Origin of the sequence: Streptomyces sp. NPDC051243 (assembly GCF_044455405.1) — a bacterium.
Taxonomy (GTDB): domain Bacteria; phylum Actinomycetota; class Actinomycetes; order Streptomycetales; family Streptomycetaceae; genus Streptomyces.
The window spans coordinates 1-57,671 of sequence record NZ_JBITES010000019.1; the positions used below are offsets into that span (position 1 = coordinate 1).

General features: G+C 71.0%; 44 protein-coding genes and 1 pseudogene (1 of these 45 running past the window's edge). 30 read left to right on the forward strand and 15 right to left on the reverse strand.

What is annotated here, in order from left to right; translation table 11 throughout:
• The first annotated feature begins 1,214 nt into the window (after window positions 1-1,214).
• The 13 genes from ACIBAG_RS37630 to ACIBAG_RS37690 all read left to right on the forward strand — a co-directional run bounded on the left by ACIBAG_RS37630 (window position 1,215) and on the right by ACIBAG_RS37690 (window position 12,509).
• Window positions 1,215-1,652 (forward strand): hypothetical protein, encoded by a 438-nt coding sequence (locus ACIBAG_RS37630; protein ID WP_399111621.1) that lies wholly within the window; start codon window positions 1,215-1,217, stop codon window positions 1,650-1,652.
• 100 nt (window positions 1,653-1,752) lie between these two features.
• The gene (locus tag ACIBAG_RS37635) at window positions 1,753-2,553 is read left to right on the forward strand and encodes a hypothetical protein (protein WP_399111623.1); all 801 of its coding nucleotides are present in this window, start codon (window positions 1,753-1,755) and stop codon (window positions 2,551-2,553) included.
• Between the two features lie 8 nt (window positions 2,554-2,561).
• Window positions 2,562-2,687 carry a hypothetical protein gene (locus tag ACIBAG_RS37640; protein WP_399111625.1) on the forward strand — a complete coding sequence of 42 codons (126 nt, stop codon included), beginning with the start codon at window positions 2,562-2,564 and terminating at the stop codon, window positions 2,685-2,687.
• A gap of 70 nt (window positions 2,688-2,757) precedes the next feature.
• Window positions 2,758-2,958, forward strand: a complete 201-nt coding sequence (locus tag ACIBAG_RS37645; RefSeq protein ID WP_399111627.1) for a hypothetical protein — start codon at window positions 2,758-2,760, stop codon at window positions 2,956-2,958.
• Between the two features lie 17 nt (window positions 2,959-2,975).
• Complete coding sequence (locus ACIBAG_RS37650; RefSeq protein ID WP_399111629.1) at window positions 2,976-3,524, forward strand: hypothetical protein; 549 nt, start codon at window positions 2,976-2,978, stop codon at window positions 3,522-3,524.
• Between the two features lie 111 nt (window positions 3,525-3,635).
• Window positions 3,636-5,000 (forward strand): amidohydrolase, encoded by a 1,365-nt coding sequence (locus ACIBAG_RS37655; RefSeq protein WP_399111631.1) that lies wholly within the window; start codon window positions 3,636-3,638, stop codon window positions 4,998-5,000.
• A complete protein-coding gene (locus tag ACIBAG_RS37660; protein WP_399111633.1) occupies window positions 4,990-6,042 on the forward strand; it encodes a LacI family DNA-binding transcriptional regulator in 1,053 nt (350 codons plus the stop codon). Before ACIBAG_RS37655 ends, ACIBAG_RS37660 begins: the two co-directional genes overlap by 11 nt.
• A gap of 78 nt (window positions 6,043-6,120) precedes the next feature.
• The gene (locus ACIBAG_RS37665) at window positions 6,121-6,870 is read left to right on the forward strand and encodes a glutamine amidotransferase (protein WP_399111635.1); all 750 of its coding nucleotides are present in this window, start codon (window positions 6,121-6,123) and stop codon (window positions 6,868-6,870) included.
• On the forward strand, window positions 6,870-7,619 hold the full coding sequence (gene deoD, locus ACIBAG_RS37670) for a purine-nucleoside phosphorylase (protein WP_399111637.1): 750 nt from the start codon (window positions 6,870-6,872) through the stop codon (window positions 7,617-7,619). Before ACIBAG_RS37665 ends, deoD begins: the two co-directional genes overlap by 1 nt.
• 125 nt (window positions 7,620-7,744) lie before the next feature.
• Window positions 7,745-8,839 carry a BMP family protein gene (locus ACIBAG_RS37675; protein WP_399111638.1) on the forward strand — a complete coding sequence of 365 codons (1,095 nt, stop codon included), beginning with the start codon at window positions 7,745-7,747 and terminating at the stop codon, window positions 8,837-8,839.
• Between the two features lie 27 nt (window positions 8,840-8,866).
• Window positions 8,867-10,453 carry an ABC transporter ATP-binding protein gene (locus ACIBAG_RS37680; protein WP_399111640.1) on the forward strand — a complete coding sequence of 529 codons (1,587 nt, stop codon included), beginning with the start codon at window positions 8,867-8,869 and terminating at the stop codon, window positions 10,451-10,453.
• The gene (locus tag ACIBAG_RS37685; protein WP_399111642.1) at window positions 10,450-11,577 is read left to right on the forward strand and encodes an ABC transporter permease; all 1,128 of its coding nucleotides are present in this window, start codon (window positions 10,450-10,452) and stop codon (window positions 11,575-11,577) included. Before ACIBAG_RS37680 ends, ACIBAG_RS37685 begins: the two co-directional genes overlap by 4 nt.
• On the forward strand, window positions 11,574-12,509 hold the full coding sequence (locus ACIBAG_RS37690) for an ABC transporter permease (RefSeq protein ID WP_399111644.1): 936 nt from the start codon (window positions 11,574-11,576) through the stop codon (window positions 12,507-12,509). Before ACIBAG_RS37685 ends, ACIBAG_RS37690 begins: the two co-directional genes overlap by 4 nt.
• Before the next feature lie 36 nt (window positions 12,510-12,545).
• On the opposite strand, the gene ACIBAG_RS37695 is transcribed toward ACIBAG_RS37690, so the two are convergent.
• From ACIBAG_RS37695 to ACIBAG_RS37705, 3 genes are all read right to left on the reverse strand, one after another.
• Window positions 12,546-13,133: an exonuclease domain-containing protein gene (locus ACIBAG_RS37695; protein ID WP_399111646.1), complete on the reverse strand. Its 588-nt coding sequence runs from the start codon at window positions 13,131-13,133 to the stop codon at window positions 12,546-12,548.
• 82 nt (window positions 13,134-13,215) lie between these two features.
• Complete coding sequence (locus ACIBAG_RS37700) at window positions 13,216-14,298, reverse strand: Fic family protein (RefSeq protein WP_399111647.1); 1,083 nt, start codon at window positions 14,296-14,298, stop codon at window positions 13,216-13,218.
• Window positions 14,299-14,314: 16 nt separating this feature from the next.
• Window positions 14,315-15,115, reverse strand: coding sequence for a DUF6426 family protein (locus ACIBAG_RS37705; RefSeq protein ID WP_399111649.1), 801 nt, complete (start codon window positions 15,113-15,115; stop codon window positions 14,315-14,317).
• Window positions 15,116-15,818: 703 nt separating this feature from the next.
• Between ACIBAG_RS37705 and ACIBAG_RS37710 the strand changes: the two genes are divergently transcribed.
• A complete protein-coding gene (locus ACIBAG_RS37710; RefSeq protein ID WP_399111651.1) occupies window positions 15,819-16,262 on the forward strand; it encodes a hypothetical protein in 444 nt (147 codons plus the stop codon).
• Between the two features lie 245 nt (window positions 16,263-16,507).
• On the opposite strand, the gene ACIBAG_RS37715 is transcribed toward ACIBAG_RS37710, so the two are convergent.
• A complete protein-coding gene (locus ACIBAG_RS37715; RefSeq protein ID WP_399111653.1) occupies window positions 16,508-17,482 on the reverse strand; it encodes a hypothetical protein in 975 nt (324 codons plus the stop codon).
• 12 nt (window positions 17,483-17,494) lie between these two features.
• Complete coding sequence (locus tag ACIBAG_RS37720) at window positions 17,495-18,958, reverse strand: APC family permease (RefSeq protein WP_399111655.1); 1,464 nt, start codon at window positions 18,956-18,958, stop codon at window positions 17,495-17,497.
• A 1,282-nt stretch (window positions 18,959-20,240) separates the two neighbouring features.
• Between ACIBAG_RS37720 and ACIBAG_RS37725 the strand changes: the two genes are divergently transcribed.
• Window positions 20,241-20,810, forward strand: coding sequence for a hypothetical protein (locus ACIBAG_RS37725; RefSeq protein ID WP_399111657.1), 570 nt, complete (start codon window positions 20,241-20,243; stop codon window positions 20,808-20,810).
• A 97-nt stretch (window positions 20,811-20,907) separates the two neighbouring features.
• On the forward strand, window positions 20,908-21,876 hold the full coding sequence (locus ACIBAG_RS37730) for a WD40 repeat domain-containing protein (RefSeq protein WP_399111659.1): 969 nt from the start codon (window positions 20,908-20,910) through the stop codon (window positions 21,874-21,876).
• A 260-nt stretch (window positions 21,877-22,136) separates the two neighbouring features.
• Here ACIBAG_RS37730 and ACIBAG_RS37735 read toward each other — a convergent pair whose 3' ends face one another.
• The 7 genes and pseudogenes from ACIBAG_RS37735 to ACIBAG_RS37765 form a co-directional block, all read right to left on the reverse strand.
• Window positions 22,137-22,547 carry a hypothetical protein gene (locus ACIBAG_RS37735; RefSeq protein WP_399111661.1) on the reverse strand — a complete coding sequence of 137 codons (411 nt, stop codon included), beginning with the start codon at window positions 22,545-22,547 and terminating at the stop codon, window positions 22,137-22,139.
• A gap of 98 nt (window positions 22,548-22,645) precedes the next feature.
• Complete coding sequence (locus ACIBAG_RS37740; protein WP_399111663.1) at window positions 22,646-23,128, reverse strand: NADAR family protein; 483 nt, start codon at window positions 23,126-23,128, stop codon at window positions 22,646-22,648.
• 173 nt (window positions 23,129-23,301) lie between these two features.
• Window positions 23,302-25,161 carry a WD40 repeat domain-containing protein gene (locus tag ACIBAG_RS37745; RefSeq protein ID WP_399111665.1) on the reverse strand — a complete coding sequence of 620 codons (1,860 nt, stop codon included), beginning with the start codon at window positions 25,159-25,161 and terminating at the stop codon, window positions 23,302-23,304.
• Window positions 25,162-25,523: 362 nt separating this feature from the next.
• Entirely contained in the window at window positions 25,524-25,958 is a 435-nt protein-coding gene (locus tag ACIBAG_RS37750; RefSeq protein WP_399111667.1) for an SMI1/KNR4 family protein, read from the reverse strand.
• A gap of 71 nt (window positions 25,959-26,029) precedes the next feature.
• The gene (locus ACIBAG_RS37755) at window positions 26,030-26,413 is read right to left on the reverse strand and encodes a DUF1963 domain-containing protein (RefSeq protein ID WP_399111669.1); all 384 of its coding nucleotides are present in this window, start codon (window positions 26,411-26,413) and stop codon (window positions 26,030-26,032) included.
• A gap of 146 nt (window positions 26,414-26,559) precedes the next feature.
• Window positions 26,560-26,886, reverse strand: a pseudogene (locus ACIBAG_RS37760) (DUF1963 domain-containing protein); the annotation flags it as partial.
• Between the two features lie 226 nt (window positions 26,887-27,112).
• Window positions 27,113-27,772 carry an SMI1/KNR4 family protein gene (locus ACIBAG_RS37765; RefSeq protein ID WP_399111671.1) on the reverse strand — a complete coding sequence of 220 codons (660 nt, stop codon included), beginning with the start codon at window positions 27,770-27,772 and terminating at the stop codon, window positions 27,113-27,115.
• Window positions 27,773-28,890: 1,118 nt separating this feature from the next.
• Here ACIBAG_RS37765 and lanL point away from each other — a divergent pair.
• The 8 genes from lanL (at window position 28,891) to ACIBAG_RS37805 (ending at window position 37,784) form a co-directional block, all read left to right on the forward strand.
• Entirely contained in the window at window positions 28,891-31,665 is a 2,775-nt protein-coding gene (gene lanL / locus ACIBAG_RS37770; RefSeq protein WP_399111673.1) for a class IV lanthionine synthetase LanL, read from the forward strand.
• Between the two features lie 62 nt (window positions 31,666-31,727).
• A complete protein-coding gene (locus ACIBAG_RS37775) occupies window positions 31,728-33,452 on the forward strand; it encodes an alpha/beta hydrolase family protein (protein ID WP_399111675.1) in 1,725 nt (574 codons plus the stop codon).
• A gap of 30 nt (window positions 33,453-33,482) precedes the next feature.
• Window positions 33,483-33,638: a hypothetical protein gene (locus ACIBAG_RS37780; RefSeq protein WP_399111677.1), complete on the forward strand. Its 156-nt coding sequence runs from the start codon at window positions 33,483-33,485 to the stop codon at window positions 33,636-33,638.
• Window positions 33,639-33,691: 53 nt separating this feature from the next.
• Entirely contained in the window at window positions 33,692-33,853 is a 162-nt protein-coding gene (locus ACIBAG_RS37785) for a hypothetical protein (protein WP_399111679.1), read from the forward strand.
• Window positions 33,854-33,929: 76 nt separating this feature from the next.
• On the forward strand, window positions 33,930-34,070 hold the full coding sequence (locus ACIBAG_RS37790; protein WP_399111681.1) for a hypothetical protein: 141 nt from the start codon (window positions 33,930-33,932) through the stop codon (window positions 34,068-34,070).
• Window positions 34,071-34,101: 31 nt separating this feature from the next.
• Entirely contained in the window at window positions 34,102-34,227 is a 126-nt protein-coding gene (locus ACIBAG_RS37795; protein WP_399111683.1) for a hypothetical protein, read from the forward strand.
• 85 nt (window positions 34,228-34,312) lie between these two features.
• Window positions 34,313-36,046, forward strand: coding sequence for an ABC transporter ATP-binding protein (locus tag ACIBAG_RS37800; protein ID WP_399111684.1), 1,734 nt, complete (start codon window positions 34,313-34,315; stop codon window positions 36,044-36,046).
• On the forward strand, window positions 36,039-37,784 hold the full coding sequence (locus tag ACIBAG_RS37805; protein ID WP_399111686.1) for an ATP-binding cassette domain-containing protein: 1,746 nt from the start codon (window positions 36,039-36,041) through the stop codon (window positions 37,782-37,784). The genes ACIBAG_RS37800 and ACIBAG_RS37805 overlap by 8 nt, the downstream gene beginning before the upstream one ends.
• 167 nt (window positions 37,785-37,951) lie before the next feature.
• Here the strand turns inward: ACIBAG_RS37805 and ACIBAG_RS37810 are convergent, their stop codons facing one another.
• The 3 genes from ACIBAG_RS37810 to ACIBAG_RS37820 form a co-directional block, all read right to left on the reverse strand.
• Window positions 37,952-38,167, reverse strand: coding sequence for a hypothetical protein (locus ACIBAG_RS37810; protein ID WP_399111688.1), 216 nt, complete (start codon window positions 38,165-38,167; stop codon window positions 37,952-37,954).
• 464 nt (window positions 38,168-38,631) lie between these two features.
• Entirely contained in the window at window positions 38,632-41,475 is a 2,844-nt protein-coding gene (locus ACIBAG_RS37815) for a LuxR C-terminal-related transcriptional regulator (RefSeq protein ID WP_399111690.1), read from the reverse strand.
• A gap of 177 nt (window positions 41,476-41,652) precedes the next feature.
• Window positions 41,653-42,111: an Lrp/AsnC family transcriptional regulator gene (locus ACIBAG_RS37820; RefSeq protein WP_399111692.1), complete on the reverse strand. Its 459-nt coding sequence runs from the start codon at window positions 42,109-42,111 to the stop codon at window positions 41,653-41,655.
• A gap of 189 nt (window positions 42,112-42,300) precedes the next feature.
• Between ACIBAG_RS37820 and ACIBAG_RS37825 the strand changes: the two genes are divergently transcribed.
• The 6 genes from ACIBAG_RS37825 to ACIBAG_RS37850 all read left to right on the forward strand — a co-directional run.
• On the forward strand, window positions 42,301-45,276 hold the full coding sequence (locus ACIBAG_RS37825; RefSeq protein ID WP_399111694.1) for an ATP-binding protein: 2,976 nt from the start codon (window positions 42,301-42,303) through the stop codon (window positions 45,274-45,276).
• A 223-nt stretch (window positions 45,277-45,499) separates the two neighbouring features.
• The gene (locus ACIBAG_RS37830) at window positions 45,500-46,363 is read left to right on the forward strand and encodes a DUF4132 domain-containing protein (protein ID WP_399111696.1); all 864 of its coding nucleotides are present in this window, start codon (window positions 45,500-45,502) and stop codon (window positions 46,361-46,363) included.
• A complete protein-coding gene (locus ACIBAG_RS37835; RefSeq protein ID WP_399111697.1) occupies window positions 46,360-51,303 on the forward strand; it encodes a DNA-binding protein in 4,944 nt (1,647 codons plus the stop codon). The genes ACIBAG_RS37830 and ACIBAG_RS37835 overlap by 4 nt, the downstream gene beginning before the upstream one ends.
• Window positions 51,304-51,362: 59 nt before the next feature.
• Window positions 51,363-52,502 (forward strand): AAA family ATPase, encoded by a 1,140-nt coding sequence (locus tag ACIBAG_RS37840; RefSeq protein ID WP_399111699.1) that lies wholly within the window; start codon window positions 51,363-51,365, stop codon window positions 52,500-52,502.
• Window positions 52,499-56,002 carry a DUF5682 family protein gene (locus ACIBAG_RS37845; protein ID WP_399111701.1) on the forward strand — a complete coding sequence of 1,168 codons (3,504 nt, stop codon included), beginning with the start codon at window positions 52,499-52,501 and terminating at the stop codon, window positions 56,000-56,002. The genes ACIBAG_RS37840 and ACIBAG_RS37845 overlap by 4 nt, the downstream gene beginning before the upstream one ends.
• A 5-nt stretch (window positions 56,003-56,007) precedes the next feature.
• Window positions 56,008-57,671, forward strand: partial view of a hypothetical protein gene (locus tag ACIBAG_RS37850; protein WP_399111919.1) — the 5' portion only. The gene runs 163 nt beyond the window's last position; 1,664 of the gene's 1,827 nt are visible here — the first part of the coding sequence; its start codon is at window positions 56,008-56,010; the stop codon falls past the right edge of the window.

Here is a 57,671-nt window from a genome sequence, read left to right on the forward strand (position 1 = left end):
GTGCGGTGAAGATTCGACACCTCCACCACACACGGGGGCCTTCGCCATGATCAAGCCCGCCCAGCGTTAACAACGCTCGTGATCAATACACCTAGAACCTCCCCCGACCGGGCGGACTTCGGCAGCCCGCCGGCGACGGACGGACAGGAGCGGCCACGTCGATCGGCCCGTACAGGCCGACGACGATGGGGAAGAGCCACAGCGGTGTGATCGTGACCAGCTCGGATTCCGGGGGACAGCGGACGTCCCGCCTGGCACGGCCTGCCGGAGCCGCTGTCAAGTGCCCGCACGATGCTTGGAACTCCACCTGTCGACCTGGGTTCATGCGCTGCCCTCCTGGTATCTCCCTGGTGCGGCCGGATGCCTCCCAGCCGGCGGGCACGTGAGGGTGCCTCGGCAGCGCCTGGATGCGGGAGAACGTACGCGCAGGGCCGGGCCGCCGTCTCCCGCCGAAGCCGGCGGCACGCGGGTCGGCCCGGGTCGGACGCCGGACAGCGGATCCCCGCTCCGGCCCGGTCCGGGAATCCGGGAGTCCCTGGTCGGACGGTGAGGCGCCGACGATCGGCGGATCCGGAGCGGCGCGGCTTCGGGCATGGTCCCCTTGGCTTCGGCCACGAGCGGGGCGCAGGACGCGGTCGCGGATCCGGAAGGCGAGGAGGCAGATGTCGGTGGCCAAGGCCCTGGAAGGGGCCATCATGCTGGGCCGGTTGCGAGGGCGCGACCCGGTCGCGGCGACCAGCGCGGCCGACGTCGCGTGGTGCGGAAGAATCCTCGCCGCCGGCGCGCGTACCTGGCAGGTCGCTCAGGGCCTGTTGCCCTGGGAGCTGACACCTCTGCGTCCGCTGTCGGCCAAGGAGCGGGCGGCCCCCGCACCACCGTCCACGACGTGCTGTCGGACGCGACCGAACTCGCCGACCGGATCACTGACCTCGGGGCGCGGGCGCCCCGTAGCGCCATGTCGTGGAGCGGGCGGCGCCTTGAGCATCAGGCAAGCGAAACGGGCGGATCGACATGGTGACGACAGCAGAACGTGGGCGCCGACACGGAGAGCTGCCGCTTCTTTTTGGAGGGCTGGGATGCGTGAAGCACCTACAGAGTCAGGGCGGAGGAGGCATCGTTGGACTGTGCCCCTCCTCGTAGGAGCTCTCGCCGTAGCGGGCTGCTCGACGGCCGGACCCGGTGGCTCTGCGAGTCAGGAGGGTTCGTCGAAGGCCGTGTCCACTCAGCAGGCGAGCGCGTGTTCGCTGATGGACACGGAAGAGCTACCGGGGATCTTCGGTCGCTATGGCGAGTACGAAGCCTTCGTGGGCACGCGTCCCGACCCCGTCGACGGCAAGCGCCCATGGGGGTGCACGTGGGGCAACCCGACCTCCTATGCGAGCGTCCAGGAAGTCAGTCGAGAGGACTACCGGAACCGCCTGGGGGCACCGGGCGTGCAGTTGATCCCCCAAAACATGGCAAAAGGAGAGTCGTTCGGAGTCCGGTCCGCTGACGACGAACCCATGATGTTCGCTTTCACGGTGGGTGCCCGGCACTTCCTCGTTGACGTCGTCCCTTCCCGCGACGGCGACTACCCGCAGTTCGCGCAGAACGAAATCGGTCAGGACCTGCTCCGACTCCTCATCCCGGCCATGGAAGACGCCCTTACGTGATCTCGTTCCTACGGCACCGCGAACCACCGACCACGGCGTTGCACTCGTCGAGCACGTCATTGCGTCGGTCGAGGCCGACCCGCACCTGCGAGGAGCCCGTATGACAGCCCCTTCGGATCAGCTGCGTCCTGCTCTCCTGCCCGCCCGTGAGCGTTCCCGCGCGGTACTGGTCGGCTCCAGCTTCGGCCTGGGCTCTTCTGAGGCGGCGGACGTGACCCGCCGCTTGGCGACGGAGGCGCTCACCAGTGAGGGATCCGGTGGTGGCGCGTTCCGCCGGGAAAACACCACCCTGCTCCTGGACCCGGAGCGCCCAGCCGATGTCCTCGGTGCCGTCCGGCACGCTGCAGAAGCGGCATCAGACGTGCTGCTGTTCCAGTTCGCCGGGAAGGGCTTCTACCACGAGGAACGTCTGTTCCTCGGCGTCGGGGGCACCGACCCGTACCGTCTGGAAGACACCGGTGTCAGCCTGGAAGCGGTCGCCGACATCATGAGTGCCAGTCAGGCGGCCCGCCTCGTCGTCATCCTTGAGTGCGGCTACCCGGACGTAGCCGCGTCGGCGTTGGCCACGACGGCCCCCGGCGTGTCCGTGCTGGCCGGACGGTTGAGTTTCGGGTTCAGCGATGATCCCTTCACCGAGACCCTTGTGCGCGGGCTGGTGAAGGGAGTTCAAGGGGGGCCCGAGGTACTGGACCTGCTCACCCTCAAGAACGCGATGGAGGGTGCCTATGCCGAGACCCGCTATTGCGTGGAGAACGAATACATCGGAGCACCGTCTCGTGTGGTGCTGCGCGGCGGCGGGGACGTTGCCCTGGGCGTCAATCCGGCCTTCGGAGCCCCGGAGGGCAACGGCGCGCTGCCCCCGCATCCGGATGCCGTCGACGACTGGTGGCTGGGGGAGTGAAAGGCCTGTTGGCGGCAGCGACCCCCGACCCGGCCCTGGTCGGGGCGGCCCGCCGCAGCTACCAGCCGGGCGGCAGCCTGCGGGTGCACGGCGTCTGCCGGGAGCCGGTCATCAGCGCCACTGGTCTCCACTGACGCCGATCCAGCCACCGTCGCCCAGCCTTTGGGCGAATCACCTGACGCCACGGCGATGAGAGTCGAGAGGTTGACGGTAGGTCAAAAAGCCGTGCTGGTCGGGGCGCCGCTGCTGATCGTCCGCCGCTCTGCCGAGGTGCCGGCTCTTTCCGCCGTCGAGGTCACCGAGGTGGCGGCGGGCGGGTCGGGTGAGGCCCCCCGTAAAGGATGCTTCCGCCCCTGGCAAGGCGGCCTCCGCTGCCTCGGCCAGTACGAGGACGGTACGACGTGAGCTCAGGAGGGTTGACCATGCGGGGTGCCGCACGGTGGCTGGCGCGGGGCGCGGCCGCGGTCGGAGGGGTGGTGAGCCTGGCCCTCGCCGGGTGGCTGGTCTGGCTGGTGCCCGGACCGCAGCTGTCCGCGGTGCTCGGCTTCGGGCCCGTGGACGGTGTCGTGTTGATCACCGAGTGCCATGACTCCCACGATGTGGACGGGAACGTGTCCGGCACGGACTGTACGGGCTCGTACGCCTCGCGCGGAGCGGATGAGCCGGCCCGCGGGATCCTGCTGCAGTCGGCCGCCGAGAAATACCCGTCCGGTACGGCCGTGGAGGTCCGGACTGCGAGGGGACGGGCGTACGAACTGTCGAGCTCCGCCGTCCTGGATTTCGGTACCGTCGCCGGGCTCCTGCTTGTCCCGTTCCTCACGCTGTCGGCCTGGCTGTTCGCCTGCGCGCGGCACGCCAGGCTCGAGAACGCGGAGGGATACCTGTTCGCGGGGCTGGGCGGGCTCATCGCCGTCCTGGTGCTGAGTTTCGTGACCGCCTTCCTGGTCGGCCTCGTCACCGCCGTCCTCTGACGAGTGCCCGGCCTGGCCGATCGACGGCGTGCGAATCGACCAGGATCCTGTCCGATCCGCCTGGAAAATGATGGGTTGTGCAAAACGTTTTGCATCCCTAGCTTGAGTGCCATGAGCAAGAAAACGGCCGCTGTGTCGGGTGGCCTCGTGGTAACCGGGTGCGATGTGCTGAGCATCCCGGCCGAGGGCGAGTGCGAGATCCTCGGGGCGCACGACATCGTCGTGGCGGACGGCCGTATCCAGGAAGTACGGCCGACCGGCGGCGCGCATCCGAACGACGCCGCCGAGGTGATCGACGGCCGGGGGCTGCTCGCGGTCCCGGGCCTGGTCAACGCACACACGCACAGCCCGATGGTGCTGATGCGGGGCGCCGCCGAGGACGTGACGGTCGAGGGCTGGTTCAACGAGCGGGTCTGGCCGATGGAGTCCAACCTCACCCCCGACGACGTGCGGACCGGGGCGCTGCTGGCCTGCGCGGAGATGATCCGCTCAGGAGTCACGACCTTCGCCGACCACTACTTCTTCCCCGAGCAGATCGCCGAGGCGGTCTCCGAGACGGGCCTGCGGGCCGACATCGCGCCCACCTACTTCAGCAGCCACGGTCAGGAGGCCCTGGAAGCCACCGTGCGGTTCGCGGAGACCCGGCACGGCACGGCCGGGGGCCGAGTCACCGTCTCGCTGGGGCCGCACGCCCCGTACACCGTGGACGACGAGGATCTGCGGACCCTGTCCGGGCACGCCCGGCGACTCGGACTACGTCTGCACATCCACGCCGCCGAACACCTGGAGCAGACCGAGTCCAGCCTCGCGCGGCGCGGCGCCACGCCGATCCGGGTGCTGCACGAGACCGGGGTCCTGGAGGCGGGCGCCCTCATCGCGCACGGCTGCGGCATCGTCGAGCAGGACCTGCCGCTGCTGGCCGAGTACGCCGGCACGACCGCCGTGGCCTGCTGTCCCAAGGTGTACCTCAAGCACGCGCTGTCCCCGCTCACCCCGGTCCGGGACCTGCTCGACGCCGGCGTCACGGTCGCGGTCGGCACGGACGGGGCCGCCGGACACAACACGCTCGACGTATGGGAGGCACTGCGGCTGGTCGCCCTCACCCAGAAGCAGGCGGTGCGGGACGCCACCTGGATGACGGTCTCCGACACCCTGCGCCTGGCGACGCGCGGCGGGGCTCGCGCCCTCGGTCTGCAGGACCGGATCGGGGCGCTGGAGCCGGGCATGCGCGGCGACATCGTGCTCACAGATCTGTCGGGCTCGCACTGCCGTCCCCTGCACGACCCGCGGGCCGCACTCGTCTACAGCGCCCGCGCGAGCGACGTACGCACGGTCGTGGTCGACGGCCGGGTGCTGATGCGTGACGGACGCCTGCTGACCGTGGACGAGCCCGCACTGCTGGCCGAGGCCGATTCCCGGGTGGCGCGGATCCTCGACACCTCCCACGGACGGGTGGTGCAGCACTATGACCCGTGAGGCGTACGGGCAGCGGAGAGACGATGATCGGTCGGCGGTGCGCAGGCCCGCCTCCATCAAGGACGTGGCCGCCGCCGCGGGGGTCAGCCCCACCACCGTCTCCCATGTCCTCAGCGGCAACCGGCCGGTCAACCAGCAGACCGCCGCCCGTGTCCGCAGCGTCGTCAACCGGCTCGGATACGTGCCGGCCTCGCTGGCCCGCAGCCTCCAGGCCGGCTCCACCTCCGTCATCGGCCTGCTCATCCCCGACATCAGCAACGCCTTCTTCGCCGAACTCGCCAAGGGCGCCGAGGACGCCGCCCACGACCTGGGGTACGGGCTGATCCTGTGCAACACCGAGTTCGACGCCGAGCGCGAGGACCGCTACCTCGGCATGATCCGCAGCCGGTTCGTCGACGGCATGGTGTACGCCTCGGGATCCTCGCCCTCGCGCCGGCGGCTGGAGTCCCTGATGGGCAAGTTCCCCATCGCGCTCGCCGACGAGGAGGTCGACGGCCTCGAACGGGCCCTCATCGCCACCGCCGACCACGAGGCGGGCGGGCGCCTGGTCGGCGAGCACCTGCGGGAGCTCGGCCACCGCCGGGTGCTGATGCTGACCGGTCCGCGCGGGCTGCGCAGCGGCGTCGCACGCGCCACCGGCTTCGTGCGGGCCTTTGGTGGTCACGTCGTCGAACGCGTCGGCGACTTCAAGGAGGCTTCCGGCTACCGCCTGGTCGCCAAACTGCTCGAGGAAGGCGGCCTGGACTGCACGGCCGTCTTCGCGGCCAACGACCTGATGGCCTTCGGCGCCCTCGCCGCCCTCACCGAGGCCGGACTCTCGGTCCCCGGGGACATCTCCGTGGTCGGTTTCGACGACATCCGGGCCGCCTCCCAGATCAACCCGCCCCTGACCACCGTCCATCAGCCGGCCTACGACGTGGGCCGCACCGCCACCGCGCAACTCCTCCAGTACGTCTCCCGCGGCGAGGTCCCGCCCGCCTCCCGGCACACCCTCCCCGTCACCCTCAAGGTGCGCGGCAGCACGGCGCCCGCCGCCCGCTGATCCCTCCCGCCTGTCCCGCAGGACGCGGTGTCGCACCACCCCTGTGCCCAAATCCCCCTTTCGAAAGGCGATTTCACCATGCCCAGAGTCCTCGTCGTCGGCGAGTCCTGGTTCACGTACACGGTCCATCAGAAAGGCTTCGACGCCTTCCACACCGCGGAGTACACCGAGGGCGGCGACGTCTTCCTCGAGGCACTGCGCTCGCGCGGGCACGAGGTGACGTACGTCCCCGCGCACGAGATAGCCACCCGGGTCCCGGACTCCGCGGACGGCTTCGACGCGTACGACGTCGTGGTCATCAGCGACGTCGGCGCCAACAGCTTCCAGTTGCCGCCGCAGACCTTCGGCCAGTCCATCCCCTGCCCCGACCGTTCCGAGCTGGTCCGGGCCTTCGTGGAGCAGGGCGGCGGGGTGCTGATGATCGGCGGCTATCTGACCTTCAGCGGCATCGACGCCCGCGCCCGCTGGGGGCGTACACCACTGGCCGAGGCGCTGCCGGTGGTGATGGTCGACCGGGACGACCGGGTGGAGCTCCCGGCCGGGGCGGTGGCCGAAGTGGTGGCCGATCACGCTGTCGTACGAGGGCTGGAGCGGCTCTGGCCCTCGCTGCTCGGACTCAACGAGGTCACCGTACGGCCGGAGGCGTCCTTGCTGGCCGAGTGCGCCGGGCATCCGTTGCTCGTCGTCGGCGAGCACGGCGCGGGTCGGTCGGCGGCGTTCACCTCCGATGTCGCACCCCACTGGGCCCCGCCGCCGTTCCTGGAATGGGAGGGCTACGCCGAGCTGTGGGACCGGCTGGTGCGCTGGCTGGCCGGAGCGGAGCTGTGATGCCCGCACACGGAACACCGCATGTCCACGGCACACCGCATATCGCCGCCGCGCCCGGCGACTTCGCCCCCCTCGTGCTGATGCCGGGTGACCCGCGCCGTGCGCGCCGGATCGCCGAGACGTTCCTGGAGGGCGCCCGGCTCGTCACCGAGGTGCGCGGGATCCTCGGCTACACCGGCACCCACCGGGGCGAGCCCATGTCGGTCCTCGCCTCCGGCATGGGCATCCCGTCGGTGTCGATCTACGCGACCGAACTGCTGCGCCACTACGGGGTGCGCAGGATCGCCCGGGTCGGTACGGCGGGAGCGATCCCGGCGGCGGTGGCGCTGCGGGACGTGGTGATCGCCTCCGCCGCGCACACCGACTCGCAGGTCGGCCGGCTGCCGGACAGCGGCGTCACCCTCTCCCTGGCCCCGTCCCATCGGCTGCTGGGCGCCGCCGTTCGGGCCGCGGAACAGCAGCAGCCGGACGGCGGGGGAGCCGTGCGCATCGGACCGGTGTTCAGCACCGACCACTTCTACCTGGACAGGCCCGCCGTCTTCGACACGCTGGAACGCAGGGGCACCCTCGCCGTCGAGATGGAGGCCGCGGGGCTCTACGCCGTCGCCGCCGCCGAGGGCGGGGAGGCACTCGCCGTGCTGACCGCGACCGACCACCTCCGCACCGGTGAGCAGCTCACCGCCGCCGAACGGGAGACGTGTTTCGCACGGGCCGTGCGCATCGCGGCCGACGCCCTGCTCGCCGACTGAATTTCTTGCTTCAGAAATCAAACGGAAACCGGACATCGTAGCCAAAACGTTTTGCACTTCTTAGTGTTCAACGCAATCACTCACCCGAACCGGCCCACACACGACACATGATCAGGAGAAGGCAGATGAGGAATGGAAAGAGCGCCGCCGCGGCGCTGGTGGCGGGAATGCTGGTACTCGTCGCATGCGGTGGGTCGGACGGGGATTCCGGCTCGACGGGAGCCTCCGGCAAGCCCCGCGTCAAATTGGTGATCAACGGCGGGCTGGGCGACAAGTCGTTCTTCGACTCCGCCCACGAGGGTCTCAAGCGCGCTGCGAAGGACCTCGGCTACGAGCTCAAGGTGGTGGAACTGGGCTCGGACCGCACCAAGTGGGAGCCCGGTTTCGAGGACGCGGCCGCGGCCGACGACTACGACATCCTCGCCGCCGGCACCTTCGACGTCACCGACTACATCGGCGATCTCGCCCCGCAGTACCCGGACAAGAAGTTCTGGGTCTTCGACGCGCCTGTCGACTACAGCGGCAAGAACGGCACCTGCTCCAACAAGTGCGAGAACGTGTACTCCGTGACCTTCAAGCAGAACGAGGGCGGATATCTCGCCGGATTCCTCGCCGAGAAGCTCATCGCCGCGAAATCTCTGAAGGGAGCCGAATCCCTGAAGAAGGCCGGCGTCATGGGTGGTGTGAAGATCCCCCTCATCGAGGACTTCGTCGTCGGGTTCAGGTCCGGATTCACGGCGGCCGGCGGCAAGGACTCAAACGTCCTCGTGCAGTACGTCGGCGGCGACAAGCCCTTCGGTGACCCGGCCAAGGGCAAGGAGATCTCCAACGCCATGTACGGCCAGGGCGCCGCGCTGGTGTGGCCGGTCGCCGGGCTCTCCGGGCTCGGCACCTTCGAGTCCGCGGCCGCGGCGAAGCGCTACGCCTTCGGAGTCGACTCCGATCAGTACCAGACCCTCACCGACCCGGCGCAGAAGAACACCGTCGTCACGTCGATCCTCAAGAACGTCGGCAACGCCCTGTACAAGGCGGCGCAGGACGACCAGAAGGGCTCCCTGAAGTACGGCGCCGTCGAGACCGTCGGCCTCGCCGAGGACGCCGTCGGATACGTGAACGACGACCACTTCAAGGAGCTGGTGCCGGAGAAGATCCGTACCGAGCTGGAGGCGGCCGCCGACCAGGTGAAGTCCGGCTCCGTCAAGGTCCCCAGCGCCCTCTAGCCGCCCGAACCGAAACGGTCCCGACGAATGAACGAGTCATGGCACGCCGCAGGTCCGGCCGTCGCCGCCCGAGCGGTGACGAAGACCTACGGCAACGGGGTGCGCGCGGTCCGCGGCGTGGACCTGACGGTCCCACCCGGTGAGATCCGGGCGGTGGTCGGTGAGAACGGTGCGGGCAAGTCCACGCTGATGAAGATGTTCTACGGCCTGGAGCAGCCCTCGTCCGGCGAGATCCTGATCGGCGGACGGCCGCGCACCCTGCGCGGCCCGGCCGCCGCGATCGCGCTCGGCGTGGGCATGGTGCACCAGAACCTCATGCTGGTGCCCTCCTTCACCGTCGCCCAGAACGTCGTCCTCGGCGTCGAACCCGGCCGCCGCGGCCTGGTCGACGCGAGGGCGGCGGTCGAGACCACCGCCCACCTCGCCGAGGAGGCCGGACTCGCCGTCGACCCCAAGGCGCGCATCGACGAGGTGTCCGTCGGAATGCGCCAGCGCACCGAGATCCTCAAGGCCCTGCACCGCCGGGCGAAGGTGCTGATCCTGGACGAGCCGACCGCCGTACTCACCCCACAGGAGACCGAGGACCTCTTCGCCGCCGTACGACGGCTGCGCGACGGCGGGATGACGGTGCTGTTCATCTCGCACAAGCTGCGCGAGGTACGGGAGATCAGCGACCAGGTGAGCGTGATGCGCGCCGGCTCCCTGGTGGGCACCGTCCCCACCGCCGACGCCACCGAGCGCTCGCTCGCCGCCATGATGGTCGGCCGCGACCTCTCCCTGGACGTCGACCGGGTCCCCGCCCGCCGGGGCGAAGTCACCCTCCGCGTACGGAGGCTGGGATACGAGGCGCCCACGGGCCAGTCGCTGCACCGCCTCTCCTTCGACGTGGCGGCCGGGGAGATCGTCGGCGTGGCCGGCATCGAGGGCAACGGACAGAGCGAACTCGCCGAGATCCTCGCCGGGTTGCGCCGCCCCACCACCGGCACGATCCACGTCGGCGGCACCGACACCGCCGGACTCGACGTCGCCGGACACCGCAGGGCGGGCGTCGGCTACGTCCCCGAGGACCGGTTGCACAACGGCGCCGCACTGGACGAGTCGATCGCCGACAACCTCGTCGTCGACCGCCACGACCGCCCCCCACTCGCCCGCCGTGGCGTCCTGCGTCCCAAGGCCGTGCGCGCCCACGCCGAGCGGCTCATCGGCCAGTACGCGATCCGCACCCCTGACCCGTCCGTCCCCATGCGCGCGCTGTCCGGCGGCAACATGCAGAAGGTGATCGTCGCCCGCGAACTCTCCGCCGGACCACGGCTGTTGATCGCCTCCCAGGTCACCCGCGGGGTCGACATCGGCGCCATGCGCTTCATGTACGAGCGTCTCGTCGCCGCCCGGGACAACGGAGCCGCCGTCCTGCTGATCTCCGCCGACCTGACCGAACTGCTCGCGCTCTCGGACCGGTTGCTGGTCCTCAAGGACGGCCTGCTCGTCGGCCGGTTCGACGACACAGGCGGCCTGACCGAGAAGCACGTCGGCCTCTACATGCTCGGTGTCGAACACCACGACGACAAGCACCTGACGGCAGGTCTCGCCGCCGGTGAGGAGCCCACCCCATGACCAGCACCCTCATCGAGACCGAGGACCGCCGGGAGTACCGGGCCACCCGGCGCCGCGGCCTGGCCGTCGACCTCAGCATGACCCTGGCCACCGTCCTGGCCGCCCTCGCCGTCGGCTTCCTCGTCATCCTCGCCACCGGCAAGGATCCGGTCGCGGCGTACGAGGCCCTGCTCACCGGGCCGCTGGAACGCTCCTTCCGGGTCGGCCGCTGGCTGGAGGACGCCACCACACTCACCCTGCTCGGCCTGTCGGTCGCCATCCCCTTCCGCGCCCGCCAGATCAGCCTGGGCGCCGAAAGCCAGCTGTACGCCGGAGCCTTGGCGGCCGCCGCCGTCGCGATCTTCCTCCCGCTGCCGCCGGTCGCCGCCGTCGTCGTCCCGCTCGTCGCCGCGGCCGCGGCAGGAGCGGGCATGGGCTTCGTTCCCGGATCCATGAAGGCGCGCCTCGGCGCCAACGAGATCGTGGCGACCCTCATGCTCAACGCCATCGTCGTCCGCGTCTACGACTACCTGGTCAACGGCCCGCTGAAGGAGCCCGGCAGCAGCGCCGTGCACTCCGAGCGGGTCCAGCAGGACTCCGTGCTCACCCCGCTCACCGACTGGTTCGGCATCCCGCTCGGCCGGTCCAACGTCGGCTTCGTCCTGATGCTGCTCACCGCCGTCGCGCTGTGGCTGCTCATCACCCGCACCCCGCTCGGCTACCGCATCCGGATGACCGGCGCCAACTCCGACTTCGCCGAGTACGGCGGCATCCGGGTGCCCCGCGCCATCGAGTGGAGCTTCGTCATCGGCGGCGCTGTCGCGGGCCTCGCCGGAGCCCATCTCGTCCAGGGCGTCTACGGCCGCCTCGAACCCGGCATGGCCGGAAGCCTCGCCTTCGAGGGGATCGTGGTGGCCCTGCTGGCCAGGAACAACCCGCTGGTCGTCGTGATCGCCGGCCTCTTCTACTCCTACCTGCGCGCCGGGGGAGACATCATGGAACAACAGACCGACGTCGGCACCGAGATCGTCGTCGTCATCCAGGCGGTCATCGTGCTCCTGGTCACCGCACAGGCCCTGCCGGACCTGCTCAAACGCCGGATCGCCCGCAAGCAGGCGGCACAGAAGCAGGTGGGCGCCCGATGAGTTCCGTATTCGACGTCGTCTTCAGCAGTGCCTTCCTGGCAGCCGCCCTGCGGGTCGCCACGCCGTACCTGCTCGCCGCCTTCGGCGGACTGGTCGCCGAACGCGCCGGCATCAGCAACATCGCCCTCGAGGGCCAGATGCTGGCCGCCGCCTGCACGGGCGCGCTCGTCGCCGGCTACAGCGGATCCGTGGCCCTGGGAGCCCTGAGCGGCATCGCCGTGGCCACCCTCCTCGGCCTGCTGCTGGCAGCGCTGCGCCTGGAATTGGGAGCCGACGCGATCATCGCGGGCATCGGCCTCAACCTCCTCGCCTCCGGTGCCACCGCCTACGCCGTCTACACCCTCCTGGACGACAAGGGCGGCACCTCCGGCCTCGACAGCGGCACCCTGCCGACCGTCCCCCTGCCCGGCATCGAGAGCATCCCGGTACTCGGGGACGTGCTCAGCGGCCAGAACCTGATCACCTGGCTGGCCTTCCTGACCGCCCCGTTCGTCGCCTGGCTCTTCTACCGCACGACCTTCGGCTTCCACCTGCGCGCGGTCGGGGAGATGCCGGACGCCGCCGCGTCGGTCGGCATCCCGGTACGACGCGTCCAGTACGCCGGTCTCGCCCTCAGCGGCGCCCTCGCCGGACTCGCCGGGGTCTTCCTCAGCATGGGCTATGTGTCCTTCTTCGTACGGGACATGACGGCCGGCCGCGGCTTCATCGCCCTCGCGGCGGTCTTCCTCGGCGGCCTGCGCCCCTGGGGCGTCTTCCTCGCCGCCCTCGGCTTCGGCGCGGCGGAGGCCCTGGCCGTACAGCTCGGCACGCTCGACGTGCCGCCCCAGCTGGTATCGACGATCCCGTACGCCATGACGCTCGTCGCACTCGCGCTGTACGCATGGCGTCGTAAGCGCCGGGGGGTGGGGCAGGCGGCTCCGGCCTCGCTCTGACAGCTGTGGCTGTGCCTGTGTCGTTTCCGTTGAAGGCTAGAGGGCTGGGGCCGTGACTGGCCATGCGCCGCGGTCCAGTAGATCGAGGACCAGGGCCGCGATGTTCCACGCGTCGTCCTCGCCGCGGTGATGGCGTCCCTCGAGCGGCAGTCCGGCGATCTGCAGAGCGTGGTCCATGCCGGGCTTCTTCCGCAGCCCGTACGCCGCGGCGAATACGGCCTTGGCGTTGGTGTGGGTGCGTTCCGTCGGATAGCCGAACGGGTAGGCCACTCCGTCGGCCTGACTCTGGCGAGCGAATTGCCGACGGTCGTACTCGCCCCAACTCACCCAGGGGCGCTCCCCGGCGCCGTATTCCTCGACGAGGATCCGGCATGCCTCGGCGAAGGTGACGCCCCGTTCCACCTCGGCCTGCGTCAGCCCGGTCAGTTCGGTGCAGAAGTCGCTCACCGCCGACCGGACAGGGCGGACCAGGACGCGGTGCCGGGACACGCGGCGCCGTGCCGACACGTCCACGACGGTGAGACCGATCTCGATGATCTCGTTCACGGAGCCGGGCGGCGGCTGTCCGTCCCAGCAAGTGGCTTCCACATCGATGACGTTGAGCAGGGAGGATTCGTGGCGCATGGGGTTGAGGGTAGGGACGGGCATCCGGCTCCGGCACCTCGATTTCCGCACGGCACGATCAGTGATGACGCCGGACGTCCGTTCACAGCGCCCGGGGGAGGGTTCCGTAGGGCGTGTCCAGGATCGCCAGCGACTCGGGGTGCACCAGGGCTCCCGGGAGGCGCGGGTGGGGGGCGAGGACACCCGCCGCCAGCAGGTGCGCGAGAGGCGGGCCCGGGTCGTGGGGGATGCGGTCGCGCAGCCAGGCCTCGGACACCGCCGGGCTGGAGCGCAGGCAGGTCAGGACGGCTGTCATGGCCGGCTCGCGGTCGACGCGCTCGATGGCTTCGTCGATGAGGGCGCCGTAGGCCGTGATGGTCGCGGTCCGGTGGTGGGCCGTGTCGGCGACGGTGCGTGCGAACAGCTCACCCCATACCTCCCACTGTCCCTCCGCCGCGGCGACCACCGCCTCGTCGTGTTCGTCACGGTGGTGGTCGATCCAGCCCTCGATGTCGAGCAGGAGTCCCGGCATGAGGCCGGCGCCCACCAGGTCGCACTCGGCGAGCAGGCGCGCGGTGCGGCCGTTGGCGTCGGGGAACGGATGGATCGTCAGCAGCCGCACCATGCTGAGCGCCGCCGCGTCCAGAGGCGGCGAGGTGGTCCGGGTGCCCCACTCGTACCAGCGCCGGACGTGGTCGCGCAGTTCCTTGCCCGGCCTCACGGCCATGACGAAACACCGTCCGTCCGACCAGGTCACCCTGGAGGTGGCACGCCGAAAGCCCCCGGTGCCGGGGATGTTGGGGTCCGCGGCGACGAGGAGCCGGTGCAGTTCGGCGAGCGCGTCAGGGGTGAAGCAGGGGCGGCGGTCGGGCCGTTCGGCGCGTTCCGCACGCACCGAGTGGACGGCCAACAGGCCCGCCGCGGCGCGGCCCTCGGCGGCCTCGGCGATCAGCGCGGTCACCTGCCCCTCCTCCACCTGGGCGAGGTGGCGGTGGTGCATCTTCATGCGGAAACGGGGACGGTGGAACAGGTCGGGGTCGCCGAGGTGCCGCCGCGCGGTCTCGGCGAGGGTGGCCAGGGCGGCCAGCGCCGTAGCGCGGGCCGCCGCGGGGACCACCTCGGCGTCGAGCGGTGGCACGACGGGGGTGATCCGTTGTGCCACCGACGCGGAGGGGTGGAGGGTCATCAGGAGGGAGCCGGTCTCAGCAGGCGCGCCCGGTCAGGACACCCGTCGGCGCCGTGACGTTCACGAACTCGGTCTTGTACGTGCGGCTGAGCCAGTCGAGCGTCGTGATCGCGTAGACCTTGGTCTGGTACTCGATGTACAGCGCCCAGGTCTGACCCGGCTCGAGGGAGATGTCGAGGCCGTAGTTCTTGACAATGGTGGTGTTGAGCTGGCTTCCGAGGGTGGCGGAGAGCACGTCTGTCGCTTTGGCCGTGATGTTCGCACTGGTCTGATACGACACGTTGTAGCTGATGCTCTCGGTGTGCTTCTGTGTGATGTTGCTGTTGTTGCGGTAGCAGTTCCCGCGCTCCTCCCACGTCTGGCCCTCGCTGTGCACGACCGCGCGTTCCTCTCCGCCTCCTCCGCCCGAGTCGGAGCCCCAGCTGTATTCGGGCATCGCGGGGTCTGCCGGGGCCTGGGGGCTCGTTGCCAGTCCGTCGACCACGACTGTGGGCAGGGTGGCGACGACGTCCGCCGGCGCCGGTTCCGGTGCCTCGCTGACATTGACCCCATCGGTCACGACCGTGGGCAGAATGCCGGTCACCGGCCCCTGGCCACCGTTGTCGCCGGGATCACCGGGGTCCCCGGGGACACTGGGGTCCCCGGGGACACTGGGGAACGGGATCTCATCGCCGGGCGGCGGTTGATCGTCGTTGCCGCACGAGGAGTTGTTCTCTACACAGGAGGCGTAGGCCGTGTACGGGGCGATGAACGTCGGCACCGTGGTGAGCACGGTGGCACCGAGTGCCGCGGCCACCGTCATGCGTCTGAGCTTCACGTTTGCTCCGGGTCGGGAGGGGGGTGGAAGAGGCGGAACGATCCGGACGGTTTGAACTGCCTGAACCAGCGGCACCGTGGGAGATTCGGTTCCGCACACTCGTTCCTGCGAACGGCGTCAAGTATTCGCACTGGCGCTCAACACAGCATTGGGGAAACCCCCACAACCGCCCAGCCTTCCGCCAGAACGGGCTGGTTGTCCGCCGTACGACGAGTCGTGCCCGCGCGGTCCGCAGCCGGTTGGTCTTCCGAGTGCGGTCGTTGACCAGGTCGAGGCGGCGGGCGGTCAGGCTTCGCAGATGGACAGTTGTCTGGCCGCCCGGGGGCCGGTTCGTCGTTGGAGAGTTGAAGACCCGACGCGACGGCGCCCACGTACTTCGCCCTGTGGTTGACCCGCTCCCTGCCGTCGCGGCACTACCCCTGGGGGCTGCGGCGGGGCTTGTCCGCTTGGGCTGCTCGGGTCTCGTCAGTGACTTTACGTAGTTGGCCACGCAATCTCGTGGTGGCGGTATCGGGTGGGCGTGGCATGTCCGTGGACGGTGGTTCCATGCGGGTTATGTCTGATGATCTGCGTGTTGACGATGCCGGGGCTGGGCTACCGGTGTGGACGGGCGCTTGGCGGATCCGGGGTTTTTGGTGAATGCCGACCCAGGTGAGGTGCTGGGGCTGGCGGGTGAGGCGTCGGGGCCTGCGGGCGGTTGGCCGTGGCGGTGTACCGGGCGTCCGCACATCTGCACAGCGGTGCTGGCGCGGGGGTGCGGCGGCAGTTGCTGGCGTTGGACGCGGCCCGCTACGGGGACCGGCGGCTGGCGGCCCGCATCGCGGCCGTGCCGGTGGAGGGTGAGCCCGAGGCGCGGTGGAGGGTGGACTGGGCCACCGGGACCGAACTGGATGCCCGGCTCCGGCACGTCCTGCACGGCCCCACCGACGGGATAGGTGCAGTCGCGATGGGGGTGGTGGAGGGCCGCCCGGTCGCCGTCACCGGCGATCACGACAACACAGTGAGGATGTGGGACCTGACTACCCGCCGGCAGATCGGACCAAGGCTCGTGTTCCCCGAGCCCGTCATGGCGCTGGCGATGGCGGCGGGCGGGCGGCTGGTGGTCGGCTTCGGCGAGGAGGTCGCCGCCCTGTCCCCGCTGACCTGAAGACACAGTCGTCCCCCGCCCGTACGCAGCCCGGGAGTCGTCCCTCGTGTCGGAGGACGTTCGTACGCTGTGCGCCGAGGATCAGTGCGTCGAACACCCTCGTAACGCCCACGGGCCATCAGCCGTATGGCCTCATCAACGTGCACGCGTTCAATGTCCGGGAGCCCCGCTCTGCCGCCTCGCAGGGGCGGGGCTCCCGGGATCGCTCACAGCTGCCACTCCAGGCAGCTCCTCTCGCCTGATCATCAGGCCTGAGCCCCTCTCCCCGCGCGGGTTCGACGTAAGACAGTGCGGTGCCACTTGGTGATGACGGCCGCGGGGTCGCCGAAGAGGGACCAAGGCGCCGGGGTGGCCCGGCCTTCGACCAGCTCGAAGAGGTGCGCCGCTTCGGAGTGGAGGCCGCCTTCGCATGCCGCGTGCAGCAGGTGGTTGAGGTCGGCGATGTCCTGCGCCCGGTCGACGCCGTCCCAGTTGACAATCCATGAATTCCAGGTGCGAAGGGTCTCGGCGATCGCCAAGTCGCTGCTCCAGTGCTGGCGTAGGAAGAGTGCCATGTCTCCCTCGTGATCGAGGCGGTAGCGGTATTCCTCGGCCCGTGCGACCTGCAGGAGTACGGCGAGTGGCGAGCCGGCCGGAGTGTTGCTCGCCACGTCCCGGGCGAAGTCGTACATGGTTCCGTGCGAGCCGTGCCAGCGCGCGGAGAGGTGGCGCAGCATCTGGTTGTGCGCTTCCCGGTTGTCCTGGTGGCGGAATTGCAGCTCCTGCCACCAGCGGTTGATGTGGGGGTGGCCGCCCGGGTAGAGCCGGGCGATGGTGAGGAGCGACACCCAGGGCACAGGGTCGTGCGGGTACGCGTCGGCCGCCCGGAGACAGGTCCGTACGGCCGTGTCCCGTCGGTCCTGTTCGACGTCGCCGGCGTTCCCGGCGGCCACCGCGAGGTTGAAGCAGCGCATGACCTCTGTGGCCGCGCGCAGCACGAGCGCGTCCGGGTTGCGCGGTTGGGCGGTGTGCCATTCCTCGGCGACGGTGGTGCCGGCCGCGGCGTGGGCGAGCAGGCGGATCCGGTGGGTGCGGCGGTCCCAGTCGTACCCGGTGGCGTGGAGTAGCCCGGGAAGCCCCTGCCAACGACCGATGGTGATGTCCTCGCGCGCCCTTGCGAGGCCCTGGTCGCCGAGCGTCACATCGAATTCGGGAGTGAACGTCTTGCTTCCCGGAGTCATGGCTGTGCCCCCTCAGAAGTCCGTGGCTACGGTGTCGCCGGCGGACGAGGCAGACACAGGCTCCAACCGTTCGTACTCTCGTGCGACTTGTTCGGACCTCGCGGCGTCGAGCCTGTGCGGTCGGTAGTAGGTGCTGCGCCGGTACCAGACCATCGGAATCAGGCCCAGGGCGAGAGCGCCGAGGCCGATCCCGATGGCGGTGGGGTCGAGTTCGCCCAACGACTCGAAGAGGATCCAGAACATGAAGAGCGCCCCGGTCAGCGGCCACAGTCCGCCGAACAAGAAGTTCGCCCAGGTCTTCAGCAGCACCTTGCGGTAGGCGACCACGACCGCGAGTCCGGCCAGTCCGTAGTAGACGGCGATCTGGAGTCCGATGGCGGCGACCGCGCTGTCCAGGATGTCGCCGACCGAACCGAGCGAGTTGGAGGCCACGAAGAGAGTGAGGGCGACCGCACCGACGGCCACGAGCGCGACCCAGGGCGTGTGGTAGCGGCTGTGGGAGGTGCCGAGCGCGGCCGGCATGGTGCGGTCGCGGCCCATCGCGAAAAGAGAACGGGTCACCTGGATCAGGGTGGTCTCCAGGGTGGCGATGGTGGACAGCATGACGGCGACGATCAACAGCTTGCCGCCCCACCCGGGCCAGATGCGCTCGCCGAGCACGGCCAGGACGTTGGCGCTGTTGACCTCGATGTCGTCGGCGGTGAGCAGCATGTTCACCGAGATCGTGAAAACCTCGAACAGGACGAAGACGACGGCGAGGCCGATGAGGCCGGCCAGCCCCGACGTCTTGCGGCTGTTGCGGGTCTCCTCGCTGAGGTTGCTGGTGACGTCCCAGCCCCAGTAGTAGAACGCCGCGATCAACGCGCCTGCCGCGAAACTTTGTAGGCCGTCGAAATGGCTGAAGCCCAGCCAGGACCAGGAGAAGTGCTCGACCGCGTAGTCGTGAGACAAGGCCGCCATGGCGAAGCCGAGCAGGATGAGCAGTTCGATGCCGGACATGATCATCTGGGCGTGGACCGTCAGTCGGGCCCCCATGAGCACGACGACGAGCATCACCAGGAACCAGGCCGCGCCGACCGCGGTCGCCAGTGCGGTGTTCTCGGCCAGGTCCGGGGCGAACAGGGACAGCGTCATGCTGCCCGCCGGCAGTGAGCCCGCGACCATGAAGATCGTGGCCGAGACCACCAGCGCCCAGCCGCTGAGGAAGCCCAGGCAGGGGTGGAGGGCGCGGGCCACCCAGGAGTAGCTGGCGCCGGCGTTGATGTCCAGCCGCCCCAGGTAGTTGAACGCCCAGGCGATGCCGAACATGGGTATCGCGCAGTAGAGCAGCGCGGCAGGGGCGGCGAAGCCGACCGTGCCGACGAGCACGGCTGTGGTCGCCGCGAGCGAGTACGCGGGGGCACTGCCCGCCACGGCCATGACGATGCTGTCGAAAGTGCCCAGGACGTTCGCCTGGAGCCCTTTGGGTCTACTCATGAGGTTCAGCGGTGCCTTCCGATACAGCTGCTGTTTGTTGGTACCCCGACAGGGGCGGGGCCGGCCCCCGCACAGTCACTGGGACGGCTGGCCGGAAGACCCCGTGGCCTGCTGGAAGAAGCCGGCCGCGTCGAGGGGGTGGGAGCTCTACTCAGTCGACGACTCGTCCACCACGGCGGCTTCAGCTTTGGTCCGCCGATCGCCGATCGTCAGACATGACCGGCACAGTAAACGGCCCCACCGGCGAAGAAAACGCCCCGGAACCCTTAGCAGTGAACTTGCGTAGTGCATTACGTAGTTGCACTGAAACCTTGGCTGCACATCATGGGTCTGTAACCTGCGCAAATGGTCAATAAGTTTGGGGTAAGACTCGGCTCCGAGGCCGCACGCCTACTGGCCCGGCTCGGGCGCACCGAGCTCAGTCCAGGGCTGACAGAGCAGGAATTCGCTGGAATCGAAGCGCGGTTCGGGTTCGCTTTCGCCGACGACCACCGAGCTTTCCTCGCGGTGGGGCTGCCCACGGGAGGGGGTGGCCCGACTGGCGCCATGGCAGCGCCGCCCTGCTCCGATCCTGGCTCGACAGGCCGGTTGAGGACGTACTGCTCGCGGTGGCGGAGGCGGACTTCTGGCATCCGGGTTGGGGTACTCGCCCTGCCCGCCGGACTGACGCCGTGGCCGGCGCGAGGGCACACTTGGCGTCAGTACCGCAGCCGGTTCCGGTCTACTCCAATCGCTATGCGCCGGCCGGTCGGGAAACATTCGCTCATCCGGTGTTGTCGATCCGCGGCGCCGACATCATCCCCTACGGATACGACCTCATCGATTACGATGGGCCACGAGCACCACGCCGTCCGGGCCCGCCCTGCGGCCGGACCGGACGGGCCGGGAAGGAAGGCCCCACGGAAACCTCCGTCACCGCGCTTCAGCCTGAAGCTGGGAAGACTCAGTCAGCGTCTTTTTGCCCTACGTTCCCTGTCCACCCGTCTAGGGCAACCCCGTCGCGCGATCGTCCTCCCACTGGCGGCGTCCGAGCGCTGGCCGGCAGGCCTTGCCTGTCGATTGCCGATCGGCAGACATGACCGGCACCGTAAACTGCCTCACCGGCACAAAGCCCCCGGAACCCTCCAGCTGCGAATTTGCGTAGTGGATTACGGAGCTGATTGAAGACACCCCTGACCTCACGCGGACGCATCCCCGGAAGATGTCAGTGAAACCACGCAATCGCATACCTAACTGGTGAGCTGCGCGCCCGTGCTCATTTTCCCGCGGTTAGCCTCACCGCATGCCTCTCACCGTTGATCAATTGGCCGGGTACGTGGATCGGGATCTGGACGCCGACCTGGCGCGCTGGTTCCCCGACGGGCCGCGGGTCGACATCGCGGCGTCGACCCGTCCGGTCGAACCGTTCCTCGCCAAGCTTCCGCGCGACGCCGCGACGGCGTTGGCCGGCTTCGACCGCAGGGTCCGATCGGGAACCATGCCCGCAGGGTTTCTTGACATATACGACTGGTCGTACGGCTTCGACTTCGCGGCCAACGACTGCAGGATCCTCGACTCCGACTATGAGACGGAGCTTTCCGATGACGATGTGTGGTCCCTCGGCGCCGACGGAGGAGGAAATTACTACGTAGTGCTGACCAATGGCCGGGTCGCGGTGTGGTTCCACGAGGAGGAGGTGATAGAGGCCGAGACGCAGTTCGACAGCGTCGATGTCTTCCTGTGGTCGGTCATCCGATACCGCGCCGTGCGCGCCGGTGCCCTCGACCTGGCAGCGGTCGAGGCCGACTTCCGCGCCCTCGGGCAGCCTGGAGTGGTGGCGGGAGGGACCGGCCTCCTCGCCTCACTCTCGTGACGCCAGGGCCCGACAATCGGCAGCGTCGGTGGGCACCTCGAACACAGGGCGGGTACTCAAGGGCCGTGCTGATATGACCTCCCGACTCCGATCCACCTTGACCGGCCACGAACACGGCATCTGGTCGCTGGCGATGGCCGTGGTGGACGGCCGTCCCGTCGCCGTCAGCGGCAGCCACGACGAGACGGTCCGTATCTGGGACCTCGGCGATGGCCGACCTGTGGGTGGACCCCTGGTCGGACACAACGGCCTCATCCGCAACGGCGAAGTATGGTCGCTGGCGACAGCCGTGGTCGACGGCCGGCCCGTCGTCATATCTGGCGGCGGGAGCAATCTCATACAGATGTGGGACCTGGCCACGGGCCGACATGTGGGTGAGCCACTGGATCAAAGCATCGGCCGCATGTGCGCGGTGGCGACGACTGTGTTGGACAGGCGCCCCGTTGCCGTCACCGGTCATGTCGATGGCGCGGTACGGGTATGGGACCTGGTCGGCCGTGAACAGATCGGTGAGCCCCTGACAGGCCGCACCGACTGGGTGGAGGCGGTGGCGACGGCCGTGGTGGACGGCCGTCCCGTCGCCGTCACCGGCAGCAATGACAGGACGGTACGGGTGTGGGACCTGACCGACCGGGAACAGACCGGTGAACCTTTGGCAGGCCACACAAACGAGGTACGCGCCGCAGCGACGGCCGTGGTCAGTGGTCGTCCCGCCGTCGTCACCGGCGACTGCGACGGGACGGTACGAGTATGGGGCCTGGCCACACGTCGGCCCGCGGGCGAGCCCCTGGAAGCGCACTCCGAGGTGGGAGCGGTAACGACAGCGGTGCTGGGAAGCCGCCTCATCGTCCTGGTCGGCAGTGGGGACGGGACCGTGCGGATGTGGGACCCGATCACCGGCCGGCAAATCGGCGAACCCCTGGAAGGCCACAAGGGCATGGTCTGGGGAGCGGCGACGACCCTGGTGGACGGCCGGCCCGTCGTCGTCACCGGCGGCCACGACAAGACAGTGCGGGTATGGGACCTGACCGGGCTCCAGGCGCCCGTCCGCGGAGACACAGGTTGACCCCCCCGGCTGTCGCCGGACCGGCAACAGCGGGGCGAACTACGCCCACAAAGCCTTGCGTTCATCCATTCGGTGATGCGGGCGACGTTGCAGGCCAGCGCGGTGATCACGGGCCGGACGTGGGCTTTCGCCAACCCGCGGTAGCGGGAGCGGACCAGGCCGTGGGCGCGGACGTCCTGCGAGAGGGTGGCTTCGATATCGGCCACACACAAAGCACCCGAGGCGGGGAAGTTCGGATCGCGACCAGCTAGCCAGCTGTCTCACTCGTAGTAGTCGGCGTACTGGGCCGAGTACTCCTCGACCCGGAAGCCCTCGAAATCGCCCGCCTCTTCGGACTCAAGCAGCCGCTGATGGGCCGCCTCCGCTTCCGGTGTACGAAGGAGCGAGAGGTATGCCTTTGTCTCGGTGAGTCCCCGTCCGCACAGCAGCTGGACATCGATCGAGCACGCGGCGTCCATACTCGCGGTCTTCGCGCTCCAGATGAGGAGTACGTCATCGATGACGCCGGCATTGAACAACTGGACGCAGCAGAGCTTCATCAGTTCGGTGTCGCCCGCGCCCTGAGAGCGTCGCTCACGCTCCGTCTGACCTCTCAGCAGTTCGCGCACTTCGTCGAGGTCGGTGCCGACTGGGTGGAGACCGTAAAGGCGTAGGCTCTCGTCCTCGTCCACCGGTGTTACTTCCTCTCTCGGTCTTGGTCTCACGCCCTGGTTGTCGGGGACTTACGACGACGCCATCTGCTCGCGCTTCTTCGTACACCCTTCCCGGTTCACGGTCTTGGGCGGCGGCTATCGGCGTCGAGGGCTTCGGCGAGTTCGGCGCGCAACTGGTGACGGGTGCGCACCAGGATTCGCCCGAGCATGTACTTTCCGTTCCCGGTCCTGCCTCGACCCCAGTAGTGCTCGGTGGTGGTGTCTTCGACGATCTCTTCGTCACCGGTGGAAAGCAGAATGTCACGGATATCGGCATGTACGCGGAACTTGGTTGCCACCGCACGGCGCATCACGTCGTCCTTGACCCGCTCCCAGTCCCTCCGCAGAGGTTTGGACGAGTCACGGCCCAGCTCCGCTGCCCGCAGCGGCGTGCGCGCATGCCGGATGAGATCCGCGTGGCGGGTGCCTTTGAATTTCTGCGCCTGGAAGTAGTGCTCCGAGGTCGGCCACCATGCCCCGTCGAGTTCGAAGCCGTGATCGGAGAAGTTCGAGAAGCATCCATAAGGGACTTCATCGGCACCATAGAAATAGATCGTCATGAGAACCTCACGGGTGTGACGGAAACTTGCACGGTGTCAAGATCGGCCCAGCTGTCAACGGCCATTCCGTTGGCTCTCCTTCCCGAGCCGGAAGTACGCCTCGTCGATGAAGACGCGCGTCCAGGTGCCGGATGCCGGCTCGGAGGCCTCTGCCGGGGCGGATGCCGTTGAGATCAGCGGCGGGACAGTACGGCGAGGTCGCGGCCGAAGCCGATCACGAGCCGGCCCTCCGGGGTGACGGCCACCGTGTCGACGGGGCCCGGGAAGACGAACTCGTCGGTGACGGTGGCCGGGGCGCCGGCGGAGTCCCACAGCCGCACCCGCCGTCCGGAGGCGACCACCGCCACCACACGGCCACCGACCGTACCGGTGGCGAACGCGGACATCGGGCCGAACGGGGTGTCGTCGATCTCCTGGCCGGTGTCCAGGTCCCGGAACGAGATCGCGGAACGCTCGAGTTCGGGGTCGGGGGAGATCGTCACGGCGCAGGTACGGCCGTTGACCGACAGCCGCGTCTCTTCCGGGACCAACTGGATGTCGTCGATCATCGACTCGCTGATCTCCGTGGGCCAGGAATCGCCCGTGAGTTCCGCGTAAGTGGCCAGGTCCCACACCCGTACCGTAGGTCCGTAGCCGTCGCTGTGTTCGGCCACGACGTAGGGATGGCCGTCGACGACTGCGGCCCGCACGCCCGTCACACCGTCGTACTCGTTGTTCGTCTCGTCCGGGTCGGCGAACAACGGCGGCCCGACGGGTCGCCCGGTGCCGAGGTCCCACACCCGCATCGTCTCGTCGTGGCTGCCGGTAACGGCCACGGGTCGGCCGTCGAGCACGATGGTCGCCACCGCGGCCACGGTGGCGCTGTGGCCCGGAGTCCTGTTGCCCACCGGCGCGGCGGGGGACAACTCCCACACCGCGCTGTCGTTGGTGAAGGCATAGCAGCGGTCGCCCAGGGTGGCCGTAGCCACCTTGTTCACCCCGACCGGAAGCCGGTCGATCCGCTGCAGCGGATCGACGCTCCACACGCCGGTGGTTGACAGCGGCTGCCCCACGTGCCTGTCGCGGCCGGCGGTGAGGACGTGTGGCCGCCCGCCGATCATCGCCGGCACCATCAGTTGCAGGTCGCGGTCGTCGCCCTGTTCCGAGCCGACCCGTTCGCAGGTGGCGAGGTCCCACACTTCGACCTTGCCGTAGTAGCTACCGGTAACCACGTGAGGCCGTCCATCCAGCGTCACAACCGCCCACGACGACAGATCGTCCCCCTCGGTCCGCAGCTCACCGATCAGCTTCCGGGTGCTGAGGTCCCACACCACCAACGTCAACCAAACGTCCTGGGCGATGACGCAGGGGCTGCCACCGATCACAACCGACTCCACACTGGCTATCTTTGAACCGGACTTGCCACTGCCTGGCAGCACACCGAGCAGTTCGCCAGTGGAAGCGTCGAGAATGCGCGGTAGCAGGTCAGGCCCGGCGCAACTGACTCTGAGCGGCCGGCCGTCGACCACGGCGGTCGTCTCCTCACCGCGCGCGGAAGTGGTGAGCGCGGCCTTGGCAAGCTCCTGGCCGGTGGCCGGATCCATCAGCGACATCGTGTTGTCATCAAGGGTGATCGTGGTCGGCCGGCCGTCGACGGCCACCACGGGAGGTGGCCAGCCGCCGCGAAGGCTGTCGAGGAAGCCGCGGAATCCGGGGTGGACCTGCGACCCGCTGGCCCACTCCACCCGCCACCGCACAGCCGGCACGTCCGGTATCTCGATGGCGGCGATACGGTCGGACAGTTCGCGGTCCCCGAAGCGGGCCGCGTCCACCGCCAGGATCTGCCGCCTGGCGGCCGCGTCGGCGTCACCATGGGCGTGCGCCGACGCCCGGTAGACCGCCGCCGCCAACCGTGCCGCAGGCCTGGACGCCACAGCGGTCAGTGCCATGACCTCGTCCGGATCCGCGGTCACCAAAAATGCCGGATCCGTCAATTGCTCATCCGCCAGGGCCTGCTCATCGCCCTGCCCGCCACTCCGAAGATCACCAGACATGATCAGGACGGTAGCCGTGCCCACCGACATCCACGGCGCGTGCACGCGCCCCGCAGTGAATCCCCGTACCGCATTACGTAGTTTCACGGACCTGCCGCTCTGCACTCGCGGTGGTCCCGGACCTTGACCGGCAACGGGCCCGAACGGACCTCCGGGCAGCCCTGATCCACGTCGATGCCGGGTCAGATCGCGGTGTGTGGTGCCTCCGTGTGGTGTGCGGCCGATGCCTCCTGACGGACGACCTTGCTGTCGATTTCCGACGGAGTGATCATTCACCGTTCTCATGCGGCCGCCGGGTCGTCGTGGGCGTCGAGCGGCCAAACGTGGCGAGCCCACCCGGCTGGGTGCCGCCCCGCCCTTTGTCAGCAGGAAGGGGCAGGACGCAGCGATTCGATCCAGGACGCGAAGTCCGCGGACACGACGTCGAAGTCCGCAGGCTCCAGATCGCCCAGACCGGAGGAGAACACGGCGGACTCCGGGTCATCGGCACGCAGGAGGAATCCGCGGCCACCACCGTCATCGCCGATGAGGAGGAAACCTGGAGCGTACTGCGCGACTTCGTAAGTGGCGTTGCGTTCACCGATGTCCCCGGCCGAGTACACCGCGACACCGGATTCTGTGAGAAGGCCGTCCCGCACACTCCACAGTGCCACCAACGCAGCTGGAAGATTCGTCGCCGTCTCCGCCCGCGCCCGCCTCACATCGGCCGGCGTTGCCGCCGCCCTCGAAACCGACCCCGGCACCCTGCACCCCTCCCAACAGACTCCGGCCACCCTGACCAGCAGCGGCACAGCCACCAGGGCCGCTCCCAAACAAACCACTGCAACCGAGCAGGTGGCGGCCCCAACGTGATTACGACTTGCGGGCGCTAGCCCTGCACGATGAGCCGTGCCTCGTCGAATCGGTGGGCGGCGAGGTCTTCGGAGCGGATGAGCCAGTAGAGGGCGCCCTCCTCGCCCCAGGTCATCTTCGCGTCGCTGTCGCTGCCGAACTGGGCAAGTAGAACCCAGCGTTCGGCTTCCTGGTCCAGCGGTTGGTCGCCCCACGCGTACATGCCGCCGAGTGTCGCGTTCGCGAGCTCGTACTCCACCGGGCCCTGGACGGGCACGGCGTGGCCGCCGATCTGGTGGTCGATCCGGGTACGCAGGTGCCCGAAGGCGCGGACGAACGGTTTGAGCTCGGCCGGGGTGTCGCGGGGGTGGGGCCAGTGCCGAGATCGCCGAGCAGAGCGCGCCTGGCCTGGGGCAGCCACAAGTCCGGGGCGCTTTGCCCGGTGTCCGCACTGAGTTCCACGCGCGGGAATGCCTCCAGGACAGGGGGCGTATCTGTTGGCAAGACGGGGGTGTTCTCCGGGACGTACAGCACCTGGGCACCGGCCCAGGTCTCGGGGTCGTCGACGGACACGAAGGCGTCTTCGTCCACCTGGCCGTCGAAGTAGAAGAAGAGCAGGGTTCCGTCCTGGGGGAACTCCTCGGCAAGTCCGTATCGGGGCAGTGCGGCACACCGCACTGAAGCGACGAAGGACAAGGGGCCGTATCCGGGCCAGGCGGCCCCGGCCGGAAGCTCCGGGGACCCGCCGAGGACAGCCACGATCTGCTCGCCGGCTTCGGCCTGGCGCAGGCGTGCGCACGGGCGCAGGAGCGCTGTCCAGCGCTGAACAAGATCATCCGGTAGATGCTCGGCAGCCAGCCGGGAGTATGGCTCATCAGTCATGAGCTCCATCATTTCCGACCCCACCGACACACCCCCCGAGCCTGGGACCCTCACCACAGGATTCCGTAGCCAGATACGTGGTTCCACCGAGCCCCCCCCGCAGGCAAGACGACCCACAGTCCGCCCTCTGTCACCCCCAACCAATCCACGCGGCCTCCAATCCCCGCGAGCGCGTCGCCGGGCGGAGGCAGATCATTTTCGTACCTCGTGGGGGGCCACCGCGTCGGCTGCGTCGGCTTCACGCCGCATTGAGTGGAAGTCCTGAACGCTCGCGCAGCGACTCGAGTGCGCTGGGGGAAACTGCCCCGATGCGCAGTGTCGAGGTGTTGTAGGAATAGTGGGCCACTACGCGGCTCGATCGGTCGACAAAGCTCAACCAGTGACCGCCCTGGTGCAGTTCGCGAGACCCGATGTAGCCCAGCAGTGGCTCGACAGCCTCCAATTGACCCTCACGTAGCCGGCACGTGGCTTGGCACGGGAGCGCCTCGACCGCCTGCCTGCCGGCGACATTGATCAGGAAGGCCGAGAGTCTCCGGGCTTCGCTGTACCACTTCTTGCCCGGCGCGGCCCGCCCGTGGACCCTGGGATCGGGCCAGCCGGCATCGTCCGGGCGCACGCCCCACTGCGCGGGCCACTGGTTCTCCCCACAGAAGACCAGTTGTCCGTCCTCAAGGCTCAGGTGCCTGGGAGCGCTCAGCCGGAAGGTGTGCTCGTGACCGCCCGTACCCATCAGCTCCGCGTGCCTGCCCGCCGCAGCGTAGTAGTCACGCAAGGCGTCCGGCAGGCTGATCCCCAAGCGGTCCTCGGCAGCCGTGATCTCGTCGTCAGCACATCCGTCCTGTGGCGTCCAGGCACCGAACGTGGTCGACATGAGGTCCTGGAGCAACTCCTTGATCACTGCAAGCCTCCATCCGCATGCACGTCTCTCTCACCGTCGATTCCCAGGGCGGGCGGTGGGGTGTGGTGGGTGTCGAGCGACCGTTGCCTGTCCTCGCGTGAGGCGTGCCAATCGGCCCCTCGTCCGCCAGACACAGCGGTCAGCAAGTCGAAGACTTCGCCGACCCGGCCGATCGCGACAACCGAGGCGCATACTCGGTCGACCAGTCCGTGGTCGAGTCACCGTCGGTGGCGATCGTGTACAGGCGCCACACCAGGGTGCTTCGGGTGCCTCTGGCCGCGTCGCACTCCAGGCTGGACATGTCGGTGACGGGCAGCCCGCCAAGTACCTCCGTTGTGACGGTCGGCGCAGCAGTGCCCAGCGCCGGAAAGGCTCGGACAGGCCAATCGGTGACTTCACCCGCCAATACCATGTCCCCCTTCCGACCAGCCATGACGTCCAATTGGACGTGATTGAAATGCTAGATGCCCCACGAACGTCAGCCCGCCTTTCGCAGGCATGCTGCCGCACATGTCCGTGGAGAGTTGCGTGGTTCTACCGACGCTGTGCCAGCACGGCTGTCGCGTGTTGGGAGGCGTGACCGGTAGCTCAGTCTCGGTTGGGGTGATCGCTGCCGATACCCGTGCCGGAGATCCTCCCGCCTCACCGCACCCACCCTGCGGCATCAGAGCCGGCCGCCGATTCCCTTGCGTCTCGGTTGGTAGCTGTTTGCTCAGTGATCATTCAGCTCCGGAACCCACCACGTCGCCGTTCAGGACCAGCGTCTGCCGGGCACGCCCATCAGACGCGAAGGACACGCACCACCATGAACCACGGACACTCTCAGCACCGCGTCCGGATGGCCCCTCCTGCAGGGTGCGCGGTGATACGGACTCCCACCGCCCACCATGACTTGGCCTGACCGTTTGGCCACGACCGTCCCGTGAGCCGCAGGAGCAGCCACCCCAGCTGGACGTGGACGCAACCACGGCTGACGTCCCAACTCGGGATAGGGATCTCCCCAATGCTGTGGGAGGCGGCAGTACGAAGAATCGATCGTGTTCGCAGGAAGGGGCGGCCGGAGACGGTTCTCCCGCCTTTCCTTCGGTCTTCCCCGCACGCTCGATCTTGGAGTCCTTGTGGCACTGGGCAACCCTGTGGCCGGCGACACCGGCTTTCCTCTGCAGGCACTGGTGCGCTTCGTGCTCGACGACGCGGGCACGCCGGACTGGGAGACCGCCGAGAGCGGCTTCTGGTGCCGGGTCGGGCCGGTGGCGCAGGAGCGCCGGGTGCAGGGCTGGAAGCTGCACGTGTCCGCGACCCCGCTCTCGGCGCCCGAGGTACTGGTCCGAGCCACGCGGGTGCTGGTACGTCACCGCTGTCCGTTCAAGTTCGCCGCGCGCGCCGAGTACGTCGAGGAACTGACGGGCATACGCTACGACCGCGCCCAGTGCGGCAAGTTCATCACCGCCTACCCTCGTGACGACGACCAGTTGCGAGCCCTGGCCGAGGATTTGGACCAGGCCACGGCCGGGTTGCCGGGCCCCCGCATCCTGTCCGACCGTCCCTACCGCCCGGGCAGCGTGGTCCACTACCGCTACGGCGCGTTCCGCGGCGTCCCTCACGTGAGCAACGAAAGCGTGCACCAGGCCAGGCTCCAGGCCCCGGACGGCAGCACGGTCGAGGATCTGCGCAACCCCTGGTTCTCACCGCCGGACTGGGCGGAGCTGCCGTTCCCCGGCCCGCCGGGGAGGCCCGGCAAGGCGCCGAGCGCACCCCGTCAAGTGCTGCTGCGGGACCGCTACGCCGTCCACGACGCGATCCGGCACTCCGCCCGCGGCGGTGTGTACCGCGCGGTGGACCGGCAGACCGGCGACGAGGTCATCGTCAAGGAGGCCCGCGCGCACGTAGGTAGCTGGTACACGGGACTTGACGCACGGGACGGACTGCGCGCGGAGGCGGCGGCGCTGACCGTACTGGCAGGGCTCGGCCCCGGCCTCGTCGAGCTCTTCGACCATGAGGACCGCACCTTCCTCGTCGAGACGGTGGTGCCCGGGGTCACTCTGGCGCGCTGGGTCCACGAACGGTTCGCCGCACTGCGGGACTTCGGCACTGGACTGCCCGTCGAAGACGTGCGAGACATGGCGCTCCGGCTTGCCCGTCTGCTCGGCGAGATCCACGACCGGGGCCTGGTCTACCGGGACTTCACCCCCAACAACGTGATGGTGACCCCGAACGGTGAACTCCGGCTCATCGACCCCGAGTTCGCGGCCCGCCCAGGGGAGTGGGGAACCCGCGCGTACACCCCGGGCTACGGTGCCCCCGAGTACGTACGCGGTCCCCGGTACGGCCCGATCCCGGGGTTCACCGTGGATCTCTTCGCCCTGGGCGCCGCCGTCTTCTTCCTCGCCACCGGCACCCATGCGGCCTTCGCGGCCGACGAACCGGCGGACCGCCGTACGGTCGTGGAACGGCTCGACGGCGTCCTGGCCCTCGCCGTCGAGCACAACGCGGCGGCCCGGACGCTGGCGCCGGCCGTGCGCGGACTGTGCGCGCAGGATCCCGAGGACCGCTGGTCGACGGCACGGCTCATCGACTGGCTGGAGAAGCACTCGGAAGAGCCGCGTTCCGCCCCCTCCGGATTCCTGCCGCGCCCCCGTGACCCCGGCGGGGACCCGGTGGACCGGCTCATCGACGACGGCCTGGCCCACATGCTGGCGACCATGGCCGACGACGGCGCCGAACGACTCTGGCAGAGCACGCCCTTCGGCGACGGCACGGACCCGTGCAACGTCCAGCACGGCGCCGCGGGAGTCCTCGTCACCCTCGCCCAGGCCGACGCCGCGCTCTCCCGTCCTGACCTGAGGGCAGCCATGGCCAGGACGGCCTCCTGGCTCACCACCCGCCTCGACCTGACCGACGCCCGACCGCCCCTGCCCGGCCTCTGCTTCGGCCGCGCGGGCACCGCCTGGGCACTCCACGACGCGGCCCGGCGTCTCGACGACACCGGCCTCGCCGAGCGCGCGGAACGGCTGGCGCTGGCCCTGCCCCTGCGCTGGGCGAACCCGGATCTGTTCCACGGCGCGGCCGGAGCCGGCCTTGCGCAACTGCGCCTGTGGCGGGCGACCGGACGTGAGGAGTTCCTGGACCGCGCGGCAGCATGTGCCGACGGCCTCGCGGAAGCGGCCGTGCGCGGCGACGACGGGGTGTTCTGGCCCGTCCCGGCGGACTTCGACTCCGCGCTCGCCGGCATCACCCACCTCGGCTACGCCCATGGCGTGGCCGGAGTGGGCGCCTTCCTCCTGGAAGCCGCCCTGGCCACCGGCCGGGAAAACCTCCTCACCCTGGCCGGCGAGGCGGGCGACACCCTGATCCGCGCCGCCGAACGCGGCGCCTGGGGGGCACGCTGGCGCACCGACCGTACGGCGGAGAACGGCACCGGGATGCTGTACCACCTGTGCAGCGGCGCCTCCGGGGTCGGCACCTTCCTGATCCGACTGTGGCGTGCCACCGGCGAGGACACCCTGAGGGAACTGGCCGAGGAGGCGGCGACCGCCGTCCACCGGGCCCGCCCGTTCACGGGGACCGCCGTCTGCCACGGGCTGGCCGGCAACGGGGACTTCCTGCTCGACATGGACCAGGCCCTCGGCGGGCCGTACCGCGCCATGGCCGAGGACCTCGCCGCCACCCTCAACACCCGGCACGCCCTGCGGGACGGCCGTGCGCTGCTGCCCGACGAGAGCGGAACGCGCGTCACCGTCGACTACGGCGTCGGCCTGGCCGGAACCCTCTCGTTCCTGCTGCGTCTGCGGCACGGCGGTCCGCGCCCGCTGCTCGACGAAGCCGGGCGGCCCGGGCGGGGCGCAACCCCGGTCACCGCGATCGTCACCGGGGCCGACGAGGTGCCCGCATGAGGCCCCGGACCCTTCACCGTGGCAGCAGAGCGTTCTCACCGAGCGGGCTGAGAGCGGTCTGCGTGGCCCAGGACGAGGCCGGCAGCCGCCACCTGGAGACCTGGGAGCTCACCGAGGCGGGCCCCCGCAGAAGACTGCGGGTCCCCCTTGACCAGGAGCTGCCCCTGACCCAGTGCGTGGCGCTCGACGACGGCCGCGCCCTGCTCTCCTGGCACCAGCCTGGCGGTGTCCAGCGGATCGACCTGTTCGACCGGACCGGCGGACGCCGGCCCCTCGGCTCCTGTCCGACACCGCTGCGCCTGCTGCCCGGCCTGGACCTGCCCGGCTGGATCGCCACGGCCATCGCCTACGGAGCGGACGAGCACTCCACGGTTTTCCGGGTCGGCGACGACGACCCCTGGCTCACGCCGATCACGCGGCTGCCCGGACGACTGGGCGGCAGCGCGACGATCGGCTCCTGCCTGGCGGTGACCGCGGTCGTCGACGGGACACCGACTCCGCTGCGGATCGACCCCGCCGTACCCGTACGCGACCGGGTCACCCGGCTCACCGGCGCCGACTCCCGTACGGGAGCCCACGTCCTGCTGTCCCGCGCGGGCCGGGTGCTGCTGGCCGTGGACACCGACGCCGGGTTGCGCCTGGGAGTGGCGACCGGCACCGCCGTACACCTCCTGGACGGGCCGCGGACCGCGGACTCGACCGTCACGCCGCTGGCTCTTGACCCGACGGGAGGCCTCCTCGCCGCCGCGGTCAACCGGGGCGCGCGCTCCGAACTCGCCCTGTACGACGTGGAGTCCGGTGCCGTCCGCCAGGTGGCGACGCCCCCTGGAGTCCTCGGGCCGGAGGCGGCCTGGACCGACCGGGGACTGTGGCTGCCGTTCTCCGGCCCGACCAGGCCCACCGTCTTCGGGTGGATGGGGCCGAGGGAGAGTGAACTGCGGTGGGTTGAAGCCCAGTCCGGACGGCATCCCGCCCGACTGGAACGGCTGCCCGGCGCGGTCGGCCCCGTCGAAGCCGTGGTCTACGGGCCGGACTGGCGTGGCGGTGCCCCCGTGGTGATCGCGCTGCACGGCGGGCCCGACCGGCACTGGACGCTCGGCTTCGACGCCCTGTTCCAGTTGTTCGCCGACGCGGGTCTCGCCGTGATCGCGCCCAACCAGCGCGGCAGCACGGGCTACGGGCGTGAACACGCGGATGCCATCCGGGGCGCGTGGGGCGGACCCGATCTCGCGGACATCCGTGCACTGCGCGCCTACGTCGACGAAACGCGCGGACCGGGCGCACCCCGGCCGGCGGTCTACGGCAGCAGCTACGGCGCCTTCCTTGCCCTGCTGGCGACGGCCGCCGACCCCGACGGATGGTCCGGGTGTGTGGCCGTGGCGCCGTTCAGTTCCGTATCGGCGCTGTATGCGGACGCGAATCCGCCGACCCGCAACCTCATCGACCGGCTGGCCGGCCACGGCGATGTGGACGACGCACTCGGGCCGCGCGACCTGCTGCGGCTCGCGGAGCGGATCCGGACGAGGGTGTTCCTCCTCCACGGACGCCTCGACGAGACCATCCCGGTCGCGCATTCACGGGCGTTGGCGCACCGGTTGATCGACGCGGGACACGGCCATGTCACCTACCGGGAGCCCGCCGACCGGGGACACGCGGCCTTCACCGCGCTGGCGAACGCCCCGCAATCGCGCGAGATCACAGACTTCCTGGCCCTGCCCGACGCCGTGCGAAGGGCGTCCTCCGGCCAGGAACACCGGCCGCTTCTCGCGGCCGCGGCACACCACTGAAAGCAACACCGAGGGAAGGGAGGTGAATTCATGGACATGGAACTCGAGATCGAGGCGCTCCAGCTGCTCGGTCCGGCCGACTCGTCGTTGTACATCGGCGACGAGGACGAGGGCAACTGCGGCATCACCTGTGACGGCACCACCTGCAAGGGCACCTGCGGCATCTCCTGCACCGTCACCGGCTGATCCGCCGACCAGCCGGAACCGGTATGACACTCGAGAGGAGGTGACCAACGGAAATGGACACCACCATCGACCTGGGCCTCGACGCCCTCCAGCTGCTGAACAGCGAGGAGGCGCGGCTCGACCTCGGTGACTCGGACAACTGCGGCACGTTCTCCTGTGCGGCGAGCTGCGGCTACAGCTGCGAGATCACCTGCAACGTCAGCAGCGTCTTCTGACGAACCGGCCGGGCGCGCAATCCGCGCGCGCCCGGCCGTCTGCGCAACATACCCGAGATGACGGGAGTCACAGCCCATGGAGATCGACGCGGACGCGCTGCAGCTACTCCTCGCCGAGGAGAGCCAGCTGTACATCGGCGACGGGGACAACGAATCCTGCGCCCAGACCTGCTCCCAGACCTGCAACCAAACCTGTTTGGTGACCGGTGACCGGTGACCGGACCCGTATCCGAAAAGAAGGTGGCGTGATGGAAATCGAGACGGACGCGCTCCAGCTCCTCCTCGCTGAGGAGAGCCGGCTGTCCGACAGCGACCGAAACCCGGAACCCTGCGGCAGCACCTGCATGATCACCTGCTGGTTCTCGGTCGAGTAGCCGGGCGCGTTCCACAGAGAGATGACTCGCACCTGCGGCACCACCTGGTAACGAGCGGGACACCACGACCGAAGGAGATACCGACATGGCCCCGGACGGAAGCCGTGCACTGATGCTGAGCACGGCGGCCCGCGTCCGAGGCCCGCTGGCTGCCCTGGTGACCCTCATGGTCACCAGGGCACTGCTGGGCCTGGCCACGCCCACGCTGCTCGCGGCGGCGGTGAAGGCCGCGCTGGACGGCGGTGACGCCGTACGCCCGGTGGCCCTGCTCGGCGCCGCGGTCGTGATGTCCGGTCTCGTGGACGCCACGACGGCCCCGCTGAGTTCATCGGCCGTCGGACGCGCGGGCGCCTGGCTCCAGTCGCGTGCCGTGGGACATCTGCTGACGTTCGGCCACCGCTCGTCGCTGCCGCCCGGCGATGCCACGGCCCGGGTGGTGCAGGCCGCGCCGGGCACGGCGGGGCTCACGGTGACGGTCGCGAGTTCGGTGATCTCCCTGGCCAGTTCCGTGGTCGCGCTCGGTGTGCTGTGGTGGATCGACGTCTGGGCGGGACTGGTCTTCACCCTCGCAGTACCCGCGGTCGTGTTCGTGTCCCGGCGGTTCATCGGCGGCGCGACCGCAGCACAGGCCGGATATCTGGAGGCCCAGTCCGCCATCGCCGCCCGCCTGCTCTCGGCGCTCGCGGGCGCCCGCACCATCAAGGCCGCGGGCACCGTGGAAGCCGAGACCGACAGGGTGCTCGCACCGCTGCCCGGACTCTCCGCGGCCGGACAGGCACTGTGGAACCTGCAGCGCGGCACCGTATGGCAGTTGAAGCTGCTGATTCCGCTGACGCAGGTTCTCGTCCTGGCGGTGGCGGGCTTCGGCGTGGCGTCGGGCCGAACCGGTCCGGCGGACCTGCTCGCGGTGACCGGGTACCTGGCCCTCGCCTCCGGTGCGCTCTCCCAGGTAGACGTCCTGCTGGAGATCGCTCAGGTCCGCGCCGGAACCGCCCGCCTCGCCGAGATCCTCGCCCGCCCCGGCCCCGCGGACGGCACCCGGCATGGCCGTCCGGCCGGACCGGGAGAGGTGGTGCTGCGCGAGGTGACGGTCACCCAGGACGGCAAACCCGTACTGGACCGGCTGGACCTGCGCCTGCCGGCCGGGCGCTCGGTCGCGCTGGTGGGCCGCTCCGGCACGGGCAAAAGCCTGGTCGCCGGACTGATCGGACGGCTTTCCGATCCCGACGGCGGACATGTCCTGCTGGACGGCGTGGCGGTCGACGAACTGCCCCTGGTGGAACTGGGCCGCCAGGTCACCTACGCCTTCGACCGGCCGGCACTCACTGGCGCCACCGTCCACGAAGCCATCGCATATGGCAGGCCCGACCTGGACCAGGCCGATGTCGTCGAGGCCGCCCGAGCGACACACGCCGACGCCTTCATACGCCGACTGCCGCAGGGATATGACACCCCGCTGGAGGACGCCCCCATGTCCGGCGGCGAACGCCAGAGGATCGGTCTGGCACGCGCCCTGGTCCGCCCCGCGCGCGTGTACGTCCTCGACGACGCGACCTCCGGGCTGGACACCGTCACCGAAGCCGAGGTGACCGAAGCGATCACGACCCGGCTCCACGGCCGCACCCGGCTGATCGTCGCCCACCGCGCGGCGACCGCGGCCCGCTGCGACCTGGTGGCGTGGCTGGACGGCGGACGCGTCGTGGCACTCGCCCCGCACACGGAACTGTGGCACGACGACCGATACCGCGCGGTCTTCGCGGAGGCCGGAGCCGAGGCCGGCACCCCGGCACACGACGGACAGGAGACCGCCGATGTCTAGCGTCGTGAGCAAAGACGGGCTGCGTCTCCTTCGCTCGGGACTGCGCGGCAGCCGTCGCCCGCTGACCCGGCTGGCGGCCTGGTCGCTTCTCGAGGCGTCCCCCGCCCTTGCCTCCGGCTGGCTGACGGCCGCCGCGATCGACCGGGGTTTCCTGGCGGACCGTCCGTTCACGGGCCTCGCCTGGCTAGTGCTGCTGGGCGTCCTCTACGGGGTGCGGGCCGGCGCCGAGCGGGCGATGTTCCCGCACTTCGCCTCCGTCGTCGAACCGCTGCGGGACCATCTGGTACGTGCCCTCGTCGGCGCCACGGTCGAACAGGCCGCCCGGCGGGGCCGAGCCGACTCCGCGTCGGTGGCCCGGCTGACCCGTCAGGTGGAGCTGGTCCGCAACCTGGTCGCCACTTTGCTGCGCACGGCCCGCCCGCTCGCGGTCACCCTGGTCGCAGCGGTGACCGGGTTGTTGCTGCTCGACCCTGTCGCGGCGGCCGTCGTGCTGCCTCCGCTGCTCTGCGTCCTGCTGGTGTTCCCGCTGACGCTGCGCGCCATGATGCGCCGGCGCCGCGCGGTGGTCCTCGCCGAGGAACAGGTGGCCGTACGGACCGGGGAGGCCCTGGGCGCCGCCCGCGACATCTTCGCCCTCGGTGCGCGGGAGCACGCCGTCAGCCAGGTCGAGGCGGCGACGGACGCGTATGTCCGGGCGGGCGTGTCCGCAGCCCGGTTCGGGGCGGTACGCGTGCTCCTTGTCTTCCTCGGCGGCCATCTGCCGCTGCTGGCGCTGCTGCTCGCCGGGCCGTGGCTGCTGACGACGGGCCGGATCAGCCCCGGTGAACTGGTCGGCGCGATCACCTATGTGACGGGTTCCCTGATCGGCGCGCTCGCGTCCGTCACCGGATCCGTCGGCGGCTACTGGACCCAGCTGGGCAGCACCCTGACCCGACTGGCGGAGACCGCGGGCATCGCGCCGGAGGCGCCCACCGGCACGGCCTCCTCCTCCGCCTCCGCGCCCGACGGCTTCCGGCTGACCGTCGAACACCTCACCTTCGGCTACGGTCCTCATGCCGAGCCCGTCCTGCGCGACCTCTCCCTGGACGTTCCGGAGGGCGGGCATCTGGCGATCGTCGGCGCCAGCGGCATCGGCAAGTCCACCCTCGCGGGCCTGCTGGCAGGCCTGGAAACACCCAGCTCGGGCACGGTCCGGCTCGGGGCGAGCGACCTCACCCGGCTCGAACCGGGGCTCAGGGCCCGCAGCGTCGCCCTGGTCCCTCAGGAGGCCTACGTCTTCCACGGCAACGTCCGCGACAACCTCCGCTATCTGGCACCTGCCGCGACCGACGCCGAACTCACCGGTGCGGCCAAGAAGGTGGGAGCAGATGCCGTGATCGAACGACTCGGGGGCTTGGACGCCGAACTCGCCGACCCTGCCACCCAGTTGTCCGCCGGAGAGCGACAGCTGCTGGTTCTGGCACGGGCCTTCGTGTCACCGGCTCGGGTGGTCATCCTCGACGAGGCCACCTGCCACCTGGACCCGGCGGCCGAGGCCCGCGCCGAGAGAGCCTTCGCCGCCAGGCCGGGCACTCTGATCGTCATCGCCCACCGCATAGCCTCAGCCCGACGCGCCCGACGCGTCCTTCTTCTGGATGGCGAGCGGGCCTGCTCAGGTACCCACGAGGAGCTGCTCGCCGAATCCGCCGGCTATGCGGCGCTCACCGGACACTGGAGCCCCTGGGTGGCCACCGGGTGATGCTGACGTCCGCGCCGCCGGGCAAACGGCGGCCACCACATCGTTTTCACATCAGCCTTGTCGCATCCGGGCCCGCGCAGCAGACATAGCGCCTCCCGGCCTGCATTCCGTACCGCTGCCACGAGGCGCCGCGGCCCTCGGCGGACTTCCTGGCCGGGCCGGAGGGATCACCTGCCCCCGTCACGCACGAGAAGCATCTCGCCGCCCGCATCCAGGGCACCGTCGACAAAGGCCGGCAACTGGTCGCCGAGAAGCCACTCGACCTCCTCGGCGTCATCGTCGTCACCGCTCGGGAGCAGCTCGTAGTCGTCGTGGATCCGATCGGTGTCGAAAGCGGCGAGTTCTGCGCGGATGCGGTCGAGGTCGGCCTTCGACGCGAGCATGGGAAAGGGCCAAGGGTCCGCGTCGGGCTCCGCTCACGCCACGGAAATGCCCAGCACCGCCCCCACAGGTCGGCGAGTGTCGTCAGGCCCCAAGCGCGAAACGCGTCGTCGAGCTGGTGCCAGCCGCGTCCCGGCAGGGTAAGCGCGCCGAGCGGTGTGCCGAGAGTGGGGCCGAGGAGCTCCAGCAGCCATGTGTACCCGCCGGGACGGGACGGATCGAGCCGGCCGGTGACGATCTCCCGTAGCGCGGGCTCCACTTCAATCGTCTTGGTTGCCCGCAGCAGCTCCTGGGCTTTCGTGAGTTCCCCGATCCTGCCAAGGGCGGTCCGGACGAGCGTGTCGTCGTCCGAGCCGGCAATCGCCAGGAAGGCATCCGCGTCGATCGCGTACGCCGACAGGTGCTGTTCTGACATCTCGTCTCCTCTTCCTGGCGGTCGCGTCGAGGACCGGACCGCATGTCGTGCTTACCCGTTCCGCCGCAGGAGATCGGAGAGCGCGATCCGGGACGAGACCCCGAGCTTGCGGTAGACGCGGGACAGGTGTGTCTCCACCGTGCGGGGGCTGAGGAAGAGCCGTTCGGCGATCTCTCGGGTGCGCAGACCAGTCGTCGCGAGTTCGGCTATCTCCCGTTCACGGTCGCTGAGTCGGCCGAGTGGGTGGGCGGTGCGGTTGTCCCCGGAGAGTTCGGCGCGTACCCGGGTCACCCGCTCCTGTACGAGCGCCGCACTGTAGGTGCGGGCGATCGCCTCGGCCGCGTCGAGATGACCAAGGGCTGCTTCCCGGCCCTGGGCCTCGTCGAAGGAGCGGGTGCCGGTCGCCAGGGTCCACGCGTGTTCGACGGGCATGTCGGCAAGCCGGAAGGCATCCGCCGCGAGGTCGAAGAGCTTGGCGGCCGCGTCGTGTTCACCGTCGGCCAGGTGGAGCTGGGCGCGGGCGCGGCGCGCGTACGCCTCCTGGACCGGCAGTCCGAGCCGTTCGGCTTCCGCCTCGGAGGCCCGGGCAAGGCGGTGTGCTTCCTCGTGGTCCCCGCACTCGAGTGTGGCCGTGGCGAGCAGAGCGAGCAGGAAGGGTCGGGAGAAGGGCCGGACCGGCGGCAGTCGATTGCCGCCCTCGCTGTCCAGCAGGGTCCGCCGACAGCCGGCGGCGTCACCGGAGAGCAGGCGGGCGTGTGCGAGCAGGCCCGTCGCCGAGGCGGTCCACCAGCTGTGGCCGTTCGGGGTGGCGCGCGTCGCCTCCTCGACGAGTGCGACGGCCTCGTCGGCGTACTCCCGGCCGCCGGACCAGACGAGCGCCGTCGCGCGTATCGCCTGTGCCAGGTTGACCGCGGGTTGAACGCCGAGGGAGCGGGCCAGGTTTTCGACCTCCTGGGCATGCCGCTGGGAGGCTTCGAGGCGGCCGGTCCACTGCTCGGCCATGGCGAGTCCCAGCAGCCGGTGCAGAAGGATGGGTTGTCGGGAGCCCGTGCCGTCGGCCGCCAGCCCCCGGCCCAGGTGCCGGGCCGCGTCCGGGAAGCGCTCCAGGTACAGCTCCGCGCTGCCGAGCAGGGCGAGGGTTTCCGGCGTACGGCCGGCGAGGGGGTCCGGCAGGGCGTCGACGAGCCGGGCGCAGCGGGTGACCTCGCGCGTGGCCTCGTCGAGGTCACCCGCGTGGGTGGCGCACAGGGCGTTCAGGACCTGCAGTACGGTGCGGTCCGCTGCTTTCGTGCGACCCGCTTCGTCCGGCGTCCGCACGGCTTCCCGCAGCAAGGCGCGTGCCTGGTCGTGCATGCCGCCCAGGACACGGACCAGCCCGTACTCGATGATCAGTTCGGCGGCCTCGGCCGGCAACGGATCGGGCAGGGGCCTGGGCAGCAGCCGGAGTGCGGTGCCCGTGAGGGCCGCGGCCTCCGCGTACCGGCCGAGCTGCCGCTCGACGGCGGCGCAGACGGCGTGGGCCTGAAGCAGCTGCTTCTCGTCGAGAGCCGCGTGTCGGTGCCCCAGCAGTTCGTGTGCGCGCGTGCGGGCCTCGGCCAAGTGGTCTGAGGCGATCAGCGCGCGGCAGTAGGCGAGTTCCATCTCGGTGCGGGCGGTCGAGTCCGTTCCCCCGTCGGGCAGGGATTCCAGTGCCAGCCGGAGCCAGCGCGCCGCGGTGGCCGGGTCTTGTGCGGCGATCTCCGTGGCGCCCTCGGTCAGGGTGCGCGCGGCGAGAGCGGCGTCCGTGCCCAGCAGGTGCTCGGCGTGGCGGGCCCGTTCGCGGGCCCGGCCGCCACGGGCGGTGATGAGGTCCAGGGCGCGGCGGTGGGCGCGCAGCCGGAAGGACACGCCGGCCCTCTCGTGCACGACATGGCCGACGACGGGATGACGGAAGGTCAGGTTGCCTTTCCAGTCGACCGGGCGCACCAGATCGGCCCGCTCCAGTTCGGCGAGTGCGTCGAGGGTGCGGTCCAGCCCCAGCCCGGAGACCCGCGCGAGATCCTCCGGTCGGAACGGGCTGCCGGCCACGGCCGCCGCCGAAGCCGTGATCGCCGCCTGCGGCGTCAGCGCGTCGAACTCGGCGATCAGCGGCTTCGCTTCGCGGAGCAATCCGGCGGTGTCGGTGCCCGGGCGGTCGGGCCAGTGCTCTGGGCGCCAGTCCGCCGCGACGAGAAGGCGCACGTATCGGGGATTGCCCTCAGCCGCGGCGCAGATCAGGCGTGCCCGCTGTTCGGATGTGGCGGCAGCGCGGGACTCGGGTTCTCCCGAAGGATGTCGGCCGGCGAGCATCGCGGCCACTGCTGCCGGGTCGAGCGGGCCCGGTTCGATACGCGTCACCGTGCCGGCCTGCACTCCGTCCTCCAGGGCTTCCAGCAGGTCGGGGGCTGTTTGCCTGGGGCGGTGGGCCAGGGCGAGCAGGAAGGGGCCGGGTGCCTGCGAACGGACCAGCCGTACGATGGCCGCCGTCGAGTCCGGGTCGCACCAGTGGACGTCGTCCAGTACCAGGACACAGCCCGCCGCCCATTCTCTGGGCCGGTCGCCGAACTCGTCGAAGTGCTTCGCGCCCGAGGTCGCCCGTGGGTCGGTCTGCCGCGCCTCCCAGGCGTCCCGCAACACCTGCAACGAGGTGGCGTTTCCGCGTACGGCGCGGGCACGGACGACCGGCACCCCCCGCCGCGTGGCCAGTTCCATGAGTGCCGTGGCCAGGCGGGTCTTCCCGATGCCCGGCTCTCCGATGATCTCCACGACGGAGCCCCGACCGTTGCCCAGCGCGTTCAGGGACCGTGTGAGGAGGGCGAGTTCGGTCTCCCGCCCTACAGGGCGTTCTCCGGCAGCCGGTACGTCCACTGCGCTCATGAGCGCCGTTCTCCCTCGCAGGTGCGGTCGGGCGCGCATCAGGGGCGGCCTGGCCGCGGGGCGCCGTCGCAGCAACCATACAGAAGCAAACGACTTTGCTCGACTTTGTTTTTTGAAGTGAGATCTACTCCTGAGTGTCTTATCCAATGTCGATGCCGAGCTCGACGGTCGTTTCGGTCAGGGGATGTCCCAGCTGAACCGATGTACGTGGATGCCGAAGTAGGGGAAGGACTCCACGGTGCGCACGCCTGGGACGGTGCGGATCCGGTCGTTGATGATCGTGGACAGCTCGTCCATGGTCCGGCAGACGACCTCCGCGAACAGGTCATAGGCACCGGCCGTGGATACGAGGTAGATCACGCCGTCGATGCTCTCCAGAGCCTCGATGATCTCCTGCAGTTTGCCGTCGACCTTGATGCCGAGCATGGCCATGACGGGCAGTCCCAGCTTCAACGGGTCCGTGACCGCGGCGAACTCCAGCACCCCGCGGTCCGTCAGCCGTTGCACCCGGGCCCGCACGGCCGGCGCGGACAGTCCCACCTCTTTGCCGAGGTCGGTGTACGACGCGCGGCCGTCCTGCTGGAGTCGGCGGATCAGGATCTTGTCGACTGCGTCCAGTTCGATGCGAGCCGTCACGTGGTCCTCTTTCTTCCCCCGGTCGTCCGGACGCGACCGTAGCAACTTGGCAGGCGTCCGTCGCGGCCCGGGGGAAGTGCCCCGGACGGCGGTTACGTACGGTGCTTACGTGTTTCCCCCGACGTAATCGCATCTGAGTTCGATAAGGCTTGGTCTCGCAGCTGACCACTGTTGTGAGGGGAGACATCGTTGGACACGCCCTTGGGCCAGGCGCGGTCGTCCGGCTCCGGAGAGCCCCTGATCGGCCGCGAGCAGGAGATCGGGCGGCTGCAGAGGGTCATCACCGCACGAACGCACGCGGAGCCATGGTTGCTGGAGATCACCGGGGAACCGGGCATCGGCAAGACACGTCTGCTGACGGAATGGAGCGGGCTGGCCGAGCGGGCGGGGCTGACCGTGCTGTCGGGCAGAGTGCCCGGTGCGGATCGGCGGCGTCCCTTCGCGCTCTTCAGAAGGCCGGTCGTGCGGGCCCTCGAACTGCCCGGTGCGGCGGCATCACTCGCGCCGGAGGACCGGGCCCTTCTGCTCCGGCACTTCGCGGAACAAGCGGACGCCGGGCCGGAAGCCGACCGTGACGGAACGGCGGTGGGAGCCCGGCCCACGGACGGGGAAAGGGCGCGACTGCTCCGATGCATCGCGGGTCTGCTGTGGACGGCGGCCGACAACCGCCGACGCCTGACCCTCTGTCTCGACGACCTTCAGTGGGCCGACGACGCGTCCGTCGAACTGCTGGGCCACCTCCTGTGCCGTCCCCGTCCCCGGACTTCGCTGATCCTCGTGTGTTCCGTACGCCCCGGACAGCGGTCTACGGCACTGATGGCGAGCCTGGCCGACCCGGACGACGCCTACCGGGTGGAGCGGTTCCGCCTCGGACCACTGCCGCGCGGCGCGGCAGCCGAGCTCCTCGCCCGCGAACCGACGGTCGAACGGCAGCGGTTCCTCTATGAAGCCGGTGGCGGCAACCCCTTCTACCTGAGGGCGCTGACACAGTCACCGGGGGCGTTCACGCCCCCCGACGGGACCAGCCCATGGGGGCTGTCGGACGAGGCGGTCATGACGGCGGGCTCGGCGTTGGCCCGTGAGTTGGATCCGCTGGACGCCGTGGAACTCGACGTCCTGAGGGCGGCCGCCGTACTGGGCGAGGAGTTCGACCCCACACACCTCGCCGAACTCACCGGCAGGGACGCGCCGAGTATCACGCGGGCTCTCGACCGACTGATCGCCGCGGACCTGATCCGGACAGATCTCACCCAGGGGCGCAACTGCAGCCTGCGCCATCCGGTGCTGCGCGCGGTCGTCTACCAGGCCGCCCCGCACGGCTGGCGCCGGGCCGCCCACGCGCGCGCCGACCGCGTCCTGCGGGAGTCGGGCGCCGGTCCCGCGCAACGGGCACCGCATGTGGCCCGAAGCGCGGAGGCGGGCGACCGGGACGCGGTCCGCCTGCTGACGGAGGCCGCCGAAGAGATGCGGGAGGCGAACCCGGCGGCTGCCGCGTCCTGGCTGAGCACGGCACTGAGCCTGATCCGCGAGGACGGGGACGGGCTGCGGGCAAGGCTGATGACACCCTTGGCGCGCTCGCTCGGGGCCATCGGGCACCTTCGTGAATCCAGGGAACTGCTCAGACGGATCCCCAGACCGGCCGGCGCGCCCCCCACCAGGTCGGACACCGAACTCGTGGCGTTCCATGCCATGGTCGAACGTCATCTCGGCAACTACGGCCAGGCCGAATCCATGCTGACGGCCGAACTCGCCCTGCTGTCGGAGGACTCCGTCGACTCCGCCGACGCCGACGAACTGAGCGCCCCGCTGCGGCTGGAGCTCGCCACGGTCAGCCTTCTGCGCCGGACGTTCCCCCGCTCACAGGAACTGGCGGCGGAGGTGCTGCGCCATGCGACGGCCGGCGAGAGCAGGCACCTCCGCATGGCCGCCACCGTCCGTCTCGCGCACAGCAGCGCGTTCGCGGGAGACGTCCCCGCTCTGCTGCACCGGGCCCGCGAAGCCAGTGCGCTGGTGGACTCGACGTCGGACGCCGAACTCACCGCGCACCTGGACACCGTCTCCCAACTCGGCTGGGCCGAGGCCCTCGCCGAGCGGCATCACGACGCGCTGCGCCACACGGCCCGCGGCATCAGGCTCGCCCAGGACTCGGGACAGCTGTTCGTCCTGCCGTACCTGCGCCTGGCCCATGCCTACGCAAGCGTCAGCGTCGGCCGGCTCACGGACGCCCTGCGCTCGGCCGCGGGCGCCGAGGAGGACGCCCACCGGATGAAGCGGCCGGCGCTGCACGGATTCGCCCTGGCCCTGCGCGCCTGGGCGACCTCGCTGCGGGACGGCCCCGATGTCGCCGCGCCGACCGCGGAACGAGCGGTGCAGGAGGTCGGCGCGGGCGGCAGGCTCTGGGCGGTCACGGCCGGGGTGCTGGCCGGTGTCCGGCTCGAGCAGGAACGGCCCGCCGAATGCCTGGAGCTGGTGCGATCGGCGATGGAGCATGACCGGCACCCGGGCACCGCCCAGTCCATCACGCCGATCTGGTACGCCCTGGGAGCCCGGGCCGCGGCAGCGCTGGGTGACCGAGAGGAGGCCGCCGAGTGGGCACGGCGGGCATCGCTCGACGCGGAACTGCTGGGCCTGCCGGGCCAGCGTGGACACGCCGCCCTCGCGCGGGTCCACAGTGCCCCGGACCCTGTCGGCACCCTGGAGGAGGCGGTGTCCGGTTTCCGGACCGGGGGACTGGTTCTGATGGAGTGTCAGGCAAGGCTGCTGCTCGCCCGGGAGCTCACGTCACACGGTCCGCGCGACGAGCCGCAGCCGCATGTGCTGGAGCAGGCGGGGGAGCACGCCAATCGCGCGAAGTCGCTCGCGGAGGCCTCGGGTGCGCGCCATCTCTATCGGCAGGCGGTTGACCTGCAGCGCCGCCTGGGAGCTCGCCGGTCCCGGCCGGCCCGGGAAGCGGCAAAACCGCTGCCGGACATGTCGGCGCGAGAGCGGGAGATCGCCCGCATGGTGTCCCTCGGCATGTCCAACAACGACATAGCCCGCGCCCTCGTCGTCTCGCCGAAGACCGTCGAAGCCCACCTCACCCGCATCTTCCGAAAGGCCGGTGTGCGCTCCCGGGTCGCACTGGTCGCCGCGCTGTCCCACGCCGGTCCGGAACACGTCGCCTGAGGTTGCGGACGGTGGTGACCGGTCGGTAGTACGTACGGTGATTACGTGGTTCTCCGGATGTGTCGTCCCAGGTCAGAGGGGTTGACTCAAGGTGCGCCGGAGAGATTCGCCCGGACGATTGTCAGTGGCTGCTCGTAACGTTCCGCTCATCGTCACGCTGAGTGCCGGATCCCGGCCGAGCTGTGTCGATCTCGAGTTTCCTTGAAGCGGAAGGCGGGGGCCGGTGGGCTGGCTTGCGGCGGGCGACGGATATGAAGTCGCCCTGGTGGAGGGCCGGGTGGCGGCCAAGGCCACCTCCGGCCGGGCGGCGGGGCGGCAGTTGAAGTCGCTGCCGAAGGCGCTCAAGGACCATCCGGAGGTCGAGCGGCTGCGCCGGTTCGCCGAGTGGCTGGACCGGCACGCGGCGGCCTGTGTGGCGCAGGTGGACACCTGGATGGTGTCGGCGCTGCCGGTGCCCACGGAACTGGTGGTCCGCGTCTGGCCGGACGAGGCCTGGCAGTCGGCGCTGCGTGACCTCGCGGTGGTGGGCGACGACCCGGACGAGGTCGGCTTCCTGCGCGGCGTCACCGAGTCGGGCGAGCTGCGCGTGGTCGACCTCGACGGCGAGACCGTACGGCTGTCCCCCCGCACGGTGACGCTGCCGCACCCGGTGCTGCTGGCGGACCTGGACGACCTGCGGGAGTTCGCGGCGGAGCTGGGGATCGTGCAGCGCGTCGAGCAGATCCACCGGGCGACCTGGCGCAGACCGGCCGACCTGGACGCCAAGGCGACGCAGGTCTCGGAGTTCGCCGGAGGCTGGTTCCCCACGCGCTCCGCGCTCGCCGCGCGAGCCACCTCCCTCGGCTACCGGGTGTCGGGCGCCCGGGCCACCTGCCGGGTGCGCGACGGGGTGCACACCGTCGAGGCAGCGATGTGGATCGGCGAGCCCTGGGACTACCAGGCGTCGACCGGCCCGCTGTCCTGGCACGGCTCGGACGGCCGGGCACTGCGGCTCGCGGACGTCGGCCCGGTGGCCTGGTCGGAGGGAATGCGGATGGCGGCGGCGCTGTACGCCGGGCGCGAGATCGAAGAGGAGACGGGCGCGTGAGCGGGGGAGCGCAGGTGTCGTACGAGGAACTGCTGGCGGCCGGTGCGGTGCTGCCGCGCGGTACGGAAGGCGCCGGGGAGCGGGCGGTGCCGCTGACGGCACGGTCGTACACACACCCGGGTCTTGACGATCGGGTGGTCGTGCGGCTGGTCGCCGCGGAGTTGGGCGCGGCGGAGGACCTGGCCGCCGGTTTCCTGGGTCTGGAACCGGACGCGGAGCCGGCCGAGGTCGGGCTGGGGGCGCGCCAGGCGCTGGGCTTTCCGGAGTGGGTGCTGGCGCACCACCCGGAGGACGGTCATCACGCGCTGGCGGTCGTCCAGGACCTGGAGCGGATCGCCCGCCGGGCGAAGTCCCGGCCGAAGGCCGCTTTGGACGACTACCGGGAGCTGGCCCGGCAACTGGCCGTCGCCGTACCGCACTTCCTGCCGACGTTCTACGAGCAGGCCGCGCGGGTCTTTCTGTCCGTGGAGAACCCGACCTATGCGGCGCAGATGTTCGGCCGGGCCCGCGAGGCCGAGGCCGAGTACGGGCTCGCGGTGGACGAGGAGCGGCTGGACGCCGTGTTCCTGGAGTTCGCCCTCGCCGGGGCGCTCACGGCGGCAGCGCTGTCCGGGTACGCGAAGGAGCTGGCGGTCCGGGTTCCCGCGGCCGAGGCCCTGGAGCGCTTCACCCGGTTGTGCGTACGGCGCACCATGGGCGGGCTCGTGCCGTCCGCCCAGCTGGCGACCGAGGTGCGCAGACTGGCCCGTGCCGCGGGGCGGGACGGGGGCGAGGTCGAGCAGGCCTACCTGGCCGACCTGCTCGCACTGTCCGCCACGGCGAAGGCGGCGCCCGGCTGGTGGAAGTCCCACCGGACGGCCGTCGTCGCGCTCGCCCGGCGTGAGTCCGCGGTGCGTGGCGCGCTGCTGAGCCTCATGCCCGACTCCGGCGACCGTGCCGTACTGCAGATGTGGCTGGACATCCTGGAGGAGTCCGGGGCCCTCGTGGGGCTCTGGGACGACACGCTGCCCGACCAGGAGCGGCCGCAGGACGGTACCGCGGGCTGGTTCATCCGATTCCTGGCGTTCCAGGAGCGGGCCCAGCCCTGGCACGAGCCCTCGCAGCTGCCCGCCCTGTACCGGATCGTGGAGCGCGCCGCCGACGTGCTGCGCACCGAACTCACCGAGTCGGGGTGGCAGTTGCGGGCGGAACATGATCTGGACCTGCTGGATCTGCTGCTCACCTTGGGCGTGCCCGTCGCCGCATGCGACCGACTGTTCCCGCACGGGTGGGCGAAGGGCGAGGACCGCCGTGACCTGCTTGCCCTCGCCGCCGACGGACGGTTCCGGGACGCCTTCCGCGAAGGCGCCGACTCCTCCTTCAGCGGTGACGAGGACGACCTGGACACGATCCGGGTCCTCGCCCAGTCGCCCGGCGGCCGGCTGATGCTGGCCGACTGGGTGCGCGAGGTCGCGCGGCGTTCCAGCGCCGCCGGACTGCCCGGTCTCCCCGACGCGTTGAAGCGGCTGAAGTGGCTGCCCGCGGAGGCGCTCATGCTCGCCGAGGACGAGATGCGGAAGGTGGCCGCCACCGACCTCGCCCCGCTGCTCGCCCGCACGCTGAGGGCCGGGCTCATCGACGAACTCGGCTGGCCCGCCTGGGAAGAGGCGGCCAGGGACCTCGTCCGCAAGGAGAACGTCGAGGACCTGTACGTCGCCGACGCGTGGCCGTATCTGATCACCGCAGGTTCCGCGCAGGTCCGGGTGATCGGCGTCGAGGGCACCGTGCTCACCCATGATCTGCGACTTCCGGATCAGGGCACTGTCGGCTACCCCGGGTTCCACTTCGTGGACGGTGAACTCCTCGTCCACTGGCTGACCCACGACCACGGAATGCGCGGGTACTGGCACCACAGCCCCGACCGGGTCCTGTCCCTGGCGGGCGCCTTCGCCCCCCGGGGTGTTCAGATGAACTGGTACCGGGAGGACATCGGTGTCCCGACCCTGCCCCTGCCCGGCGGCGGACGGACAACCGGCGCCGGTGTCCTGCACCGTGGTGACACCACCGTGCCCGCGGAGGGGCAACTGCTTGGTGACGGCACCTCGTACTGGACCTGGGACGGGGACGGCTGGTTCGAGTACGACCCTCCCAGCGGGCAGCTCGGCCGCAAGAGCGCGCCGGCTTTCCTCGCCGACGCCTACGGCGAGGGCACCTGGGCGCCGGGCTCGCTGGCGCCCTACCCCTTCGACGAGGTCACTCCCGCCGGGGTGCCGGTGAACGGGCTGCTGGGCTGGCGCGCGGTGCGCCGGCCCGACCGCTCCTGGCACGGCGAGGATCTGGCCGGACGCCAGGTCTCCGTGCCGGAGGAGCGGGGGATGCCGTACGCCGCGGTGCTCTTCCCCGGCGCCGACCGAGTCTTGGCCGTCGTCCGCGACGGTTGGCGCATCGAACTCGTCGACGCGGACGGAGTCGTCACGGCCTCCGCGACGGTGGACGGCGCTCCGGGCGACTTCGCTGCAGGCACCCCCCTCCTTCCACCGCTGCGGTACTGGCACTGCCTGCGACCCCGCGACCCACAGGGCTCCGCCGCACTGCGCCGGATCGACGACGAGACGGCGCGTGCGCTGCTCAGGGCACCCGAACTCGGGGAAGCCGTAGGGGAGTTGTTGCCTGAGGTCACCGACAAGGCGCTGCGGGCGGGCGTCATCGGAGTGCTGCGGTACGCCGTCGAGCAGCAGAAGGTCCTCGACGCGGCGGCGACCCGCCTGACCGCGGAACTCGCCGGCAGCCACGAGGACGAGGGCCCCGCCGGGCCGTCCGACCAGCTGCTGCGCGCCGCACTCAGCGGCCTCGACGGCTCCCGCGGCAACTGGTACCACTACACGGCCGACCGGGACAACGTGTTCCGGAGGCTACGGGTCCTGAAGCGGGCGGTGCGCGCGGGTGACGACGCGCGCGGGTCCCACGACTCCGCGGCGTCCCCGCACGCGACCGACACCTCCGCGGCGGCCCCGCACGCGACCGCCACCCCCGCAGCACCCTCGCGCGCCGCTCACGGCCCCGCACCGACCCCGCGCCTGCACCTCGACGGCCCCGAACTACCCGACGGCTACCTGTACATGGAGCCCACTGCCGACTTCTTCACGGCGGCGGCGTTCCGGGTCGCGTCGCCGACCACACCGCCGGAGCACCGGGAGGCCCTGGTGGCGCTGTTGCGGGAGTTCGAGGCGCTCGGGCTGGCCTCGACCGCAGAGCCCGCGCGCTGGCGTCGGGTCTCCCTCCACATCGACGCCCGTCAGCTGCGTACCCCGAGCGGCGAGTGGCGCGAGGGAAGCTGGCGGGGAGTGCTGCCGCTGGACGGCGGTGCCTTCCTCGCGGTCACCGCGTGCACCTCGCGCAGTGAAAGCGGCGGCTGCGACTTCGAAGCGCTCTTCCACGACCCGTCCGGCCGCTTCGAGGTTCCCGCCCCCTACAAGGTCGAATCCGTTCACGTCGTCGGCGAGGACCGCGCGGCTGACTGGCTCGCGGCGTTCCTCGCCGAGCTCGACGAGCGGGGACCGGCCCCGTGGATCCCGGCCGCGGCCGAGGAGTTCGCCCGGCTGACCGGGGTCACCCTGACCATGGCCCGACTGCTGGTGGCGGGACTGCCGCAAGTCGACAGCAACGACCGGTCGTTCCTGAGCGCCGAGGTGCGGGCCGTGCTCGGCGTGAAGGTCACGGACGCCGCCCTGGCCAAGGACGAACTGCGCAAGACCACCCCCGCGGTCCTCAGGGCTGTCGTCGCCGCGCTGCTGCCCCGGGACCCGGCCCGGCTGTGGACGGACGGCCCCGACGTGGCGGCCGCCGCGGAGGTTTGGAACAGCAAGGTCGGCAAGCGCATGGTCCTGCCCGAGGCGCTCCTCGGCGAGATGCAGCGCACGCTGAAGGCCGAGCCCTGGACGCTGGCCGCCCTGCTCGACCCCGCCTCCGAGTCCCGCCTGAGCCGAGACCTGGAGTGGGCGGTGACGGGGGACCGGGTCGGTCCGGTCGGCGAGGACACCGTCGGGTTCACCGCGGCCACGCTGATCGACTCGGTCGTCGTGGCCGCCTGGCTGGCACACCGGCTGCCCGTCGGCGACCCGGTCCGCGCCGCGCTGCCCGCCGCCCTGGACGCGATACGTGACCGGCTGGCCCACCCCGGGCTGATGCTCGACCTCGTCACGTACGTCGACCTGTCCGACTTCCGCAAGGCGGCCGGCCAACCCACCGAAACCGGGGAGGGATTCGAGCGATACGGCGCGATCGTCATGGCCACTCAGGACTACCGGCCCGCCCCCGCCCTGCGCGTCGCGCTCCTCGACGCGGACGGCCAGGACCCGTATCTGCCCGCGCTGCGCCTCGCACAGGACGGTGCTCCGTTCCCGGCGGAGGTGTCGCTGCGTCTGGCCCGCGCCCCGCACTTCGCGGCACTCGTCGCCGACCCGGGCGACCCGGTCGCGGGCGAGCGCGGCAAGGACGGCACCTGGTACCCGCAGGACCCCGCCCGCTCCGTGCCGGAACTGGTGACCGAAGCGGCGAAGGAGTACGGCATCGGCGAGGACGCCGCCGCCCTCTACCTGATGCTGCTCGCGATGCCCGACCCCACCGACCGCAACACGTCCCGCTGGACCGGCTGGAAGCCCGCCCGCCTCAAGGCTGCCCGCGCCGAACTGGCCGCCACCGACCTGGTCGTCGGCGGCAGCCGCTCCCGCGCCGGACGCTCACTATTCCTGCCGGGCGGCTGGGAGGCCCTGCCTTCCCCACGCCTCCCGCTGGAGCAGTGGAAGCTACCGCTGTACGGCGAACTCGCCCAGGGCCGCGTGGGCCTGCTCGTGCCGACCGAACCGGCACCCGATCTGTACCGCCGGGCCTGGCAGCGGATCCGGGAGGGCGACGTGCCGCGCTTCGAGGAACTGAAGGTCAAGAGCGGACGCCGCCGCTGACGCCGCACCGACAGCAAGGACGGCCTCTTCCCGCTCGCACCGGACCAACAAGGACATTCATGAGCACCACGACTGCGTCGGCCCCTCCGGCCCGCCAGATTCTGCCCGCCGAGGAGCGCCACGCCACCGAACTCGCCTTCCTCGCCGCCCACGACGAGGGCCCCCGTCCACCGGGCTGGGCGCTGACCCCCCGTGCCGTCGTCACCTTCATCTGCGGCAGCGACGGCAAGGCACTGCAAACGCCGGGACAACGGCTCGTCATCGCCCCCAAGTTCGTCGGCGAACGCGCCCTCGTCGAGCGCTGCGTGGTCACCCTCGCCGGTGAACGCGGCCTGCTGCTCGTCGGCGAGCCCGGCACCGCCAAGTCCATGCTGTCCGAGCTGCTGTCCGCCGCCGTGTGCGGCACGAGCGCGCTCACCGTGCAGGGCACGGCCGGCACCACCGAGGACGCCTTCCGCTACGGCTGGAACTACGCCCTGCTGCTCGCCCAGGGCCCGACCCGGCAGGCGCTCGTCGACTCCCCGGTCCTCAGCGCCATGCGCACCGGCAGGGTCGCCCGCGTCGAGGAGATCACCCGCTGTCTGCCCGAGGTGCAGGACGCCCTGGTGTCGATCCTGTCCGACCGGCGCGTCAGCGTCCCCGAACTGTCCGGCACGGACGACGCCCAGGTGGCGGCCGCACCCGGCTTCACGGTCATCGCCACCGCCAACCTCCGTGACCGGGGCGTCTCCGAGATGTCCGCCGCCCTCAAGCGGCGCTTCAACTTCGAGACCGTGCAGCCCATCGCCGACGCCGAGGCCGAGGCCGCGCTCGTCCGGGGCCAGGCGGTCGCCGCCGTGCAGCGGGCGGGCGCGGCCTTCGGGGTGGACGACGCCGTCCTCGACGTACTCGTCACCGTCTTCCGCGACCTGCGCACCGGCCGCTCCGCCGAGGGCTGGGACGTCGAGCGACCCGGCACGGTGATGTCCACCGCCGAGGCCGTGCAGGTCGCCACCTCACTCGGGGTCGCCACGGCCTACCTCCCGGCCGGGGACACCCTCGACCTCGTCCCCGGCCACCTCCTCGGCGTGGTCCGCAAGGACGACCCCGCCGACCACGCCCGCCTCCTCGGCTACTGGGACGGACCCGTGCGCCGCCGCGCCGAGGACGGCTCGGCCCTGTGGCGCCGCCTGTGGGACCTGCGGGAGACCCTCCGGTGACGGTCTCCTGCGGCACTCAGCGGGAACCTCGGGCCGCCGTCAAGGCCCTCGCGGACTCCGTACGGCCGTACCTCCTCGGCGTACGCCATCACAGCCCTGCACTCGCCGCCGTCGTGCCCGCCCTGCTGGACTCGTCCGGCGCCGAGGTCGTCTGCGTGGAACTGCCGGCCGACTTCCAGCCCTGGCTCGTCCATCTCGCCGCCCCCGGTACGGTCGCGCCCGTCGCCCTCGCCGGAGCACGGGAGGACGGACGCATCGGCTTCTACCCCTTCGCGGACTTCTCCCCGGAGCTGGCCGCCGTCCGCTGGGCTCGTGCGCGCGGCGCCGAAGTCCTTTGCTGCGACCTGCCGTTGACCGACCCCGGCTGGGGTGCTGTCGGGCCCGCCGGGGCCGGTGCCACACGGACTGTCTTCGCCGACGCCCTCACCGCCGCCGGCACCGGACGCGACGGCGACGACCTGTGGGACCGCGCGGTGGAGGTACTCGCCCCCGGAAGCACCCCGGAGGCGGTACGCCGTGCGGCCCTCGGCGTCGGGTGGGCGTTGCGCCGGGACGCGGAGGCCGCCGGGGGAGTGGCGGCCGTGGATCTGGCACGGGAGGCGTACATGCGGTCCGTGCTGGCGGAGGCCGGCGCGGACGGGCGACGGGTCGCGGCGGTGGTCGGGGCGTTCCATGCCCCGGTGATGATGGCCGGGGAGGGAACGGTGCCGGTCGGCACCGGTGGCGTTCCGTGCCTCGGCACCGAGAGCGCGTCCCCCGTCGTCACCTCCTTCGTCCCCTACGCCTTCGATCTGCTGGACTCGCGTTCCGGCTACCCCGCGGGCATCCGCGATCCCCGCTGGCAGCAGGCGGTGTTCGCCGCCGCCGGGGATCCGGACCGGGCGCGCGACGCCGCCGCCTACGCGATCACCGACGTGTGCCGTGCGCTGCGGACAGCCGGACACACGGCGGGCACGGGCGAGGCCACCGAAACGCTACGGCTGGCGTGTGACCTGGCCCGCCTGCGCGGCCTACCCGCCCCCGGGCGCGGGGAGTTGCTGGAGGCGCTGACGACCGTACTGGGCCAGGGCGAACCACTGGGCCGAGGCCGAGCCCTCGCCCGGGCCGTGGAAGGGATCCTCGTCGGCAGCGGCTGGGGCAGGGTTGCCCCCGGCACCCCGCGCTCCGGGCTCGGACCGGCCGTCGAGGCCGAACTCGCCGCGCTGCGGCTGCCCGGCCCGGACGACCCCGGACCGCGTGAGATCCGGCTCGACCCGCTCCGCTCCGACCTCGACCGCCGCCGCGAAGTGCTGTTGCAGCGACTCGCGGTGTGCCACGCGCTCTACGGCGAACCCGTTGAGGTGGCCGGCACGGGCGACGGCACCGCGCTCACCACCCGGTGGAGGGTGTCGTGGACCCCGTCGGTTCCCGTACGACTGGACCTGGCCGGTATTCGCGGCGTCACCGCCGCCCAGGCCGCCGAGGGGACCTTGCGCGATGCGTACAGGCACGAGACCGCCGCCACCTGTGCCCATGTCATCGGTGGGCTCTTGGCCGCCGCGCGCTGCGACCTGCCCGGCCTGGTCGCCGACCGCCTGGCCGACGCCGCCGAGATGCTGCCCTCGGCCGCCACTCTCCCCGAACTCCTCGAAGCGCTGGACCTGTTGGAGGCGCTGCGTCGGGGGCACCTGCCCGGCAGCACGCCCGACCGCGACCAGGAAGTGGCCGAACTGGCCGACACCCTGCTGGAAGCAGCGGTCCGTGCCCTGCCCGGACTGGCCGGCAGCGACCGGCCCGAGGACGCCGCCGCCCTGATCGCCCTGTCGGCCCGCGCAGGCGAGCAGCGCCTCGGCCTGCGCCTGGACGACGCCCTCGACTCCCTGGCACGCACCGGCTCGCCACTCGTCCAGGGCGCTGCCCTGGCCGCCCGGGTCCTGCTCGACCTCGACGCCGCCGACACCCTGGGCACCCGCGTCGCCGGCTGGATCGACACCGCCACCGACCCGGACGGGCGGCGCCGACTGACCCGGCTGCTGACCGGCCTGCTCGGCGCCACCGCGCCCCTCCTGGAATCGTCCCCCGCCGCCCTGGACCCGCTGCTCGACCGCGTCGACGCCCTCGCCGACCAGGACTTCCTGGACCGACTCCCCGCCCTGCGCGGCGGCTTCGACACCCTCACCCCGGCCGGACGCGACCGGCTCCTCGCCACCGTCACCGAACGCCTCGGCGACCGGATCGACCTGACCCTGATCGCCCCGCCCGAACTCCTGGCGATGTGGACGGCGGCGGACGCGGCCGGACTGGCCGAACTGACGGCACTGGGACTCCCCGTGCCGGCCTCCGGCGGGGCGGCACCGGAAGCCCCCGCACCGGTAGCGCGGCCCACGCCCACGTCCCGTCTCACCCCCGCCGACCGCTGGCGCCTGCTTCTCGGCCGGGAGACCGACCGTCTCCCGGACTCCGCCCGCCGCTACGCGCACGCCCTCGACGAGCTCTACGGCTCCGGCCGCGGCGAGGGATCCGTCGACCTCGGCCAGAGCGGAGGAAGAGGCGGAGGGGGCGGTCAGGAGGCGTCCTTCCCCTCGGCCCGGGAGTGGGGTGAGGAACTCACCGCCCTGTTCGGCGAGGAGGTCCGCGAGGAGGTCCTGGCGCAGGCCGCCGAGCACGGCCGTAGTGACGTCCTCGCCGAACTGGACCCCGCCGCCGTACGCCCGTCGGTCGAGTTGCTCACCTCCGTGCTCTCTCTCGCTGGCGGCATGCCTGAACAGCAACTGGCCCGGCTGCGCCCGCTCGTCCGCCGCCTCGTGGACGAGCTGGCCCGGGAGCTCGCCACCCGTCTGCGCCCCGCGCTGACCGGCCTGGCCACCCCGCGCCCCACCCGCCGCCCCGGCGGACGGCTCGACCTGCCCCGCACCCTGCGCGCCAACCTCGCGCACACCCGCGGCTTGGCCGACGGCAGGACGGTCGTCGTACCCGAGCGGCCGGTGTTCAGCACCCGCTCGCGCCGAGAGGCGGACTGGCGGCTGATCCTCGTGGTCGACGTGTCCGGCTCCATGGAGGCGTCCGTCGTCTGGTCCGCGCTCACCGCGGCCGTCCTCGGCGGAGTCCCCACCCTCTCCACCCACTTCCTCGCCTTCTCCACCGAAGTGATCGACCTGACGGACCGGGTCGACGACCCGCTGTCGCTGCTCCTGGAGGTCCAGGTCGGCGGCGGCACCCACATCGCGGCCGGACTCGCCCACGCCCGCTCCCTGGTGACCGTCCCCAGCCGGACCCTCGTGGCGGTGGTCAGCGACTTCGAGGAGGGCTACCCGCTGGCCGGGCTCCTCGGCGAGGTACGCGCCCTCGCCGCCTCGGGGGTGCACCTGATGGGCTGCGCTGCCCTGGACGACACCGGCACCCCGCGCTACTCCGTGCCGATCGCCCGGCAACTCGTCGCCGCCGGCATGCCCGTCGCCGCCCTCAGCCCCCTCGCCCTCGCCCGCTGGGTGGGCGACCGCCTGCGCGGAGAACCCCGATGATCCCGATGACCCCCCAACTGCCCCCGGCGGCACCCGACGTGGTCGCCGCCGCCGTCGAGGGCCTGACGTCCCGGCTGCGCAAGAAGCTGGACGCGGCGGTCGAGTCGTACGCCGCGCTTCCGGTCGCCGACTTCGACGGCGTCCTCCGCGTCAGGTGCGGGGAGGACGCGGAGGTCAGCCTCACGCCGGGCCCGTCCGGTGTGCTCATGGATGCCGAACAGGCGGTGTGCAGCTGCCTGTTGGCTCCTCGGTGCCTGCACCGCGCAGCGATCCTGAGCGCATGCCCGGTTCCGGGGCCGTCCACCGCCGTCACGGCCCCGAAGACCACGGAGGACGAGAACGAGCCGCCCCACGCGGAGGCCGCCCCCGGCAAGGTGGCCGCTGTGGCCGTCACTCCCGCCCAGGTGAGGGCCGCAGCCGGGCTCAGGACAGCCGCAGCCGCCGTACTCGCCGAGGGAGTTCCCGCCGCCGGAGCCGTGTCACAGGCGGAACTGCTGCGGGCCGCGCACGCCGCCCGGCTGGCCGGGCTGCACCGCGCGGAGGCGGCGGCGCTGCGTGTCGTACGCGGCCTGCGCGCCGCCCGCGCCCGCGAGGACGGTCACCGCCTCGCAGACCTGGTCACGGCCCTGCGCGAACTCCTTCTGACCACACACCGGTTGACCGCGGCCGGCCCCGACCCGGCGCTCGTCGGCACGGCTCGCCGCAGCTACCGTCCCGGCGGTGCGCTGAAGGTCCTCGGTGTCTGCCGGGAGCCGGTGATCAGCGCCACCGGCTACGGCGGTGTCGTCACCCACCTGGTAGCCGAGGACGGCCGCTGGTTCTCAGTCGCCGACGTCAAGCCTGGCGGCCCGGCCCGGGCCAGGGCCGCCGCGACGGCACCGGTCGCGCTCGGCTCCGGCGCCCTCGACCACGCCCGGCTCGCCCGCGGCGGCCTGCTGATCTCCGGCGCCACGATCTCCCCGGAGGGCCGTCTCGGCTCCGGCAAAGGCGTCCGGGCCACACCCGTCGCCGGACTGCCCTGGACGTCCGGTCCATTGGGTGCCCTCTTCGGCCGTCCACTGCGTGAGGTGGTGGCGGCCCGCCTAGCCACGGTTGCCGAGGCGATGGACGACGCGGCCCGGGCGCCGATCGGTTGCGACCTCGTCATAGTGGGCGCCGCGGGAGACCGCCTGCTGGCCCGCGAACTGCTGCCGGGTGCACCGGAAGACGGCCCGCTGATCCGCCTCCTGCCTGCCAACAGCCACCCCGACCTCGCCCACACCGCCAACTTCGCCCAACTCGCCGCCCGCCCGGGCATCCGCATCCGAGTCATCGGCCGCCTGGACCCCGACCGCGCGGCCACCCTCCGCCCCCTGGCCGTCGGCCCGGTACCGGACACCGAGGCCACACTGCGCCTGCCCACGGACTGGCTGGACCGCGCCGACCTGGGCTACGACCGCCTCCGGGGCGTGCACTTCCCGCCACCCGACGCGCTCCCACCCGTACCGGAGCCGGCTCACGACCAGGCGGACCCACTTGCCGACTCCCCCCTGTGGCGGATGCGCCGCCTGGTCGAACTCGCCGTCGCCGGAGGCCGCCGCGCGGTAGCCGAACCGGCCCGGGACGGCGACCGGCAGGGCAGCGCGGCCGCACTGCGCCGCGGCGGACTGGCCACCATGGCCGACCTGGC

Coding starts and splice junctions, on each gene's coding strand:
- ACIBAG_RS37840 (WP_399111699.1), top strand. CDS start 51,363: ATGAGCACCACGACTGCGTCGGCCCCTCCGGCCCGCCAGATTCTGCCC.
- ACIBAG_RS37680 (WP_399111640.1), top strand. CDS start 8,867: ATGAACGAGTCATGGCACGCCGCAGGTCCGGCCGTCGCCGCCCGAGCG.
- ACIBAG_RS37785 (WP_399111679.1), top strand. CDS start 33,692: ATGGACACCACCATCGACCTGGGCCTCGACGCCCTCCAGCTGCTGAAC.
- ACIBAG_RS37805 (WP_399111686.1), top strand. CDS start 36,039: ATGTCTAGCGTCGTGAGCAAAGACGGGCTGCGTCTCCTTCGCTCGGGA.
- ACIBAG_RS37720 (WP_399111655.1), bottom strand. CDS start 18,958: ATGAGTAGACCCAAAGGGCTCCAGGCGAACGTCCTGGGCACTTTCGAC.
- ACIBAG_RS37800 (WP_399111684.1), top strand. CDS start 34,313: ATGGCCCCGGACGGAAGCCGTGCACTGATGCTGAGCACGGCGGCCCGC.
- ACIBAG_RS37810 (WP_399111688.1), bottom strand. CDS start 38,167: ATGCTCGCGTCGAAGGCCGACCTCGACCGCATCCGCGCAGAACTCGCC.
- ACIBAG_RS37655 (WP_399111631.1), top strand. CDS start 3,636: ATGAGCAAGAAAACGGCCGCTGTGTCGGGTGGCCTCGTGGTAACCGGG.
- deoD (WP_399111637.1), top strand. CDS start 6,870: ATGCCCGCACACGGAACACCGCATGTCCACGGCACACCGCATATCGCC.
- ACIBAG_RS37715 (WP_399111653.1), bottom strand. CDS start 17,482: ATGACTCCGGGAAGCAAGACGTTCACTCCCGAATTCGATGTGACGCTC.
- ACIBAG_RS37795 (WP_399111683.1), top strand. CDS start 34,102: ATGGAAATCGAGACGGACGCGCTCCAGCTCCTCCTCGCTGAGGAGAGC.
- ACIBAG_RS37695 (WP_399111646.1), bottom strand. CDS start 13,133: ATGCGCCACGAATCCTCCCTGCTCAACGTCATCGATGTGGAAGCCACT.
- ACIBAG_RS37685 (WP_399111642.1), top strand. CDS start 10,450: ATGACCAGCACCCTCATCGAGACCGAGGACCGCCGGGAGTACCGGGCC.
- ACIBAG_RS37740 (WP_399111663.1), bottom strand. CDS start 23,128: ATGACGATCTATTTCTATGGTGCCGATGAAGTCCCTTATGGATGCTTC.
- ACIBAG_RS37745 (WP_399111665.1), bottom strand. CDS start 25,161: ATGTCTGGTGATCTTCGGAGTGGCGGGCAGGGCGATGAGCAGGCCCTG.
- ACIBAG_RS37700 (WP_399111647.1), bottom strand. CDS start 14,298: ATGACCCTCCACCCCTCCGCGTCGGTGGCACAACGGATCACCCCCGTC.
- ACIBAG_RS37635 (WP_399111623.1), top strand. CDS start 1,753: ATGACAGCCCCTTCGGATCAGCTGCGTCCTGCTCTCCTGCCCGCCCGT.
- ACIBAG_RS37660 (WP_399111633.1), top strand. CDS start 4,990: ATGACCCGTGAGGCGTACGGGCAGCGGAGAGACGATGATCGGTCGGCG.
- ACIBAG_RS37790 (WP_399111681.1), top strand. CDS start 33,930: ATGGAGATCGACGCGGACGCGCTGCAGCTACTCCTCGCCGAGGAGAGC.
- ACIBAG_RS37690 (WP_399111644.1), top strand. CDS start 11,574: ATGAGTTCCGTATTCGACGTCGTCTTCAGCAGTGCCTTCCTGGCAGCC.
- ACIBAG_RS37725 (WP_399111657.1), top strand. CDS start 20,241: ATGCCTCTCACCGTTGATCAATTGGCCGGGTACGTGGATCGGGATCTG.
- ACIBAG_RS37650 (WP_399111629.1), top strand. CDS start 2,976: ATGCGGGGTGCCGCACGGTGGCTGGCGCGGGGCGCGGCCGCGGTCGGA.
- ACIBAG_RS37665 (WP_399111635.1), top strand. CDS start 6,121: ATGCCCAGAGTCCTCGTCGTCGGCGAGTCCTGGTTCACGTACACGGTC.
- ACIBAG_RS37675 (WP_399111638.1), top strand. CDS start 7,745: ATGAGGAATGGAAAGAGCGCCGCCGCGGCGCTGGTGGCGGGAATGCTG.
- ACIBAG_RS37815 (WP_399111690.1), bottom strand. CDS start 41,475: ATGAGCGCAGTGGACGTACCGGCTGCCGGAGAACGCCCTGTAGGGCGG.
- ACIBAG_RS37780 (WP_399111677.1), top strand. CDS start 33,483: ATGGACATGGAACTCGAGATCGAGGCGCTCCAGCTGCTCGGTCCGGCC.